A 56,982-nucleotide genomic window follows, 5' to 3' on the forward strand; every position below is an offset into this window, starting at 1 on the left:
GCCGGGAAGATCCTGCCCCCGGCGAAGTCGCTCGACGACATGCGGACGGTGGTGCTCAACTCCACGGTGGACGGCGTCATCATGGCCGTCTTCCTCGTCCTGGTCGCGCTCGTGATCGGCCACGCGGCCGTGATCTGCGTACGGGCGATGCGCTCGCCGCAGCCACTGCCGACCTCACAGACCCCGTTCGTGGAATCCACCCTCACCGTGCCCGCGCCGCGCTCCAGGACACTGGCCGGCGCGTCCACGAGCCGCATCGAACGGGAGTGAGCACCCTGAACCCGCTGACGCGGCTGCTGCGGGGCATCCGCTGGTACCTGAGGGAGATCTCCGGCACGGCGGACTACGAACGCCACTGCCGACGGTACGAGGAGCAGCATCCCGGCGAACCGGTACCGACTCGGCGGGCCTACGAACGCCACCGGTCCCGGCATCGCGAGGCCAACCCTCAGAGCCGCTGCTGCTGAGCCGCCGTTGCCGAGCCGCCGTTGCTTAGGGAACCCCGGCGCCCCCAGGGCAAGGTCATCCCGACCCCGCCCCGGGGGCGCCTTCATCCCGGCCTGCCGGCGATGTGGCTAGGCGGCAAACCACGAAGGCACCGGACTCCGTCGCCGGGCAGCAGGCCGAAAAGGCACTTGCCAAGATCCGCCACAACCCTTGACGCCACCCCCCACCCCCTATTGAATATGCGACCAATAGACGTGTTCACCGGGTATGCCGCCCACTGATCCGTCGGCTCCTCGTGCATTCTTTCGGAGGACTGCGTGTCATCCCCGCGAACCCAGACGTCGGTACGGATCACCCCGTCCTCGGCTCCGCCCGACCCCGCCGGTCGCGTGGAGACGCACGGTATCGACGTCATCCCGGACGACGAACGGCGCGGCCGCGCACGGGAGTTGTTCGCCGTGTGGGCGGCGCCGAACGTCAGTTATCTCAGCCTGGTCCTCGGCGGCGCCCTCGTTCTGTCCGGGCTCACCATGTGGCAGGCGTTCGCCGTGATCGTGGTGGGCAACCTGCTGTGGGCCCTGGTCGGCCTGGTCGCCGTGAGCGGACCGGCGGCGGGCGTGCCCAGTGAGGTGATCACCCGGGCGATGTTCGGCGTCCGGGGAAACCGGGTGGCCATCGCCGTGAACGGCTGGTTCGCCTCGCTCTGCTATCTCGCCCTCAACTGGGCCGCCGCCTCCGTCGCCGCCGTCAGCCTGGCGGACCGGCTCGGCTTCCCGGCGGGCACGGGCATGACGACCGTGATCATCGTGACCATCGCCGCGATCACGCTCGCCATCAGCGTCTACGGGCACGCCACCATCGTGAAGCTGTACCTGCCCTTCACGCTGGCGCTGACCGCGATCTTCGTGGCCCTCGCCGCGTTCGTCATGGGCCACACCGAGTGGGGCTACCGGCCCGCGCACCCGCTGCACGGCGGCGCGCTGTGGGCGGCTCTCTCCGGCGGCATCGCGCTCATCGCGTCGACCCCGCTCTCGTACAGCAACAGCGCGGACTTCTCGCGTTATCTGCCGCGCGCCACCTCACGGGGCGCGGTCGCGATGTGGACGGCGCTCGGTGGCTTCGTGCCGGGCGTGCTGTTCACCGCGCTCGGTGTGATGGCCGGGACCGCGCTCGACATGTCCGACCCGCAGGAGGCGCTGGCGACGATCGTCCCGCCGTGGTTCCAGCCGACGTTCCTGTTCGCGATCATCCTCGGCGCCATCGCCAACAACGCGATGACCGCCTACAGTTCGGGCCTCGCCCTCCAGGCGGCCGGCGTCCGGATCCGCCGCTCCCTCAGCATTGCCGTGAACGGCGCGATCGGCGTGGGCCTCACCCTGTACGCGCTGCTCGTCTCCAATTTCCTCGACACCGTCAGCAGCATCCTCGAACTGATGGCCGCACTGATGGGCCCCGCGATCGCGGTCTACGCCGCCGACATCCTGTGGCGCCGCAACCGCTACGACGGCCACCTGCTGACGGACGAGTCCCGGGGCGGCCTGTACTGGTACACCGGCGGCGTCAACTGGGCGGGAGTCACCGCCCTGCTCCTCGGCACCATCGTCGCCTCGCAGTGCCTGGACACCTCGATGTACACCGGCCCGATCGCCGGCGCGGCGGGCGGCCTCGACCTGTCCCTGCCCGCCGGAATCACCGTCTCCGCCACGGCCTACGTCGTACTGATGCGGGCACATCGCCGCCGGGCCCGAGCGTAAGACGGCACCGGCTGCTGCTTTCCCAACCCGCCGGCGCCTACGTCCCACAGGCCTGCACTGACGTACTGATCGGGTCACCAGGTACGCGGGAGGTAAACCGTCGGCGCGGGGCGCTTTCCTGCGTCCTGTGTTCCTGACGTGCCCCCGACACCCCTCCCCCACCCCGACTCACCCCCTAGAGTTGATCTCCCGACCTCGGATGGGGGATGACATGCGGCGTTACGACCGGCTCCGGCAGATCCTGCAACTCGACCCGGACACAGACTGGCTGACGATCTATCGGCTCAGCAGCACACTCGAGTTCCCGTGGGACTACACGCGGGCGCTGGAGCTCGCCCTCTACCGCACGTACGCCGTCCCGAGCATCGGCGCGCTGCTCGACCGGACGGCCGAGCTGACGGAGCGTTCGCAGAAGCGGTACGACGACACGGCACTCCTGCTGGACGCGGTGGTCGAGCACGGCTTCGACAGCGTCCAGGGCCGTACGGCGATCCGCCGCATCAACCAGATGCACCGCAGCTACGACATCAGCAACGACGACATGCGCTACGTCCTGTGCACGTTCGTCGTGGTGCCCAAGCGCTGGCTCGACGCGTACGGCTGGCGCAGGCTGTCACGCCACGAGACGACGGCCGCGGCGCACTACTACCGCACCCTGGGCCGGCACATGGGCATCCAGGACGTCCCGGGTTCGTACGAGGAGTTCGAGAGCTGCCTCGACACGTACGAGGCCGAGCACTTCGGTCTGGACGAGGGGGCGCGCCGGGTGTCGGACGCGACGCTCGCCCTCATGGCGTCCTGGTACCCGGGCTTCCTCGCCCCGGCCCTGAAGAAGTCAACGCTGGCACTGCTTGACGACCCACTGCTCCGCGCGTTCGGCTACGAGGCACCGGGTGCCGCCACGCGCAAGCTCGTCCAAGGCGCCGTACGGCTGCGCGGCCGAGCGGTCCGGCTGCTGCCGCCGCGCAGCACCCCGCACTACGCCCGGCAGAACCCCGAGATCAAGGGCTACCCGAACGGCTACCGGATCGCCGACCTCGGCACCTTCCCGACGCCGGGCCGAGGCGGCTGCCCCGTCCCGCACGCGGCATCGTCCACCGAGGGCACCGCGGACGATCACTGACCACGCCGCCGGGCGTGACCCACGGGCCGGCTCTAGGGCCGGTCTTCAAATTCCCGTCGTCCGCCCGGAGGGCGGGCCTGGCGGCGTCTGGTGCGTGCGATCGCAAGGCGGCGGAGAGCCCTCGATGGGGGTCCCCCCGCTCGAGCGACGCCGAGAGCTGGGGGAGTGCGTGCCAGGCGTCGCCAGGCAGGCGGCAACTGAAGACCGGCCCTAGGATCCGGCCTGTGGCCCTGATCCGAATCACCCGTGAATCGCCGCTCCCGGCGGCCGAGGCGTGGCGCCGCCTGACGGACTGGCAGCGCCACGGCGACGTCGTCCCGCTCACCCGCGTCAGGGTCACCACCCCTCCCCCGACCGGCGAGGGCACCGTCTTCGTGCCCCGCACGGGCGTGGGCCGGCTCGCCTTCGACGACCCGATGGAAGTCGTCACCTGGGCGCCCCCGTACGCCGACACCCCGGGCCACTGCCGCCTGGAAAAACGCGGCACGTTCATCACCGGCTGGGCCGAGATCGAGGTGACCCCGCACGGCCCCGGCTCCCGCATCACCTGGCACGAGGAGATCCACGTACGCCGACTACCACGCCGCTGCGATCCCTTGTTGGCGCGAGCGGGCCACCTGATGTTCTCGCGTGCGGTCAATGGGCTTCTGACATACGGGAGTTGAGTGGTCAGCCCCTGCCGATGACTCGCCGGGCGCCCGCCAGGACGGCCGTCGCCAGGGTCCACCCGGACGCGACGAGGAAGACCGCGACGACCTTGCCCATGCCGTGCGGGTCCCAGGATCCGCGATAGCCGAGGCTCGCGACCGGGATGATCAGGTCGACGCTGTAGAGCACCGGGTCCCAGGCCCGCTGGCCCGAGCCGCTGACCGCGCGCGGCTCGTGGTTCGCGAACCACAGGGACCCGGCGGCGGCCAGGCAGAGCAGCCAGATCAGAGCCCGGCGCGGGGCGTACCCGTAGCCGAACAGCACGTCCTGGAGCAGGCCCCAGACCCGCCCGGACAGCCGGTCGAGGCGGCGCATGTGGCGCTCCCTCGCGTGCCGCACGGTACGGGCCGACCGCTCGTCGCCGGCCCCCTCGTACGACGTCGCGAGCTGCTCGAAGGAGCCCGCGCCCGCGTTCGGGTCGCGGGTCAGCCAGTCGACGCGGGAGCGCACGTTGACAGGTTCGGTGGTTTCGAGGCGCTTGTACGTGAAGCCCTGGAGGTTGAGCCTGCCCTGCGCCGGCCAGGTGGCCTCGGCGTCGACGAGCACGTCGACGGCGGCGTCCTGGAGCACCACGGCACCGGCCGGCGCCTCGCGCAGGTCCAGGCGGAGGCGGGGCACCCGGAGCCGGCTCAGGAGCAGCGCGCCCTCGGGTCCGCCGATGACACTGTCGTGGAACGTCACGACACCGTCGATCGTGGCGCCCCGCAGCAGCACCTGCCCTGAGCTGCGGAAACCCCAGTCCGCGTAGAGCCCGCGCCCGCAGGCGAGACCGGTGCCGTCGAGGCCGCCGACGTCCGCGCCGTGCAGGTTGAGCGCGTACGTGATCTGCGCGTCCCGCAGGTAGAGGGCGCCGGTGGTGGTGAGGCCTCGGGCGTGGACCGAGCCCGACACGTTCAGGCGGGGCGCGAGCAGGGACCAGGGGGCGTCGTCGGCGACGGTGAGTTCCTCGGCGACGAGGTTGCCGGATATGCGCGCGTCGGCGAGTTCGCAGGCGGCGGACGTGGAGTCCTCTGCGAGGCGGCGCGGCACGCGGGGTCCGGCGCCGGTCGCGGTCGGACCGGCCAGCGGACGGGATACGGGCGTCCCGCTGCCGAGCCGTGCCTTGGACAGCCGCAGGTCACCCTCGACGGCGATCCGGTCGGCCCGCAGTGCGGGGAGCGTCGATCCCGTCAAGTCGAGTGAGGGGATGGTGAGTTCGGTGCAGCGGAGGGGTTCCTCGAAGACGCAGTCGACCAGTTCGAGCCCGGCGTCGACGCGACAGCGGCTCAGGTCGAGCGGGCCGCGTACGCGAAGGCCCTCGAATCTGAGCAGTGTGCCGGCCGCCGCCTGGTGTCCGGTGATCTCCTCGCGCAGCCGGGCCGCGTCGACCGTGTCACCCGGCTCCGGGCGCCACCGCGGGCGCCTGCTCCCCCTGAGACGTGCCATGTTCCCCTCACCCTTTTCATGGTCTCCCCAGGAGATATCACGCGAGGGCGAACACGCGCGCGGCCGTGTAGGGATACTGAGTTGATGGAACGCCCTTCCCCGTTCGCCGAGTTCGGTGCGCTCGCAGCCAAATTGCTCGATCAGTGGCAGCAGCAGAACCACCGCCCCCTGTCCGCCCCGAAATGGCTCGACACCGGCGGCAGCGGCGCGCTCCTCGCCTCTGTGTTCGTCCGGGACGGCGATCCACGGCGACCCAACCGCCGGATGATCATCAAGCTCTGCTCCCCGGACCGGGGCGCCTCGATGGAGCCGGGACGGCACACCGCCGCAATACGTTCCCTTCCGAACGGCTCCGGCGCGTATCCCCGCCATCATCTGGTGGAGCAGCTCTACGACCCGATGCCGGTGGGCGACGCATGGCTGATGTTCCAGGGCTTCGCCGGCAACGACGAAACCATGGTGACGCTCAGCACGATCCTGCGGCAGTTGCGGCTGCCCGGCGTCGCGGCGGAGATCACGCGGTCCCTGCTGGCCGACTGGAATCCGGACGAGCGGACGAACGGCGAGATGACGGCGGCGGAGTTCGTCGCCGAACTGCTGGACCGGCGCCTGGAGCGGGACGGACCGCTGTCCGTCTGGGTCCGCGAGGAGCTGGGCCTCGACCTCTCCACACCCTGGATCCGGACAGGGCGTCCGGGCGCCCTTCCCGTACCCAACCCCGTTCATCTGCAGGAGAGTTGTGCGCTCGCCGAGCACACGGTGGCCTACCCCATGCGCGGGCGCGCGCACGGCGACCTGCACCCCGGCAACATCATGGTGCCCAAGGAACCCGACGCGGACATCAGCCGCTACGTCCTCATCGACCTGTCGCGCTTCGACGACGGGGCGCTGCTCGCCCGGGACCCCGCGCATCTGCTGCTGTGCCTGGTCGCGGACTTCCTGCCGCACCTGTCGGACGACGCCCGCGCCGAGCTGCTCGAACTGCTCGTGGGCCGGGACACTCCAGGGCTGCTGATCCCGCAGGGTCTCGCCCAGGTGATCCACAAGGTACGCGCGGCGCCGGACGACTGGCTTCGCAGGCGCACCGTTTCGAGCGAGTGGCCCGGCCAGTGGCTGCTGTCGTTGCAGGCGTGCGCCCTCATGTTCACGGCCCGCGCCCGCTACGACGCGCGGGACCGGTGGTGGTTCTTCCGGCTCGCGGCGGAGGCGGCCGGCGAGTATCTCCGGTCGGTCGACGCGTACGAGCCGGGCGAGTCGGTGTTCGTGGCGGGACCGCGGGGGGCAGCGGGCCCTACGGCCGAGGGGAAGTTGCCGGCGCAGCGCACGCCCGTTCCCGTGCGCCCGGCCGACGTCGCGCCGTACGTGGCGGCGACGGTACGCGTACCCGACCCCACGCCCGTATCTGATGAGGCGTCCTCGTCCGCCACCGAGGAAGCCGCCTCGCCCGGCCCCGGTGACGTGGCCGGCCCCCCGCCCGTCGACTCCCCGGAAGTCGGTGACGCGGTGGCGCTGTCCTCACTGCTTGTCGAGCTCCGTGACACCTTCGGCGGGTTTCTGGAGGAGATCAGACGACAGAAGAGCAGTTCGGTCACCGCCGGGAGTCTCGGACCCGTCGAACACGCGGCGACCGAGGGCTACATCAACCTCACGTTTCTCCTCCCCGCCACTCCGAGCCCCCTCAGCGAGGGGTCCCGACGTCTACTCGACGCCATGCTCGAGCAGCTCGACCACGTCAGTAAAGCGGCGAAAGATCCGAAATTTGGGGAGGAACAGGCGTCATTCCTAAGGGACTTGGCCCACCGCGCCCTCGTCGTGGCAATGGGCCAGCTCCTGGCAACCGTCAATGAGGCGTTGCAGCGCGGGGAGTTCCGCTGAAAAGCCCCCTCAAGCCACCGACCCGATCCGCCCCGACGGCCCCGGCCCCGCATCCGGATGAATCGGCGTATGCGCCCCCGTCAGTGACACCCCACTCCCCCCGCGCCGGTTCGCCACGATCTCCGACGCGATGGAAAGCGCAGTCTCCTCCGGAGTGCGAGCGCCCAGGTCAAGGCCGATCGGGCTGCGCAGGCGCGCCAGTTCGAGCTCCGTGACGCCCACCGCGCGGAGCCGCTCGTTGCGGTCGAGGTGGGTTCGGCGGGAGCCCATCGCGCCTACGTAGGCGACGGGGAGGCGCAGCGCGAGCTGGAGGAGCGGGATGTCGAACTTGGCGTCGTGGGTGAGGACGCACAGGACGGTCCGCGCGTCGGTCTCCGTGCGCTCCAGGTACTTGTGGGGCCACTCCACGACGATGTCGTCCGCGTCCGGGAAGCGGGCCGGCGTCGCGAAGACGGGGCGGGCGTCGCACACCGTCACGTGGTAGCCGAGGAACTTGCCGATCCGGACGAGCGCGGACGCGAAGTCGATGGCGCCGAAGACGATCATGCGGGGCGGCGGGACGGACGACTCGACGAGGATCGTGAGGGGCTGCCCGCAGCGCGAGCCGTCCTCGCCGATCTCCACGGTGGCGGTGCGTCCGGCGTCGAGGAGCGCGCGGGCCTCGCCGGCGGCGGTGCGGTCCAGCTCGGGGTGGCCGCCGAGGGTCCCTTCAAAACCGCCGTCGTCCCGTACGAGGATCGCCCGGCCGAGAAGATCCGCCGGTCCCTGCGTGACCCGCGCGACCGCCGCCGCCCTGCCCTGGGCGGCGGCGGACAGCGCCGCCGCGAACTCCGCCCGTCCCGGGGAGTCCGCGCGGACCGGGGTGACGAGGATGTCGATGACTCCGCCGCAGGTGAGCCCCACGGCGAAGGCGTCCTCGTCGGAGTATCCGAAGCGTTCGAGGACGGTCTCGCCGTCGTCGAGCGCCTGCCGGCACAGGTCGTAGACCTCGCCCTCCACGCAGCCGCCGGAGACCGAACCGATCGCGGTGCCGTCGGTGTCGACGGCGAGCGCGGCACCCGGCTGGCGGGGTGCGCTGCCGCCGACGGCCACGACGGTGGCCACGGCGAACTCGCGTCCCTGCCCGACCCACCGGTCGAGCTCTTCAGCGATGTCCAGCATTTCGGTCTCCTAGAACGTGACGTGGAGGGCGGGCGGTCGGTGCGTCAGTGGACGCCGAGCCAGGCCTCGATCGGGTGGAGGGCGAAGTACACCAGGAAGATCACCGTCAGGCCCCACATGAAGGCCCCGATCTCCCGCGCCTTGCCCTGGGCGATCTTGATGGCGACCCAGGAGACGACGCCCGCGGCGACACCGGTGGTGATGGTGTACGTGAACGGCATCAGGACCACGGTCAGGAACACCGGGATCGCTGTGGCGCGGTCGGCCCAGTCGACGTGCCGGGCGTTCATCATCATCATCGCTCCGATGACGACGAGCGCGGCAGAGGCGACTTCCTGGGGGACGATCGCGGTGACGGGGGTGAAGAACAGGCAGGCCGCGAAGAACAGCCCGGTGACGGCGGACGCGAGTCCCGTACGGGCTCCCTCTCCGACGCCGGTGGCCGACTCGACGAACACGGTCTGGCCGGAGCCGCCCGCGACACCGCCGATGGCACCGCCGGCGCCGTCGATGAACAGGGCCTTGGACAGGCCCGGCATCCGGCCCTTGTCGTCGGCGAGTCCGGCCTCGGTGCCGACGCCGATGATGGTGGCCATCGCGTCGAAGAAACCGGCGAGCACGAGCGTGAAGACGATCATTCCGACAGTCATCGCGCCGACCTGGCCCCAGCCGCCGAACTCGACCTTGCCGAAGAGCGAGAAGTCGGGCATCGAGACCGCGCTGCCGTGCAGCGCGGGTGCGCCGTTGGCCCACTCCTTGGGGGCGATCACGCCGAGCGCGTTGAGGATCACGGCGACGATCGTGCCGGTGACGATGCCGATCAGGATCGCGCCGGGCGTGTTGCGCGCCTGGAGCATGAAGATCAGGAGGAGCGTGCCGGCGAAGAGCAGGACCGGCCAGCCCGAGAGCTGGCCCGTGGCGCCGAGCGCGAGCGGGGTGGCCTTGCCGACGTGTACGAAGCCGGACTTGTAGAGGCCGATCAGCGCGATGAACAGGCCGATGCCCATGGTGATGCCGTGCTTGAGGGCCAGCGGGATCGCGTTCATGATCATCTCGCGGAGGCCGGTGACGACCAGGAGCATGATCACGACGCCGTACATCACGCACATGCCCATGGCCTGCGGCCAGGTCATCTGGGGGGCGACCTGCGAGGAGATCACGCCGGACACCGAGAGCCCCGCGGCGAGCGCGAGCGGCACCTTGCCGACGAAGCCCATCAGGAGCGTGGTGAACGCGGCGGCGAAGGCCGTGGCGGTGATCAGGGCCTTCTGGCCGAGGGTGTCGCCCGCGGCGTCCTTGCCGGACAGGATCAGCGGGTTGAGGAGCAGGATGTACGCCATGGCCATGAAGGTCGTGACGCCGCCGCGCACTTCGCGCGGGATGCTGGATCCTCTTTCGGATATGTGGAAGTACCGGTCGAGCCAGGACCGTCCGGCGGGGATGCGCGAGCCGTGGCCCGCGTCCTCCGCGACGGTGTCCGGCTCCAGGGACTGCTGGGTCATGGTGCCTACTCCCAAGGTTCACAGGGGCACCCGCACGAAACTGGTTGGAGATCGCGGGATTTGGGATTGGTGGGTGGGCTGCACGACCCGGGGGACGGCCCGAGACGAACGGGATGACGCCGGAAAGCTGCGTCAAGCAGAGGTACGGGGTGCTGCAGGGTGAATCAGGGCGTGCCGGAGGCGCGCGGGGGCGCCGGAAGGCACGGGGTGGTGCCAGAGGGCACAGGTGATGCCGGAAAGGCACGGGGTGGTGCGAGGAGAGAGGCTCCGGACGGTGCGGGCGGCGGAAATGTGACGTTCCTGGGAGGCACGCACCGTCCGGAGAGCTGTTACGCCGGGCCGGTTCCCGTGAGGTGTTCGGGGCGTACCGGGGTCCGGTCGAGCGCCAGGCCCGTCGCGTTGCGGATCGCCGCGAGGACGGCCGGCGTGGACGACAGGGTCGGGGCCTCACCGATGCCACGCAGCCCGTACGGGGCGTGGTCGTCGGCGAGTTCGAGCACGTCGACGGGGATGGTCGGCGTGTCGAGGATCGTGGGGAGCAGGTAGTCCGTGAAGGACGGGTTCCTGACCTTGGCCGTCTTCGGGTCGACGACGATCTCCTCCATCACCGCGATGCCCATGCCCTGGATGGTGCCACCCTGGATCTGGCCGATGACGGAGAGCGGGTTCAGCGCCTTGCCGACGTCCTGGGCGCAGGCCATCTCGATGACCTTGACGAGGCCCAGCTCGGTGTCGACCTCGACGACGGCGCGGTGCGCGGCGAACGAGTACTGCACGTGCCCGTTGCCCTGGCCGGTGTGCAGGTCGAAGGGCTCGGTGGGCCGGTGGCGCCACTCCTCCTCGACCTCGACGGCCTCGTCCTCGAGTACGTCGACGAGGTCGGCGAGGACCTCGCCTCCGTCGGTGACGACCTTGCCGCCCTCAAGGAGGAGTTCGGCCGTGGCCCACGCCGGGTGGTAGGTGCCCATCTTGCGGCGCCCGATCTCCAGGACCTTCTCGCGCACGAGCTCGCAGGCGTTCTTGACGGCGCCGCCGGTGACGTACGTCTGGCGGGACGCGGAGGTCGAACCGGCCGAGCCCACCTGGGTGTCGGCGGGGTGGATCGTCACCTGTGCGACACCCAGCTCGGTGCGGGCGATCTGGGCGTGGACCGTGACGCCGCCCTGGCCGACCTCGGCCATCGCGGTGTGCACGGTGGCGACGGGTTCACCGCCGACAACTTCCATGCGCACACGGGCGGTTGAGTAGTCGTCGAAGCCTTCGGAGAAGCCGACGTTCTTGATGCCGACCGCGTAGCCCACGCCGCGTACGACGCCTTCGCCGTGCGTGGTGTTGGACAGGCCGCCGGGCAGCTGGCGTACGTCGGAGCCCTCGCTGGACTCCCACTGGCGCTCGGGCGGCAGCGGCATCTCCTTGACACGGCGCAGGAGTTCGGCGACGGGGGCCGGCGAGTCGACCGGCTGCCCGGTCGGCATGATCGTGCCCTGCTCCATCGCGTTGAGCTGGCGGAACGCGACCCGGTCCATGCCCACCTTGTCGGCGAGCTTGTCCATCTGGGCCTCGTACGCGAAGCACGCCTGGACCGCGCCGAAGCCGCGCATCGCGCCGCAGGGCGGGTTGTTGGAGTACAGCGCGATGGCCTCGATGTCGACGTCGTCGATGACGTACGGGCCGGCGCTGAGGGAGGACGCGTTGCCGACGACCGCGGGGGACGCCGACGCGTAGGCGCCGCCGTCGAGCACGATCCGGCACTTCATGTGCGTGAGCTTGCCGTCCTTCGTGGCCCCGTGCTCGTAGGTGAGCTTGGCGGGGTGGCGGTGGACGTGCCCGAAGAAGGACTCGAACCGGTTGTAGACGATCTTGACCGGCTTGCCGGTGTGCAGGGCGAGCAGGCAGGCGTGGATCTGCATCGACAGGTCCTCGCGGCCGCCGAACGCGCCGCCGACGCCGGCCAGCGTCATGCGCACCTTGTCCTCCGGGAGGCCGAGGACAGGGGCGATCTGCTTGAGGTCCGAGTGCAGCCACTGGGTGGCGACGTACAGGTCGACGCCGCCGTCCTCGGAGGGCACGGCGAGTCCGGACTCGGGGCCGAGGAAGGCCTGGTCCTGCATACCGAAGGTGTACTCGCCCCGGACGATGAAGTCGGCCTTCTTGGCGGCCTCTTCGACGTTGCCGCGCACGATCGGCTGGCGGTGCACGATGTTCGGGTGCGGGACGTGGCCGCTGTGGTGGTCGTCGCGGTTCTCGTGGACGAGGATCGCGCCGGGTGCGGTCGCGGACGCCTCGTCGGTGATGACGGGGAGTTCGCGGTAGTCGACCTTGATCTTGGCGGCGGCGCGGCGCGCCGTCTCCGGGTGGTCGGCGGCGACGAGGGCGACCGGTTCGCCGTGGTGGCGGACCTTGCCGTGTGCGAGGACCGGGGTGTCCTGGATCTCCAGGCCGTAGTTCTTCACGTCGGTCGGCAGGTCTTCGTAGGTGAGGACCGCGTAGACGCCGGGGGTCGCGAGCGCTTCGCCGATGTCGATGGAGACGATCTCGGCGTGGGCGACCGGGGAGCGCAGGATCTGGCCCCAGAGCATGTCCTCGTGCCACATGTCGGACGAGTACGCGAACTCGCCGGTGACCTTGAGGGTGCCGTCCGGGCGGAGCGTGGACTCGCCGATGCCGCCCTTGGTCCTGGATCCCTGGGTGACGTTGAAGGGGATGCCCGTGGTGCGCGTGTCAGCCATGTCCTCAGACCTCCTCGGACTGGCGCGCGGCGGCGAGCCGGACCGCGTCCATGATCTTCTCGTAGCCCGTGCAGCGGCACAGGTTGCCGGACAGGGCCTCGCGGATGTCCGCGTCGGACGGGTTCGGGGTGCGCTCCAGCATCTCGTCGGCGGCGACGAGCAGGCCCGGCGTGCAGAAGCCGCACTGGACGGCTCCGGCGTCAATGAACGCCTGCTGGATCGGGGCGAGCTTCACGCCCTCACCGGTCTGCGAGTCGGTGCCCTCGGCGGACCAGCTCTTGGCCTCCTGGAGCGACGTACCGCATGAACTGCCTTCGGAGCAACGGTTGTTGGCGTACTCGGCGAGACCCTCAACGGTGACGACGTCGCGGCCCTCGACCTGTCCGGCGGCCACCAGGCACGAACACACCGGTACGCCGTCGAGGCGGACGGTGCACGATCCGCACTCGCCCTGTTCGCACGCGTTCTTGGAGCCGGGCAGTCCCATGCGCTCCCGCAGGACGTAGAGAAGGCTCTCGCCCTCCCACACGTCGTCGGCTTCCTGCTGACGGCCGTTGACCGTGAAATTGACGCGCATTACGCGACTCCCTCCGTGCGCGCGGCGGAACCGCGGTACGACTCCCAGGTCCAGGTCAGCGTGCGGCGGGCCATGACGCCGACCGCGTGCCGGCGGTAGCTCGCCGTGCCCCGGACGTCGTCGATCGGGTTGCAGGCGGCCGAACACAGGTCCGCGAACTGCTTGGCGACCGACGGGGTGATGATCTTGCCGTTGTCCCAGAAGCCGCCCTCTTCGAGCGCCGCGTTCAGGAACTCCTCAGCGGCCTTCGCGCGGACCGGGGTCGGCGCGGCCGAGCCGATGCCGGTGCGGACCGTGCGGGTCTCGGGGTGCAGCGCGAGGCCGAAGGCGCATACGGCGATGACCATCGCGTTGCGGGTGCCGACCTTGGAGAACTGCTGGGGGCCGTCGGCCTTCTTGATGTGGACGGCCCTGATGAGCTCGTCGGGGGCGAGCGCGTTGCGCTTCACGCCGGTGTAGAACTCGTCGATCGGGATCCGGCGCGAGCCGCGTACCGACTCGGCCTCGACCTCGCAGCCGGCGGAGAGGAGCGCCGGGTGGGCGTCGCCGGCGGGCGACGCGGTGCCGAGGTTGCCGCCGACGCCGCCGCGATTGCGGATCTGCGGCGAGGCCACGGTGTGCGAGGCCAGGGCGAGACCCGGCAGCTCGGTGCGCAGGTTCTCCATGATCCGGGTGTACGGGACGGAGGCGCCGAGGCGGACGGTGTCCCGTCCGACCTCCCACTCACCGAGCTCGCCGATGCGGTTCAGGTCGAGCAGGTATTCGGGGCGCCGGTGGTCGAAGTTGATCTCGACCATCACATCGGTGCCACCCGCGATCGGCACAGCTGTGGGGTGCTCGGCCTTGGCGGCGAGCGCCTCCTCCCAGCTTGCGGGGCGAAGGAAGTCCATGAGCGGCTCTCTTCTTCGTGATCTCGTGGGTCGTCTTGGATGCGGATCGAGCCACGGGATGTGCGGACCGCGCCGGCTCGTTCATGTGCTGTCTACGTGGAGTGCGCCCAGTACACAGCGCGCCACGCCACCGGGGTCAGTCACGGAAACCATGAAGGAGTTGGCTGGCCAACGGGGACGTCTTGTAGATTCATATGAACGGCGGTCCCCATCCACCTCACCGGTTCCCCCGGGAAACGCGCGGCGCACCCGCGGCCGGTGGAATCCGGCAGGGGCTCCCTCCCAGATCAAGCACAGTTTTCGAAACAGATCGGCGGCGACGAGATGCGGCTGCGCGCCCTCCTCGACACAGACGCGCTGGGCCTCAGGCTGCTCGGCGGCGAGGACGAACTCGACCGGACCGTGCGCGGTGTGATGACCACGGACCTGCGGGACCCCAGCCGATATCTCTCCGGCGGTGAGCTGGTCCTCACCGGCCTGGCGTGGCGGCGCGGCCCGGCGGACGCCGAGCCGTTCGTCCGTATCCTCGCGGCGGCCGGTGTGACGGCGCTCGCGGCGGGCGAGGCCGAGTTCGGGCCCGTGCCCGACGACATCGTGGAGGCCTGCGCGCGCCACCGGCTCCCGCTGTTCGCGGTCAACGAGTCCGTCGCCTTCGCGACGATCACCGAGCACGTCGTGCGCCAGGTCTCGGGCGAGCGGGCCGGTGACCTGGCCGCCGTCGTCGACCGGCACCGGCGCCTCATGACGTCCGGCCCCGCGGGCGGCGGCCCCGACGTGGTCCTCGACCTCCTCACCACCGACCTCGACCTGCGGGCCTGGGTCCTCTCCCCCGCCGGCCGGCCCGTCGCCGGGTCCAGCGCGGCCGGGCCCGAGCTGCCCGCCGGCGTCTGCGCCCGGCTCGCGGCCGAGCACCTGGCGGCGACCCGCACGGGACGGCGCGGCCCGCACCGCGTCACCCTCGACGGCACCACGTACTCGCTGTTCCCGATCCGCAGCGTGGCCCGCGCCGGTGCGCCCGCGTCGCGGGACGTGCGGGAGACGGTGCTGTCCGACTGGCTGCTCGCCGTCGAGGCCGACGCGGGCGACTGGCCCGAGGAGCGGCTCGACCTGCTCCAGGGCGTGACGCAGCTGATCGCCGTCGAACGCGACCGCCGAGACGCCGCGCGCACGGTACGGCGGCGCCTCGCGCAGGAAGTCCTCGAACTGGTCCAGACGGGCGCCGCCCCGGCCGAGATCGCCGCCCGCCTGCGGGTCGCCGCGCCGGTCCTCCTTCCCGGTCTCGGCGCGGCCCCGCACTGGCAGGTCGTCGTGGCGAAGGTGGAGTGGGAGGGGGGCGCCGTCGAGGGCGGGCCCGTCGCCCAGTCCCTCCTCGAGGAGATCCTCGTAGACCCCTCACCGGACGCCCGGACGGACGCGAAGGGGGGTGCCCTGTCGGCCGGGCCCGAGCCGTCCGACCGCATCGCCGTCGCCCACACCGGCGACGAGGCCATCGCGCTCGTACCGCTGCCCGCCCTGTCGGCCGAGCACGAAGGCACGGAGGCCGGGCTGCACGCCGACGCGCTCCTGGACTCCGTACGCGACCCGCTGACGGCGGGCCTCGCCGACGACGGGCGGCTCACCCTCGGGGTCAGCGCCGCCGTGCACTCGGCGGAGGGGCTGCGCGGCGCACTCGAAGAGGCGCGGCACGCCCGCCGCGTCGCCGCCGCCCGCACGGGCCGGGTCTGCGCCGCCGGCCACCAGGAGCTGGCCTCGCACGTCCTGCTGCTGCCGTTCGTCCCGGACGACGTACGCCGCGCCTTCACCGCCCGCCTCCTCGACCCGCTGCGCGAGTACGACCGCAAGCATCGCGCCGAGCTCATCCCGACCCTGGAGGCGTTCCTCGACTGCGACGGCTCCTGGACGCGCTGCGCGAGCCGTCTGCACCTCCACGTCAACACGCTGCGCTATCGCGTCGGGCGGATCGAGCAGCTCACCAATCGCGATCTTTCCCGGCTCGAGGACAAGCTCGACTTCTTCCTGGCCCTGCGTATGAGCTGAACCCGGGCGACCTGGAGCGGGTTCGGGCCGCGTCCGCAACCCCACGGGTTTGTGAAATCTTTCACCCACCCCCTTGGCCGGGCGTACCGATTCGTGCTGAGATGCGCGCACGACAGCTCGGCTCAACGGTGTGCTCGGGGAGGGCAACGTGGCGCAGTCCGCCATGTCTGGATCCGGAACGACTGCAGGGGACGATCCACTCCGGACCGCGGTATGGCGGCTGCGCTCGCGCGCCTGCTGGGCCGACGCGGCGGCGCTGCTCGACCCGGCGGCTGAGACGGACGCGCGGGCCGCGCTCCAGCGGGCGGCTCTTCTCGTGGAGCGCTGCCTCTACACGGAGCGCGGGTGGGCGGCGGCGGAGGACGCGCTGCGGTCCGCCGAGGCCCTGGCCCACGACGACGACGAACGCGGCGCGGCGGCCTGCGAACGGGGTCAACTCGCTTACACCTCAACCCTGTTGGGCGTACGGGACCGGGCCGACGAGGCGCGCTCCGCGCTCGGCCGGGCCGCCGCGCTGCTCGCGCCCGGCTCCCCGGGGCGCGCCCTGCTCGACTTCCGGCGCGGCCTGATGGCGGAGAACCTGGCGGACTCACCAGAGGCGGCGCGCGCCGCGTACCGCAGGGCCCACGCGGGCGCCACGGCCCACCCGGACCCGCTCCTGCTCTCCTTCACGTGGCGCCATCTGGCCGGACTCGCCCTGCGCGAAGGCGAACTGACGGAGGCCCGCCACGGCTTCGCCGAGTCCCTGCGCATCCGCGAGGAACTCGGCTACCTGGTGGGCACGGCCCCGGCCCTCGCGTCCCTGGCGGAAGCGGAACCGGACCCGGACGAAGCGGCCCGCCTCCGCTCGGAGGCCATGCGTTTGTTCCGCCTGTTGGGCGGGGTGCCGACGTGGCTGGAGGGGCAGTTGGCTACGGCGGCGTAGGGCTGTGGGGGCTTGGGCGAGCCGGCGGGGGGCTTGCGCGGGCAGCGGGGGGCTTGCGCGGGCAGCGGGCGTGGGCTTGCGGCGGCGAGCCGCGAACCCTGGGGGCGGCACCCCGCAGCAGCCCAGGGTCAGGCGGCGGCACCAGCTTCGGGCGGAGTCGGCGGGCAAGGGCTCAGGGGCCACCGGGCGCGGGCTTTGGAGCCGGCGAATCCGACGTCAGCCGGGACGAACCCGCCGACGAGGTCAGCCAGCCTGAACGCAGCCCCTAATCCACCGCCCCCGTGAAGTGTTCCCGTACCAATTCCTGCACCACCGACAGGTCCTGCGCTTCCAGGGCCTCCAGGAGTGCCATGTGTTCCGCCGCGTCGGCGACCAGGTCGGCTCGGCGGGCGAGGGGGCCGCCGCCGGGGAGGGGCCACTGGGCTCGGCGGTGCAGGTCGTCCGCGACCTGGACCAGCTGTTCGTTGCCGTTCAGGGCGAGCATCGCCCGGTGGAAGGCGCGGTCCGTCTCCGCGTAGTGCGCGCGGTCACCGGCGGCGGCCGCGACGACGGTGGCCTCGGCGAGGGGCCGCAGTTCGGCCCAGCACGACCCGGGCACCGTACGGGCGAGCCGGAGCATGACCGGCACTTCGAGCAGGGCGCGCACCTCGGCCAGTTCGGCCAGCTCGCGGGAGCTGCGTTCGGTGACGCGGAAGCCGCGGTTGGGGACGACCTCGACGGCGCCTTCGCGGGCCAGCTGCTGCATCGCCTCGCGCACCGGCGTCGCCGACACGCCGAGGCGGTCACCGAGTACGGGCGCGGAATAGACCTCGCCGGGTACGAGGTCGCCGTGGACGAGCGCGGTGCGCAGCGCGTCGAGGACCTGCCCGCGCACGGAGGTCCGCTCGACGCGGGCGCGCGCCGGCGGCGTCTCGCCATGCGTGTGTTCGCCCCGGGTCCGCTCGGAACCGGGGCGCCACTCGGCGACTCCACGCTGCTCGGGCACGCCGGCGGACATCCCTAAGGGACCGCTGTCGGCGCGCGTTCTGACCTGCTCCACGCCGGTCCTCCCAGGTCGTCAATGTTCCGTGGCATTCGTCCAACGCAAGACCATAGGCGGCCGCGCCCGCAGTTCAAACCCCCAGAGGTTCGGGTAAGGTAAGGCTTACCTGCAAACGATCGCGATTCGGTGGTCCCCTGCATGTCCGTTCCCGCATCGGCCTCCCTGGCCACCGGCGCGCTGACGCCCGCGTACTCCCGCCTCACCGAGGTCTTCCCCGCGCTACGGATCACCGAGCTGGCGGACGGCGAGCGGGCCCCCGAGGGCGACGGCTGGGTCGCGGCGGACCGGCTCGCGGAGGGCGGGGCCGCGCTCGACGCGTTCCTCGCGTGGGACGAGGCACAGGTGCTCAAGGACCACGGGCGGCGGGCCCGCCCGGACGTCGTCGCGAGCTTCGGGCTCCACCGTTACGCGTGGCCCGCCTGCCTCCTGGTGACGGTGCCGTGGTTCCTGGACCGCCGCGTCCCCCGCTTCCCCCCGGCGAACGTCACGTTCCAGCGCACGCTCGGCCGGATGGCCGTACGCGTCACCGATTTCGCGTGCCTGCCCGGCGACCCGGCCGCCGCACTGCCCGGCGCGCACGTCGTACCGGACGAGGAGGCGCTGCGGGCCGAGGTCCGCGCGGCCGTCGCCGACCATCTCGGCCCGGTCCTGGCCGGATTCGGACCACGGATGCGACGCGGCCGGAGGGCCCTGTGGGGCATGGCGACCGACGAGATCGTCGAAGGCCTCTGGTACGTCGCCCACTTGCTCGGCGAGGAGCGCCGCGCGATGCGGGACCTCGAACTGCTGCTGCCCGGCACGACGAAGCCGTACGTGGGCAAGGCCGCGTTCCGTGAACTCACCGGCCCCGACGGGCAGTCGCTGCCGACGCGCGACCGGGCGAGCTGCTGCCTCTTCTACACGCTGCGCCCCGAGGACACCTGCGTGACCTGCCCCCGCACCTGCGACGCGGACCGCGTGGCGAGGCTCAGCGCCACCGTCTGAGCCCGCCGAGAGCCACGGAGAGCCAGCGCCACCCGGTGAACCACCCTTTCGGGTGACGCTATTCGAACTCAACACCCCTCGTTCAGGTGCGAGTTCGAGCGCATACCCCTTTCTCGCGCCCCCTCGCACTCCAATGGCGTTCTCTTGTCCCGAAAGTCCCTGCGGGCCGGTGACCGTGAGCCAATATGGCCGCCGAAAAGCCCTACCGCGATTGCAAGGGACCCCAGATGAGACTGACCGACATATCGCTGGACTGGCTGCTTCCGGGCGCCGTGCTGCTCCTGGGCCTGCTGGCGGCGGTTGCGGTCCTCGCGCGCGGCAGGCGCGCCGGGGAGAAGGCGGCCGCAGGTTCCGACGACTCGTGGGAGCGCAGCGAGGAGCGCCGCAGACGCAAGGAGGCCGTCTACGGCACCGCGTCCTACGTCCTCCTGTTCTGCTGCGCCGCCGTCGCCGCCGCGCTCTCCTTCCACGGACTCGTCGGCTTCGGCCAGCAGAACCTGAGCCTGTCGGGGGGCTGGGAGTACCTGGTCCCCTTCGGCCTCGACGGCGCGGCCATGTTCTGCTCGGTGCTCGCGGTGCGCGAGGCGAGCCACGGTGACGCGGCGCTCGGGTCCCGGATACTCGTATGGACCTTCGCCGGCGCCGCCGCCTGGTTCAACTGGGTGCACGCGCCGCGCGGCATCGCCCACGCGGGCGCCCCGCACTTCTTCGCCGGGATGTCGCTGTCGGCGGCGGTCCTCTTCGACCGGGCGCTGAAGCAGACGCGCCGCGCGGCCCTGCGTGAACAGGGCCTGGTACCGAGGCCGTTGCCGCAGATCCGGATCGTCCGCTGGCTGCGCGCACCCATCGAGACGTACAACGCCTGGTCGCTGATGCTGCTCGAAGGCGTACGCACCCTGGACGAGGCGGTCGACGAGGTGCGCGAGGACAAGCGCGAGAAGGAACAGAACCGGCAGCGCCGGCGCGAGCACGAGAAGCTGGAGCGGGCCCAGCTCAAGGCGATCAGCCGGGGCCACAAAATGCTCGGCGGGCGCAGCGGGCACCAGGTCGAGGTGCAGGCCGCCGTCTCCGCGGGCGCCGGGACGGCGCAGGTCGGCGCGGACCCCGCCATATCGGAGGACCAGCCGCCCTCGGCCCAGGAGCAGCTGCCGCTGCGCGTGCGCCCCTCCCTCCAGGCCGTCAGGAACGGCCCTGAGTCCGGCAAGCCCGTCACGGTCGACCTCACGGCGGAGGACGACACCCAGGCCCTGCCCCGGCTCGACTCCCTGGAGCAGAAGCTCAAGGACCTCGAGCAGCAATTCGGGTAGGGACGGGGAGGCCCGAGGGCCCGTCGTCCCAGGGGAGTCCGGCCCGGCGGGCGGGCCGTCGACGGTGGCCTCGCGGTGTCACGCGGGGCCACCGTCCGGTTCGCACCAGATCAAGCGGGGCCACCGTCCAGTTCGAACCAAGTCACGCGGGACCACCGTCCAGTTCGAACCAGACGATCTTCCCCGCGCCCAGCGCCCGTACGCCCCACGAGTCCGCGAGGGACTGCACGAGGACGAGGCCCCGGCCGTTCGTGCCCTCGTCGGCGACGGGTGCGCGCAGTTTCGGTCTGCGCCCCACGAAGTCCCTGACCTCCACGCGCAGCCGCTTGGGGTCGAGAGTGGCCGTCAGTACGGCGTCGTGGTCGGTGTGCACCAGGGCGTTCGTCACCAGTTCGCTGGTGAGCAGTTCCGCCGTGTCGGACTGGTCCGACGGGCCCCACTGGCCCAGGAGTTCACGCACCGCGCGCCGCGCCTCGGACACCGCCCGCAGATCGGACCGCCCCAGCGTGCGTCTCAGCAGCGCGCGGCCGCTGCTGCCGCTGCTTTCGCCGTCTATGTCGCCCGTCGCTTTGTCGTCGTCCCGCGCTTCCTTCGCCGGGGAGCTCCCGACCACCGTGGTGGGAACGCTTCTTCGTGCCTGCTGTTTCATGTCCCCCGCCCGCACGCCGATGACCCTGACCCTTCTCCTGCGACCCCGCTCGAACGCGTACACGGGAATGGATGCCCCACACACTTGTGCCGCACGCATGGCAGGCCCATCAGCTACGGACGTGGCATATTCCGGATGTTGGAGCGGGCCATCTGGACCATGCGGCCGACGCCTCCGTCGAGGACGATCTTGGAGGCGGAGAGGGCGAAGCCGGTGACCATGTCGGCGCTGATCCGGGGCGGGATCGACAGGGCGTTGGGGTCGGTGACGATGTCCACGAGGGCCGGCCCCTTGTGCCTGAACGCGTCCTTGAGCGCCCCGGCGAGCTGCTTGGGCTTCTCCACTCGTACGCCGTACGCGCCGCACGCCCGCGCGACGGCGGCGAAGTCGGGGTTCTTGTTGCCGGTCCCGTACGAGGGGAGTCCGGCGACGAGCATCTCCAACTCGACCATTCCCAGGGACGAGTTGTTGAAGAGGATGACCTTGACCGGCAGGTCGTGCTGGACGAGGGTCAGGAAGTCGCCCATCAGCATGGAGAATCCGCCGTCCCCGGACATCGACACGACCTGGCGCCCGCGGTCGGCGAACTGGGCGCCGACGGCCATCGGCAGCGCGTTGGCCATCGAGCCGTGCGAGAAGGAACCGATGACGCGGCGGCGGCCGTTGGGAGTGATGTAGCGCGCGGCCCAGACGTTGCACATGCCGGTGTCGACGGTGAACACGGCGTCGTCGGCGGCGAGTTCGTCCACGACCGAGGCCACGTACTCGGGGTGGATCGGTACGTGTTTCTCGACCTTGCGCGTGTACGCCTTCACGACGCCTTCGAGGGCGTCGGCGTGCTTCTTCAGCATCTTGTCGAGGAAGCGCCGGTTCGTCTTGAGCTGCACGCGCGGGGTCAGACAGCGCAGCGTCTCGCGTACGTCGCCCCACACGGCGAGGTCCAACTTCGAGCGCCTGCCCAGGTGTTCGGGACGGGTGTCCACCTGGACGATCTTCACGTCCTTCTGCGGCAGGAACGCGTTGTACGGGAAGTCGGTGCCGAGCAGGACGAGCAGATCGCACTCGTGCGTGGCCTCGTACGCGGCGCCGTACCCGAGGAGCCCGCTCATGCCGACGTCGTACGGGTTGTCGTACTGGATCCACTCCTTGCCGCGCAGGGCGTGGCCGACCGGGGACTTGATCTTCTCGGCGAACTCCATGACCTCGGCGTGTGCGCCGGCGGTGCCGCTGCCGCAGAAGAGGGTGACCTTGTCGGCCGCGTCGATCATCTCGACGAGGCGGTCGAGCTCGGTGTCACCGGGGCGGATGGTCGGGCGTGAGGTGACGAGTGCGGTCTCCACGGTCCGGTCGGGCGCGGGCCGGTCGGCGACGTCGCCGGGCAGGGTCACGACGCTGACGCCCGAGCGGCCGACGGCGTGCTGGATCGCGGTCTGCAGGACGCGCGGCATCTGTTTCGGGTCCGAGATCATCTCGCTGTAGTGCGAGCACTCCTGGAAGAGCCGCTCGGGGTGGGTCTCCTGGAAGTAGCCGAGGCCGATCTCGCTCGACGGGATGTGCGAGGCGAGGGCGAGGACCGGGGCCATGGAGCGGTGGGCGTCGTAGAGGCCGTTGATGAGGTGCAGGTTCCCGGGGCCGCAGGAGCCGGCGCAGGCCGTCATCTTCCCGGTGATCTGCGCCTCGGCCCCGGCGGCGAACGCGGCGGTCTCCTCGTGCCGTACGTGGACCCAGTCGATGGCGGAGTTGCGGCGGATCGCGTCGACGACCGGGTTCAGGCTGTCGCCGACGACCCCGTACATGCGCCTGACGCCCGCGCGGACGAGGATGTCGACGAACTGCTCGGCGACGTTCTGCTTGGCCATGACTCACGCGTCCCTTCACCGGCCGGGTTCCTGAGCGACTGCGGGCACTCCTTTCCCCATGAATTCACGGCCGGCCGGGTTACGCCTCCCAGACGGCGGCGGCGGTGCGGTCGTCCGCGTACCCCTTGACCCGCACCTGGGTGTCCGCGAGGAACGCGGTGAGGCCGGGCGGGCCGCCGTCGGTCCAGCGGCGCGTGAGGTGTCCGGCCAGCTCGGGCTCGCCGCGCAACGGCTCGGCGAGGCCCGCCGTGCACAGCAGGAGCGTGTCACCCGGGCGGGCGACGGAGGCGCGGAAGCGGAACGCGTCCCGGGGTGCGCGGGGTGCGGGCTCGTAGGGGCTCGGGGGTGTCGTGATGCCGAGGTCCATGGTGAGCCGGTCGCCCTCAGGGGTCTCCGGGGACTGGGAGCCGTAACCGACGACAGGGGCGCCGGTCGCCTCCGAGGTCTGTGGCTCTATGTCCTGCCACTCACCGTCGCGCAGCCGGAACAGGCCGCCGCCGCCGACCCCGAAGAACACGCGGGTGCGGCAGTCCGGGTCGGCGGGCAGCAGCAGGCAGCGCAGGCTCGCCGTGTACTCCTCGGGTTCGAGGCCCTGTTCGGCGGCGCTGGCGCGGAGTTTGCCGAGGCTGCGGTCGGTCAGGCGGTGGAGGCCCGACTTGAGGTCGCCGCGGTGGGCGGCGCGGATGTCCTCGGAGAGCCGGGCGTGGCTGCGGCCGACGGCCTGGCCGATCCAGTCGCAGGCCTCGGCGGCGGCGCGGTGCGCCCCGGGTACGGCGCGGGCGCCGGTGGCCATGGCCACGAGGATGAGGGCGCTCGCCCCGGTGCCGAACCGGGCGGTGAGGAGGCTGTCGCGGCGGGGCTCGCCCCGGTAGCGGGCGGAATCACCGCGTACGGACACGGCGCGCAGGGTCGAGGTCCCGTACTTGGCCCCGTCCAGGACCGTGTCGGCGACGAGGTCGTCGAGGGTGTCGGGGTCGGCGGGCGGGAGCGTGCCGGGTTCGGGGTCGTAGGTGGGCGGGCCGTCGCCGACGTAGGCGATGACGGGGGGTTCGGGGCGGGCCGCCGGGGTGTCTTCGACGGCGGGGGCCGGTTCGGGCTCGGCGCTGCGCGGGTCCGGCACGGTGGCTTTCGGGGGTGGCCCCGAGGGGAAGTTCCGGGGGCGCCCCGGAGCGTGGATCGGGGGCTCCCAAGGAGCGCGCGGGGCGCCGGAGCCCGGAGGGTCGTCCACCACGGCTGGCGGAGTAGGTGACTCCGCCCCCCGCTGCTCAGGGATCACCGGCAGATCCGGAACCCCCGGCGGCTCGGGAACCCCCGGCGGCTCGGGTTCAGGCTCCTGCTTCGGGACGGGCCCCCCGCTCCCCTCCGCGCCCGCGCCCCGCTCCCCCACCGTCCCCGAAGCCGACGCGAACCGGTCGTCGAGTGTGTCCGGGGCCGGTGTCGGCCCCGTGTCGTCCGTGGAATCGTCGTACAACTGCCCCCACCAGTCGTCGTCTTGACCACGGCGGCCGGAGTGCCTGTCCCCCTGCTGGCTCATGCCCTTATTGTCCACAGCCGGGGGCGTACGAAAACGGGGCATCGGGAAATCCGGACATGAAAGTGGTCCGCCGGACGGCCCCACCCCCCACGGGAAGGCCGTCCGGCGGACCGGATCAGGTGACTCTTCGAACTAGCGCACGTCGTACGCGCGGCTCACGGTCTGGGAGACCGAGTTGCCCTTCGAGTCGGTCATGTCGATCTTGAGCGTGACCTGCTTGCCGGTGGCGCCGGCGTGGTTCACCGTCGCCGTCCAGGTGCCGTCGCTCTGCGCCGTCTTCGCCTCGGTCCAGGTCTGGCCGTTGTCGTACGACGTCGACACGGCGACCTTGGTGAGCTCGCCCGGCGTGTAGCCGGTGTGGCCGGTGACCGTCAGGCCGAGCTTCTGGCCGTCCTCGGCGGGCAGCGTCTTGAGGCCGTCCTCCGGGAGCGTGACGTGCGGGAAGAGGAGCGGGATGCCCTGCGAGTAGACGTTCTCCTCGAGGTGCGAGCGGAAGGACCAGACGGTCTTGGTGTCCGACGAACGCTGCCAGACCCCGCCGGTGTCCCACTTCATGGTGTTCAGCGTCATCTCGTACGCGGCGTCCTCGGCCGGCACCGTGAAGACGCCGGACGGCCAGGAGCTCTCACCGACGAGCTTGCCGTCACGCATGAGCTTCATGCTGCCCAGGTCGCCGAACCCGCCCTGGATGCCCAGGTGTTCACCGTCACCCCAGAAGCCGGGGGCGACACCGATCAGGTTGCCCTGGCGCTCCGCGGCGAGCACCGGCTTGCCGGCGTCGTCGAGCGGCGTGGTCGGGGCGATGACCCCGTCGTACCACTGCTCCTTGCGCTGCTCACCCTTGGTGTAGGTGCGCGTCGGGTCGAGGAAGAACTCGCCCCACGGGAAGCTGCTGGACACCATGTGCCCGAAGCCGGTGTCGCCGGCCGTGTACAGCTCGGTGCGGGTGAACGGGGCCGGGACGGTGGCCAGCTCGCCGAAGCTCGCGGACAGGCCGTTCGGGCGGACGACCGTGGGGAAGTCGACGTAGTCCGCCGCCTTGCCCATGCCCTTGTAGGTCGCCTTGTTCGTGCCGAGGTCGCTGTCGCTGACGCGGTAGGTGCGCGCGGAGGTGACCGGGCCGCTCTCGGGGAAGGCCAGCGTGTAGACGTACGGGCTCTTCGCCGTCGCCTTCCAGTGCAGGGTGGTCTCACCGGCGGCGATGCGCGCGGCGAGGTCGGTGCCCTCGGCGGTCTCCAGGGCGAGGACCGGCACCCCCGCGCCGGTGAAGCTGACGGCCGGGAACCAGCGGCCCGCGGCCTCGCGGTAGAGGATCAGACCCTTGACGCCCGCCTTGGCGGCGTTGCGCGCGAGGGTGTACTCCGAGCCGTCCTTGGGGAACTTGACGAGCGCCAGCTGCCCCTTGGCCGCGGCCAGTTCGTCGACCGTGCCGGTCTTGCCGTCGACGATCTTGGCGGAGCCGGTGCCGTCGAGGTTGATGGAGCTGGTGGAGCCGGTGGTCGGGTGCAGCGCGGGGCCGCCCTCGACGCCGAACTCGGAGATCTGGGGCGCCGCGGCGCGCCAGAAGCTGTCGAACTCGAACGTGCCGTTCTTGGGCTTGCCCTGGACATCGGCGTAGTAGCCGTTGACTCCGCGTCCACCCTGCATGGTGCCCGCGTGGATCCACGAGTTGTCGTCCCAGATGCGGGCGAAGCCGAGGTTCACACCGCGGACCTCGGTGGGCCGGTCGGTGTTGATGTCGAGCCGGTGCGCGTCGCGGGCGTCGAGGACGATGGTGGTGTCCTTGGCGATGTCGACCTGCGGGCGGCCCAGGTAGGTCGCCGAGTCGGTGCCGTTGCCGGCCGCCGTGGGGGTCTCCACGAAGCTGGACAGCAGGTAGGCGCCGGGCCGGATCTTGAAGGTCTGCTCCGCCGCGCCGTCGTTGTAGACGCGGTAGCCGTGCTCGTCGTCGGTGCCGATCACGTCGAGCGAGGTGCCCCCGCCGGCGGGCTTGCCGTGGCGGTCGAGGACCTTGACCTTCAGGGTGACGGTCTCGGGCTGCACGTAGAGCGAGAACGGCGTGCTGATGTGCACCCCGTCGGCGCCGGTGGCGATCACGCGGCCGGTGACGTCGCCGTACTGGGCGGCCTTGAGCTCCGCGCTCGGGTCGATGGCCAGCGGGACCTTGACGGTGCCGCCCGCCGGGACGGTGATCGTGCGCTCACCGATCTTGGCGACGGGGGTCGTCACGGTGGAGCCGTCGTTGCCGGTGACGCGGTCGACGGCGAGCTTCAACTGCACCGGCTTGTCGGTGGTGTTGGTGTACGGCACCGAGACGGTGGTGCGGTCGGCGGTGCTCTGCGGCCAGTTGAAGGTGCCGCCCTGGACGGCGTCGGCGCCGAGGACCGTCTGGTCGATCGCGGCCTTCACGTCGAGCCGGCCGCCGCCGGTCTCCCGGACGTCGCCGGGGATGTCGGCCTTGGCGGAGGAGACGAGCGCGGACTTGATCTGCTGCGCGTTCCAGTCGGGGTGGCGCTGCTTGACGATGGCGGCGGCGCCCGCGACGTGCGGGGTGGCCATCGACGTACCGCTCATGGTCTGGTACGCGTACGGGCCGCGGCCGCCCGCGTTGGCGGCGGAGATGCCGACGCCGGGGGCGGCGATCTCCGGCTTGAGGGTGTGGGTGCGCTGCACGGGGCTGCGGCTGGAGAAGTTCGCCGTGGAGTCGTCGCGGTCGACGGCGCCGACGGTGAGGACCTCGGGGACACAACCGGGCGAGGACACACTGTTGTTGCTCGGGCCCGAGTTGCCCGCGGCGATCACGAAGAGCGTGTTCTTCGCGGTCTTCGCGAGCTCCTGCGTGGCCTGCGCCATCGGGTCGGAGCAGTCGAGCTCGGACGGGTTGCCGAGGCTCATGGAGATGACGTCGGCCTTCTGGTCGACGGCCCACTGCATACCGGCGATGATCCACGACGTGGCACCGTTGCCGCTGTCGTTGAGGACCTTGCCGCTGAGCAGCGAGGTGCCGGGGGCGACGCCCTTCTTCTTGCCGTCGCTCGCGGCGCCCGAGCCGCCCACGGTGGACGTGGTGTGGGTGCCGTGACCGTGGCGGTCCTCGGTGTCCGCGGAGTCGGTGAAGTTCTTCGCCTCGGCGATCCGGCCCTTGAGGTCGGGGTGCTCGGCGTCGACACCGGTGTCCAGGACGGCGACCTTGGTGCCCTTGCCGTCGAACCCGGCGGCCCAGGCCTCGTCGGCGCGCACCTGCTTGGTCGACTTGTCGAGCAGGGCCTTGACCTTGGCGTCGAGCCACAGCTTCTTGAGGTCGCCGCCTGCGCGGGACTTCGTGCTCGTGATGTCGGCCCAGAAGGCGGCGGCCTTCTTCTTGTCGGCCTCGAGGGCGACGCCGTCGACCGGCTCAAGGACCGTGCCCATCTCGGCGCCCTTCGGCGTGGCGGGCACGCTGTCCTGGACGTCCACGGACTTGTCGTACGTGGCGATGAGCGGCAGCGACTTGGTGTGCGCGTCGTCGTAGCCCTGGCTGATCAGGCCGGTGACGTTGAAGAGTTCGTCGTCGACACGGCCGTCCGCGATCGCGCTGATGGCGCCCTGCGGGTAGACGTAGAGGTTCTTGCCCGACGTCCGGGTCTGCAGGAGCGGCGCGGTGCCGTCCTCGCCGGGCAGGGCGGACGCCGTGCTGTGGCCCGAACCGTCCTTGGTGACCAGGATCCGGTCGCCGGTGACGAGGGTGACGACGGAGCCCGCGCCGTTCTTCGCTGCTGTCTCACTGCCCACCAGCGGTCTCGCGGTGTCCGACCATGTTCCGGCCATGGTCGGCACAGCCGCGGTGACGGCCAGGACGACGGCTGTCGCCGCCGCCGAGGCCGTACGCGATATCGCGCGCATCGCTCTCCCTCTCCCCAGGTGAAAGCGCAGGTGAATACGGCACAAAGGCCGTAGACCCGGCTGAAGTTGGTGCTGCGGTGGCGCCACATTGGCAGACACAGCGGTCGTACGGGGAAGATGGGGCGCGGCGGGTTTGCGCCGTGGCCGTTTCCCGCCACGGCGCGGCCGGAACCGACGCTCGGGGAGGAGCATCGCCGATGCTGGGTGCGATAGGTCTGGACGAGGTGCACGAATCGGCGTACCGGGCGCTGGTGTCGCTGGGGGCGGCGGACGTGCCGGATCTCGCGAGTCGGCTGGCCCTCGCCGAGTACGAGACGGAGCACGCGCTGCGCCGCCTCGAGCGGCACGGGCTCGCGGCGCAGTCGTCGGCGCGGCCGGGGCGCTGGGTGGCCGCGCCGCCGGGGGTCGCGCTCGGCGCGCTTCTGACGCAGCATCGGCACGAGCTGGAGAAGGCGGAACTGGCGGCGGCGCTGCTCGCGGAGGAGTACCGGGCGCAGGCCACGGAGCCCGCCGTGCACGACCTGGTCGAGGTGGTCACGGGCGCGGCGGCGGTCGCGCAGCGCTTCCTCCAGCTTCAGCTGGGCGCGACGAACGAGGTCCTCGCACTCGTCACCGGCAACCCGATCGCCGTGTCCGGGATGGACAACGAAGCGGAGGTGCAGGCCACGAGCCGGGGGGTCGCGTACCGGGTCGTGGTCGAGCGCGAGGTCCTGTCGATGCCCACGGGGCTGACGCAGCTGTCGGCCGCGATCGGGCGGGACGAGCAGGTACGGGTCGTGGACCGGGTCCCGACGAAACTGGTGATCGCCGACGGGGCGCTCGCGATGGTGCCGCTGACCTCGCGCGAGGCGGAGCCCGCGGCGCTCGTCGTGCACGCGAGCGGGCTGCTTGAGTCGCTGTCCGGCCTGTTCGAGGCGGTGTGGCGGGAGGCGCTGCCGCTGCGGCTCGGCGAGAGCGGCCGCGAGGTCATCGCGGAGGAACCGGAGGGCCCGGACGGCACGGACCTGGAGATCCTCTCCCTGCTCCTGGCCGGCCTCACGGACGCGAGCGTCGCCAAACAGCTCGACCTGGGCCTGCGGACGGTACAGCGCCGGGTGAAACGCCTGATGGAACTGGCCGGCGTGACGACACGCCTCCAGCTGGGGTGGCACGCGTATGAGCGGGGGTGGGTGTCTCGGGGAGCACCGAGGCCGACGGCGTCGGACGAACGGGGGGATGCGGCGTCCGGAGAAGGGGCTGAGGGCGTGGCCGAGGAGCGGGTCGGCGGGGCGGCGGGGCCTGCGGCGGTGCCGGTGCCGGTGCCTGCGGCGCGGACGGGTGAGGTGCCTGGGGAGCCGTGACGGGGGTGTTGAGGCGGGGGTGTTGAGGCGGGCGGGGGTTGTTGAGGCCGGGCTAGGGGTTGAGGCCCGGCTGGGGGTTGAGGCCAGGCGGGGGTTGAGGCCGGGCGGGGTTGAGGCCGGGCGGGGTTGAGGCCGGGCGGGGTTGAGGCCGGGCGGGGTTGAGGCCGGGCGGTGAATTTGCGGCGGGTGGGCGCCGGGTTCGGGCTGGTGGTCGGCGTGCCGCGGCAGGGACTCCTGGCCGGTGACCGCCGGGCTGCGGCCGTGAGCCCGTGGCCCGCGATCTCGTGGGCATGGGCTCCCCGGCCGGGCATTCCGTGGCTGATGACCGGCGGGCCCCGGCCCGTGGGCGGCGATTCCGTGACCGGTGCTCCGGTGGGGCATTTCCCTACCTGTGGGCCGGAAAGCTCCGGCCCCTGCCCGGCGATTCCGCGGCCGGGCGTCGGCCGGCGGTCACCCATAGCCCGTACCCCATCCCCGTAGCGGAGCGGCGCGGGTGCGAACTGCGGGTTTCCGTATTGTCCTGCACTCTTGGCAGATGGGCGTGTGGGAACTCCTGGTGACGGGAGTGGTGATGCTGCTCGGCCTGTGCGGTGTGCTCGTGCCCGGCGTTCCCGGGTCGTTGCTCGTGTGGGCCGCGGTCCTCGTGTGGTCGCTCCAGGCCAAGACCGGCCTCGCCTGGGGCGTGCTCGTCGGTGCCACGGCCGTCCTGCTCGCCGCCCAGGTACTGCGCTGGATGCTGCCGCCGCGCCGCCTGCGCGAGAGCGGCGCCACGCGCCGTACCGCGGTCTGGGCGGGCGCCGGAGCCCTCGTCGGATTCTGCGTGATCCCCGTGATCGGGTCGATCCCCGGGTTCATCGTGGGGATCTACCTGTGCGAGCGCCTGCGCCTCGGCCGGCACGGCGACGCCGTCGCTTCCACGCGTACGGCCATGCGGGCGGGCGGCTCCAGCGTCCTCGCCGAACTCTTCGCCTGCCTGCTGATCTTCGCCGCGTGGCTCGGGGCCGTGATCTGGGGACCATAGTCCCCACGACATCGGATCTCTCACGCCATATTGACGGACTCTCGTCGCATCTCTAGCTTTCCGCAGGGGATAGCTCCGATGAATCGCCGATGCCGACGAACCGTGGAGGCCGCGCCATGCCCGCACCGTCCAGCCCGTCCGGCCCGTCCAGACGGACCGTGCTCGCCACCGGGACCACCCTCGCCGGGACCGCGCTCGCGGGCGGGATCCCGGCGCAGGCCGTCGCCGCCCCGCAGGACTCCCCGACCCCGTCGGGCCCCCCGGTCACCCCCTCCGAGGACGCCTGGCGCGCCGTCCTCGACGACGCCGACCTCGTCTGGCAGAAGATGCCGAAGACCTGGTACGAGGGCCCCTACCTGGGCAACGGACTCCTCGGCTCCGGCATCTACCGGGAGCCCGGCAAGAACGCGATCCGCTTCAACGTCCAGCACTCCGAGGTCCAGGACCACCGCCCCAAGTTCGGCTCCCTGTTCGGCCTGGCGCGGCTGCCCGTCGGCTACTTCACGCTCGAACCCGTCGGCACCATCACCGGCCTCGACTGGCGCCTGCGGCTGCGCGACGCCGAACTGACCGGCACCCTCACCACAGACCGCGGCACCCTCACCGTCCGCGCCCAGGTCACCAACGCGCTCTCCGTCCTCACCGTCGAGGTGACCCCGTCCGAGGGCGAGCGCGATTTCGCCTGGGTCTTCCACCCCGCGAAGTCGATCAGCCCGCGCTCCGCGTTCCAGCCGATCCCGGCCGGTTACGAGGCCAACCCACCCGCCGAGCCCGGCGAGGACGACGGCGTCTCGGTCGCCGTACAGCCGCTCCTGGCGGGCGGCCAGTATGTGACGGCGTGGCGCGAACGTACCCGCGACGACGTGCGGACGCTGTACGTGCACGTGGCGCACTCGTTCCCGCAGTCCACCGCGCGCGAGCGGGCCGTGTCGGCGGTGCGGGACGCGGCCGGGCATCCGTACGACGCCCTCGCGGTGACGCACCGCGCCTGGTGGCACGCGTACTACCGGAAGAGTTTCCTGTCCGTGCCCGACGCCCGTATCCAGCGCTTCTACTGGATCCAGCTCTACAAGGTGGCATCGGCCACGCGGCGGGACGCGCCCGTGATGGCGACCAGCGGCCCCTGGCTGGAGCCGACGCCGTGGCCGGGGACCTGGTGGAACCTCAACGTGCAGCTCGAATACTGGCTGATCCACGGCTCCAACCACCTCGAACTCGACGCCGTCACAAGGGCGTTGGGCGAGTTCCGGGACAACCTGAGCGCCGAGATGGCCGCCCCCTACCGCGCCGACTCGCTCGGCATCCCGCGTACCACGGACACCCACCTCGTGAACGGCGGCGCGACGAGCAACGCGCAGGGTTACGGCGTCGGCGTCCCCGGTCTCGACCCGCCGACCCCCGAGGTCGGCAACCTCACCTGGGCGCTGCACAACGTGTGGCTGAGTTACCGGCACACGATGGACGAGTCGATCCTGCGCGACGTCCTGTACCCGCTGCTGCGCAAGGCGGTCAACTACTACCTGCACTTCCTGGAGCCCGGCGCCGACGGCAAGTTGCACCTCCCGGCCACCTACTCCCCCGAGTACGGCGGCAACACCCGCGACTGCAACTACGACCTGATGCTCCTGACGTGGGGCTGCCGGACCCTGCTCGAATCGAGTGAACTCCTCGGTATAGAAGATGAGTTGGCCCCGCGCTGGCGCGAGGTGCTGGCCCGGCGCGTCGCGTACCCGACCGACGCCAACGGTTTCAAGATCGGCGCGGACATCTCCTTCGCGAAGTCCCACCGCCACTACTCGCACATGCTGGCCGTCTACCCGCTGTACGAGCTGACCGGCCGCACCCCCGACGAACTCGCCTTGATCGAGCGGTCGTTGGCCCACTGGGTCGGCTTCGAAGGGGCGCTCCAGGGCTATACGTTCACGGGCGCGGCCTCGATGTCGGCACTGCTCGGCAAGGGCGACGACGCGCTGAACTACCTGGGCAAGCTGATGTCCCGTTACATCCAGGCCAACACCATGTACAAGGAGTCGGGCCCGGTCATCGAGACGCCCCTGTCGGCGGCGCAGTCGCTGCACGACATGGTGTGCCAGTCGTGGGGCGGCGTCGTGCGCGTCTTCCCCGCCGTCCCGGCCGCGTGGGCGGACCTCGCCGTGCACAACTTCCGTACGCAGGGCGCCTTTCTGCTGAGCGCGGTGCGCGAGGGCGGCGTGACGCGGTGGGTGCGGCTCCTGAGCGAGGCGGGCGCGCCGTGCGTGGTGCGGCACGGCATCGCGGGCGCGGTCGACGTACGCGACGGGCGCGGCAAGCCGCTCGCCTACGAGGACGCGGGCGACGGCGCCATCCGCATCACCCTGGCCAAGGGCGAGGCGGCGGTCGTCACGGCGCGGGGCGACCGGCCCGAGCTGAGCATCGAACCGGTGAAGCCGAACGCGGCGGCGGCGAGTTGGGGGTTGCCGGCCTGAGTCATGTCGCCCGGCCCGTCTCCAGGGCGAGGAGCTGCTGCTTGCGTTCCAGGCCGCCCGCGTAACCGGTGAGGGAGCCGTCGGCGCCGATCACGCGGTGGCAGGGGCGGACGATGAGGAGCGGGTTGGCGCCGATCGCGCCGCCGATGGCACGGACGGCGGCGCGGGAGGCGCCGATGCTCGCGGCGACGGCACCGTACGTGGTCGTCGCGCCGTACGGCACGGCGTCGAGGGCCGCCCACACCTTCTCGCGGAACTCGCTGCCGTCCGTACTGAACTTCAGGTGGAATTCCTTGAGTTCACCCTTGAAGTAGGCGGCGAGCTGCGCCTCGGCGTCCGCGAAACGCTCGGGCGCGCGCAGCCAGCCCGGCTGCACCGTACGGCCGCCCTTCTGCCCGGGCACGGACAGAGAGGTGAGCGCGCCCGACTCGTCACCGGTGAGGAGGAGTTCACCGACGGGGCTATCGAGAACGGTGTAGTAGGTGGTGTTGGCGGTCATGGCTGCGGCTCCAACTGTCGCTGTGTACGGGGGTGTTGCTGCGAACTGGGGTGTTGCTTTGTCCAGAGGTGTTGCTGGGCGTAGCTCCGCCAGGGCCGCCAAGCGTCGGGGACGGGTTCCTGGCCGGGGTCGGGGTCGGGGCCAGGCTCGGTCGGCAGGGCCATGTCCGGGTCGCCGAGGCACCGCATACGGATGAGGGCGGCGGTGCGGTCGTCGACGCCGGGCAGGGTACGGAGGACGGCCTCGGCGTCGTCGCGGTCGGCGCCGGGGCCGAGGCGCAGGGTGCCGTCGGCGAGGGCGGTGGCGAGCACGCCGACGGGTCCGGGTTCGCCGGCGAGGTCGTCGGGCGTGGGAAAGACGTGGGTGAGGGTGCCGCTCGGCGCGTCGACGGCTTTCGCGTACCGCTCGACGAGCAGTGCCGCGCCGGCGGGCCCGGCCACGAGCCGTACGGCCAGTTCGTCGGGGTCGGCTGCGCCGGGTGAGCGCAGGCCGGGCCGGGCGGCGACGAGCGGGGCGAGACGCGGGTCGGCGCCGAGGCGCTCGTCGATCGCGTACGGGTCGCTGTCCAGGTCGAACAGCCGGCGCAGGCGCCCGACGGCCGTCGTCAGGTCCCGCAGGTCGGTGAGGTGGATACGGGCGTCGAGCCAGCCGCCGTGGTGCGCGGCGCGGCTCGCGGGCATGGACGTGGACCGGGTCCGTTCGTCGACGGAGACGACGCCGGTGCCGTAGGGGAGGCGCAGGGTGCGGCGGTAGGTGCGGGTGCCGGGGGTGCCGGTGATCTCCTCGACGCCGGCGAGGGCCTCGCGGGCGAGGGTGTCGAAGAGGGGGCGGGCCTGGTACGGGCCACGGTGGGCGAGGCGCAGGGGGATGCCCGCGGTGGTGGCGGCGGCCCGGTTGGCGGGGGCGTCGCCGCGCAGCTCCGTGGGAGTACGGGCGTAGACGGCGCGCATGGTGTCGTTGAACTGCCTGACGCTCGCGAAGCCCGCTGCGAAGGCGATCTCCGTGATGGGCAGGTCGGTGGTCTGGAGCAGGACGCGCGCGGCGTGGGCGCGCTGGGCACGGGCCAGGGCGACGGGTCCGGCGCCCAGCTCGGTGGTGAGCTGGCGCTGCACGTGGCGGGCGCTGTACCCGAGGCGTACGGCGAGCCCGGCGACGCCCTCACGGTCGACGACTCCGTCGCCGATCATGCGCATGGCGCGGCCTACGACGTCGGCGCGTACGTTCCACTCGGCCGAACCCGGCACGGAGTCCGGCCGGCACCGCCGGCAGGCCCGGAACCCGGAACCCTGCGCGGCGGCGGCGGTGGCGTAGTAGCAGACGTTCTTGCGCTTGGGGGTGACGGCGGGGCAGCTGGGGCGGCAGTAGATGCCGGTGGTCTCGACGGCGAAGAAGAACTCACCGTCGAAGCGGGCGTCACGACTACGGACGGCTTCGTAGCGGGTGTCTTCTTCGGGGGCGGTCATGTGTACCAGTGTGAGTGCGTGCGGGGTGGCGGGGCTGGCGGGAATCGGACGTGGCGTTTTCTGCGGGCCGGTGGGGGCTGGTCGCGCCCCGCGGCGGAGCCGCTAATCGATACAGCCCCGCGCCCCTGAAATGCAGGCGCTGCGCGCCGCATTTCCCCCATGAAGGCGCGGCGGAGCCGCAAGCCTTCAGGGGCGCGGGGAACTGCGCGACCAGCCACAACGGCGCCGCACCCGGCAACTACACGGGCCACCCACCCCGCTTGGCCTCCAAGGCCGCGCGGCCCTGAGCGCCCCGCGCCTTCCAGACACGCCGCATCTCATCCCTCAGACGCGCATCCGTGCGAGCGGCAAGCCGGCGATTTTCACGGAGCAACTTCCGGTAACTGTCGAACCGCCGATGCGAAAGCCTCCCGTCAGCCAGCGCAGCGCCGACCGCACAGCCCGGCTCCGCCTCATGCGCGCAGTCAGAGAATCGGCACCCCTCGGCCAGCTCCTCGATCTCGGCGAAGACCTGCCCGACGCCGGCCTCCGCGTCGAAGAGCCCGACGCCGCGCAGGCCAGGCGTGTCGATCAGTACGCCGCCGCCCGGCAGCACCAGGAGGTTGCGCGTGGTCGTGGTGTGGCGCCCCTTGCCGTCGACGTCACGGACCGCGTTCACGGTCATGACGTCAGCCCCGAGCAGGGAGTTCGCGAGCGTCGACTTGCCCGCACCCGACTGCCCCAGCAGGACAGACGTCCCGCCGCCGACGATCGCGGCGAGCACGTCCACACCCTCGCCCTGCTCAGCGCTGACGGCGAGAACCTGCACACCCGGCGCCGCCGCCTCCGCGTCGGCGAGAAGGTACGCGGTGGTCACGGCATCCGGTACGAGGTCGGCCTTGGTGAGCACGAGGACGGGCTGCGCCCCCGACTCCCAAGCCAGGGCGAGGAACCGCTCGATGCGCCCGAGGTCGAGTTCCGCGGCGAGCGACACGGCGATGACGGCGTGGTCGACGTTGGCCGCGAGGATCTGCCCCTCCGACCGCTTGGACGACGTGGACCGCACGAAGGACGTACGACGTGGAAGCAGCGTTCGTACGTATCGCGGGTCCCCGCCGACCGGGTCGACGGCGACCCAGTCCCCCGTACACACGACCTTCATCGGATCGCGGGGGACGACGAACTCGGTGTCGGCGCGGACGACGCCGTCGGCGGTGACGACGTCGCACAGCCCGCGGTCGACACGGATGACACGGCCGGGCAGGAGCCCCTGCTCGGCGTAGGGAACGAACGCGGCTTGCCAGTCGGTGTCCCAGCCGTAGGAGGCGAGGGGGTGCGAGGAAGCCGGGCTCGAGAGGAATGAAGACAAGAGGTGACCCTTCACAGGGTGGCCCCGGTCGCGTGCGCACGACGGCGCGTGAGCGAGAGAAGGATTCAGCCGGAGACCACAGGGGTGGGATGGACGAACTTCTGGATCCGGGCAGCGCCCAGCGCAACGACAGTCGTCACGGTCCTCACCTCCTATGCGCGCTAAAACTCCTCGACGGCGTGCGCCAACCCTACGAGCCGGGCCCACCACGACGCCAACTCTTTTTCTGCGGCGCCCACTTGGGTCATTAATTCCACGTTACGGAATATTGATTCCGCATCGCGACAGGCTATGCTCCGCTTCCTGATCAACCCAACCAGTCGCATCAGGGGGCGGAAATGAGCGAAACCCGCGTCGCACTCATCACCGGTTCGTCGTCCGGAATCGGCGCAGCCGTTGCCCGGCGGCTCGCCGCCGAAGGAATGCGCATCGTCGTCAACTCGGCCAGGAGCGAGGCCGCCGGCAAGGAACTCGCGGCTTCACTGCCCGACGCGGTGTACGTCCAGGGCGACGTGGCCGACGCCGCTGACGCCCGGCGTATCGTCCAGGCCGCGATCGACGCGTACGGTCGTCTCGACGTGCTGGTGAACAACGCGGGCACGACCCGCTTCATCCCGCTGAGCGACCTCGACGCCGCCGACGCCGACGTGTGGCGGGACATCTTCGACGTCAACGTGATCGGCGCCTGGCAGCTCACCACCGCCGCCGTTCCGCATCTGCGCGAGTCGGGCGCCGCCTCGGTCGTCAACATCTCGTCCGTCTCGGCCACCCGCGCCATGGGCAGCTCCGTGCCCTACGCCGTTAGCAAGGCGGCGCTCAATCACATGACGCGCCTGCTCGCCTCCCAGCTCGGGCCGGAGATCCGGGTCAACGCGGTCGCGCCGGGGCTCGTCGAGACGCCCTGGTACAACGGCGTCGACGAGGTCTGGCAGGGCTCCCGGGACTGGATCACCGCCAACACCCCGATGCGGCGGGTCGGCACCCCCGAGGACGTCGCCGAGGCCGTCCACTACCTCGTCGGGGCGGCGACGTACACGACGGGCGACGTGCTCACCGTGGACGGTGGCCGGCACATCGTCTGAACCCCGCCGTGCCCCGACGGGAGGGCGAGCCGGCCGCGGCTCGCCCTCCAGTCCGTACCCTCGAACTCCTAGGCTCCGAAGCCGAGTTCGTTCTTGACGACGTGACCGCCCTGCATGATCAGGCGCAGGTTCTGGTCCGGGGCCGTCAGGACCGAGATGTCGTCGAGCGGGTTCCCCTCGACCACGAGCAGGTCGGCGTGCGCTCCCTCGGTGATCTCGCCGATCTCGCCGGGCAGCCCGACGATCTCGGCGCCTACGACAGTCGCCGAGCGGAGGATGTCCGCGGGCTTCTGGACCTTGGCGCGGAGCGTGAACTCCTCCAGTTGGTAGGAGTGATGCTCGCCGTGCAGATCGGTTCCGTATCCGATGCGGACGCCCGCGCGGTCTGCCCGCTCCAGTGCCCGGAGGCCCGTGTCGAGCATGTCCCGGAGCTTGTCCCTGCTCTGGTCCGACAGGTGGGCCGCGCCGCTCTCGGTCAGCGCGTGGAACCCCGCGAGCGTGGGGACGTAGTACGCGTCGTGCTCGTGGAAGAGCGCGATGCTCTCGTCGTCGATCAGGTTGCCGTGCTCGATGGTGCGCACGCCCCACCGCAGCGCGCGGTTGACGGCTTCCGCGGTGTAGGCGTGGCCGGCGACGTACCCCTTGCCGAAGCCCGCCTCTTCCACGGCGGTGCGGATCTCCTCCTCGGAGAAGCCCAGCGCGTCGATGGCCATCGAGGAGACGACCCCGCCGCTCAGCGTGAGCTTGATGTGATGCGCTCCCTGGGCCATCTGCTCGCGGATCGCGCGCCGCAGTTCGGTCGTGCCGTCGCAGACGCGGGTGAGGACGTGCCCGCCGGTCGGCGCGAGGATCGGCCCGCCGAACATCAGCCGCGGCGCCTCGATCAGCCCCTCCCGCACGGCGCGGGCGAGACCGGCTTCGGCTCCGCCCAGGTCCCGCACGGTGGTGAAGCCGCGCCGGAGCATGTCGCGCAGCACCCCGGTCGCCCTGACCGTCGCGTACGAGGACGGCCAGGAGGTCATCTCCGCGAAGTCGGCGCTGGCCTGCGTGGCGTGCACGTGGGAGTCGATCAGGCCGGGCATCAGGGTGCGGCCGCCCAGATCGATGGTCCGCTGCGAGGCAGGGACGGTGCCTGCGTCGCCCACCTCCGCGATGCGGCCGTCGCGGACCACGACCGTCCGCCCGGCGAGCAGCCGGCCTTCGCGTACGTCGAGGATGTTGCCGTTGGTGAATACCGCGTCCACAGATTTCTCCTACTTGCTGCTTACTACTTGCCGCTTGCTGCTTGCTGCTTGCTGCTTGCTACTTGGTCGAGTCGTGGGTGAGGGCCGGGCTGGCGGAGGTGCGCGGCGGCGCTGAGTCCGGCTGGGCGGCGGCCTCTGACCCGAGGTCTTCAAGGGTTCGCCCGCTGGTCGAGAGCCCGAGCGTCAGCACCGCCACCGCGCCGACGACCAGGACTCCGGCGAGCGTCGAGAACACGCCCAGGAACCCGACGGACGCGAACATGACGCCGATCAGGATGGGTGCGGCGATCCCGCCGACGCGCCCGGCCGCGGACGCGGCTCCCATGCCAGTGGCGCGGATGGACGTCGGGTACACCTCGGGCGTGTAGGCGTAGAGGCCCGCGTACGTGCCGTTCATGAAGAACGACAGGAGGATCCCGTAGACGAGCAGTTCGGTGTTGCTGCCGGCCTGCGCGAGGAGGAAGGCGGAAGCCGCTCCGGCGAGCAGGTAGAAGGCGATGGTCCGCTTGCGGTCGAGGCGTTCGTTGAGGAACGCGGCGGAGTAGTAGCCAGGGATCTGGGCGATCGTGATGACCAGCGCGTACGTGAAGCTGCTCGACACGGTCAGACCGCGTTCGACCAGGAGCGACGGGATCCACACGAAGAAGCCGAAGAACGAGAACGTGATGGCGGCCCAGAGCAGCCACAGGACCGCGGTCTGGCGGGCGAGTCCGCCGCGCCAGATCTCGACGAGGCCGGCGCCGAGCCTCGGCTTCGCGGCGGGAGTCACCGGTTCCGCCGTTTCAGCAACGGGTTCGGGGGCCGGCTCGACGGCCGGTACCTGCTTGCCCGCCGCCCGGACCGCCGCCTCCAGCGCGTCGACCACCTCCGCCGCCTCGTCGCGTCGCCCCTGCGTGAGAAGCCAGCGGGGCGACTCCGGCAGCTTCCGCCGCCACCAGAGCAGCATCAGTACGGGCGCTGCCGTGATCACCTGGGCGATCCGCCAGCCGTCGCCGAGCGCCGGGACGAACAGCCGCCCCAGGAGCGCCGACGCCACATAGCCGAACGCGAAGAACCCCGCGATGGAGCCGACGAACACACCCCGGTAGCGCGCCGGGACGAACTCCGAGATGTACGGCGGGATGATCGCGCCCTCGACGCCGATTCCGATACCCGCGACGATGCGTGCGGCGAAGAAGAGTTCCCAGCTGGGGGCCATCGCCGCGACGAGCGTCGCGGCGCAGTAGAGCGCCAGGCCGTACATCATGACGCGGCGCCGGCCGATCGCGTCTCCGCCGACGCCCGCGCCGAGTGCGCCGATCAGGATGCCGATGAGCAGCGAGCTGCCCACGAGCCCCGTCTGCCACGGCTCGAGATGCCACAGCGGAGTGACGGCGGGGAGCAGGTAGGAGACGAGGGAGCCGTCCATCGCGTCGAACGCGAGGCCCAGGCCTCCCATGAGCAGGAGCATCAGGTGGGGTCGCGACAGCGGTAGTCGTTCAAGACGTCGCAGCAGTATTCGGTCGTCCGGCGAGGGCTGGGCCATCAGAGCCTCCTTGTCCCGGGGCACCCCTGACAGGCCTGACAGGTGTGGTGTGGCCCAAACCGTAGATGCATGAAAACTCGCACACAACACTCCATGCAGAATTTCTTGCATGAGGCAGGATGGCGCCATGACTGAGGATCGCGCCACGACTGAGGAACTGGCTATGCCCGAGGATCGAGGTATGCCCGAGGAACTAGCTATGCCTGAGCATCGAGCCATGCCTGAGAACGCCCGGACCGAGAACGCCCGGACCGAAAGCACCCAGACCGTCGCCAACTGGCTCGACGCCCGCGCGGGGCAGGCCCGGCTCGGGCCGAAGGCCCAGCGCGTCCGCCATGTGCTCACCACCCAGCCGAGCTTCGCCTCGTACGCGACCTCGGCCGAGGTCGCCGAGCGCGCCGAGGTCAACGGCGCCACGGTGGTCCGTTTCGCTCAGTCGCTCGGGTTCTCGGGCTGGCCCCCGTTCCAGGCGGAGTTCCGGTCGATGCACGCCGTGCGCCGCTTCGACGTCGAGTCCAGCGCCCCGACCTCGGGCCACGCCGGGATCATCGCTTCGGCGTTCGCCCGGGACGCGGAGAACCTCAACTCCTGCCTGCAATCCTTCGATTTCGCGCAGGCCGCCGCGATCGTCGACGCGATGAGCGCGGCCCGGCGGATCGTCGTCATCGCGAGCGGCACCCACGCCCTGCCGGCGCAGGCCCTCGCCTTCATCGCGGCGAGCCGTGGCTACGACATCGAGGTCGAGGACCGCAGCGGTGCCCATCTCGCCAACACGCTCGCCCGCCTGACGTCCGACGACTGCGTCGTCGCGTTCAGCTTCTGGCAGCACTACCGGCAGACCGTGGCCGGCCTGCGGTTCGGCCGCCGGGTGGGCGCGACGACCTGCGCCGTCACCGACACCCGGCACTCCCCCGCGGCCGAACTGGCCGATCACACACTGATCGTCCCGGCCGAGGGGGTTTCCCAGCTCCCGTCGATGACGGCCGCGATGAGCCTGGCGTACGGGCTCGCCGCCGCGCTCAGCGCCGTCGACCCGGCGATGAGCCGGTCGGCGATCTCCCACGTCGACGGGCTATGGCAGGACCTGGACATCTTCGCTCCGGACACGGCGGAGGGGTGAGCGGCTGCCCGCTTACCGGTGAGTCGCTTTCCTTGCGGTAGCGCGACGGAAGCCCGATCCTGATCTGAATAACGAACGGCCGACGATACGTACGTACGGTATATCGAACGCCGACTGAAGAGAAGGAGAGAGGTGTGAGCGACTCCGAGAACTCGATCCGGGGCATGTTGGCCACCAATCTGAGACGGGCCAGGACCGAGCGAGGGCTGTCGATCTCCGAGCTGTCCCGGCGCTCGAAGATCGGCAAGGCGACGCTGTCGCAGCTGGAGTCGGGCACCGGGAACCCCACCATCGAGACGGTGTTCAGCCTGTCGCGCGTCCTGGAGGTCGCCGTCTCAGACCTCCTTGACGCCCGACCTCCGGGCGGTCTCACCGTGGTCCGCGCGCAGGAGGTGGAGACGCTCAGCGGCGAGGGCGTCGACCTGCGTCCGCTCCAGCGCATCGAGGTCGGCGACGCCGTCTTCGAGGTCTTCGACCAGCGCGTACGCGACGATCGCCGGCAGGAGTCGCTCGGTCATGTCGGGACCGAGCACACCATCGTGCAGTCCGGCCGGCTCGGCGTACAGGTCGACGGGCAGGAGGTGGAGCTGGGGCCGGGCGACTATGTCGGCTTCGACGCGTCGGCCCCGCACAGCTACACGGCGCTCGGCGGTGACGTGCACTCGGTGCTGCTGCTGCAGTACCGGGCGGATCAGCGGCTGCACCTATCGGACCCCTCCCTGGACGCGCCCGCCCCCGTCGCCGCGGCCCACTCCGCGGAGGCGTGACCACGCGGGCCGGGCGTCCACCCGGCCGGGGCGACCACCGTCGAGGCGGCCCGCGAAACTCGGTCCGGCATGACCGTTGACACGTTCTGAACTCCCGCCGTACGTTCCAAGTGTTCGCTTTACCGAACACGGAGGGTTCGATGAACGGAACACGAGTGGCGGTGCTGGGCGCCGGGATCGTCGGCGCCGCCTGCGCTCGCGAGCTGGCTCTCGCCGGACTCGACGTCACCGTCGTCGACCGCGGCGGCGCGGCGTCGGCGACCACGTCGCACGGCGAGGGCAACGTGCTGGTCTCCGACAAGGGACCGGGGCCCGAGCTCGAACTGGCCCAGTTCTCAAGGAAGTTGTGGCCGCTGGTGCTCGCCGCCGTCGCCGAACGCTCCGCACGGGCGGCGCACGCCGTCGAGTGGGAGCCCAAGGGCGGCATCGTCGTCGCGACCACCGACGCCGGTGCCGAGGGGCTGACCCGGTTCGCCGCCGACCAGCGTGCGGCGGGCGTACGCGCCGACGTTCTCGACGCCGACGCGCTCGCCGAGGCCGAGCCGTACGTCACCCGCGAGCAGACGGCGGCCCTGCACTACCCCGAGGACGCGCAGGTGCAGCCCGCCGGAGCCGCCGCCGCACTGCTCGGCGACGCGCTGGCCGCGGGCGCGACGCTGCGCACCGGGTGCGAGGTGTTCGGCGCGGTCACCCGTGGCGGCCGGATCACCGGGGTCCGCACCTCGGCCGGCCTGCTGGAGGCCGACTGGTTCGTGAACGCCGCGGGGCCCTGGTCCGGCGAACTGTCGGCCCGCCTCGGCGCGCCGGTGGACGTACGGCCCCGGCGCGGTGACGTCCTCGTGACGACCCCGCTGCCGCCGATGGTGTTCCACAAGGTCTACGACGCCGACTACGTGGGCGCGGTGGGCAGCAGCGCCGAGGATCTGCAGACCTCCGCGGTCGTGGAGTCGACGCGGGGCGGCAGCGTGCTGATCGGTTCTTCGCGCCGTCGCGTCGGCTTCGACGACCGGCTGCGCCCCGAGGTCCTGTCGGCCGTCGCCGCGAAGGCGCTGCGCCTGTTCCCGACGCTGGCCGGGGTGCCGGTGATGCGCGCGTACGGCGGCTTCCGGCCGTACGTCCCCGATCACCTCCCCGTCATCGGCGCCGACCCGCGCCTCGACGGGCTGTGGCACGCGGGCGGTCATGAAGGCGCCGGGATCGGACTGTCCGTGGGCACCGGGCGGCTGCTGCGGAATCTGATGCTCGGCGAGCCGACGGACATGGACGCGTCGCCGTTCCGCGTGGACCGTCCGGCCGTCCTCGGCGAGAACGCACACCCCGAGAAGGAGGAGACGGCATGAGCCCCCGACGTGTCAGTGCTGGGTCCGACGCCGTCGGACGGCAGGAGCTGCCTCTGCGGATCACCGTCGACGGCGAGCCCGTCGACGGGATCGCGGGCCAGACCATCGCGGGCGTCATGCTCGCCGCCGACCGGCTCGCCTGGCGCCAAGGGCGCTCCGGCGCGCCGCGCGGGGTGTTCTGCGGGATCGGCGTCTGCTTCGACTGCCTCGTGACGGTGGGCGAGGACCGCGACGTACGCGCCTGCCGCCGCCGAGCCCGAGACGGCGACGTCGTGACGACGCAGAGCAGACGGGACGCGGGTAGTCCCGAAGTAGAGCCGCACGCAGGCGAGTTGCCCGGAACGGAGGACTGATGACACGCCGTCACGTCGTAGCCGTCGGCGCCGGGCTCCCCGTCGCCGAGACCGCCCTCAGCGCCGGCACCCGGGTCACGCTGCCCGAGCCGACCGAAGTCGCCCCGTATGGCGGCGAGTTGCCCGACACACCTGGAGCGGAGGAGCGATGACACCCCGCCACATCGTGATCGTCGGCGCCGGTCCCGCCGGGCTCGCCCTCGCCGAGACCGCCCTCAGCGCCGGCACCCGGGTCACGCTGCCCGAGACGCCCGAAGTCGCCCCGCATGGCGGCGAGTTGCCCGTCACACCCGGAACGGAGGAGCGATGACACCCCGTCACATCGTGATCGTCGGCGCCGGTCCCGCCGGGCTCGCCGCCGCCGAGACCGCCCTCAGCGCCGGTGGCCGGGTCACGCTGATCGACTCGTCCGACCAGCCCGGCGGGCAGTACCACCGGATGCTGCCGGAAGCGTACGAAGCCAGCCGCCCGGAGGTGCTGCACCACGGGTGGCCGGCCTTCGAGCGGCGGCGGCGCCGGGTGCTCGCCCACCCGCGCTGCGCCTGGTGGTCCGACACCTCCGTGTGGGCCCTCGAACGTCCGGACCCCGAGCAGCCCGGCCCTCCCCGCGTCCACGTCCTGCGGGGTGCCGTGGACGGTGGCGGGCGGCGCCGCCTCACCCTCGATCCCGACGCCCTCGTGCTCGCCGTCGGCGCCCACGACCGCGTACTGCCGTTCCCCGGCTGGGAGTTGCCCGGGGTCTTCACCGCCGGAGCCGCGCAGGCGCTCGCGAAGGGTGAGCGGGTCGTCGTCGGGGACCGTGTGGTGGTCGCGGGCACCGGGCCGTTCCTCCTGCCCGTGGCCGCCTCGCTCCTCGAAGCCGGTTCCCAGGTCCTGGAGGTCCTGGAGGCCAACACGCCGGGCACCGTCGCCCGCGGCTGGTCGCGGCGGCCCTGGCAGCTCGCGGCCCAGGCCGGCAAGAGCGGTGAACTCGCCGAGTACACCTCCCTGTTGATCCGGAAGCGGGTGCCCTACCGCACCGGCCGTACCGTCGTCGAGGCACGTGGCGACGGCCGGGTCGAGGAGGTCGTCACGGCCCGGCTGCGCGCGGACTGGTCAGTGGTGCCGGGCAGCGAGCGCACGCTCGCGGTCGACGCGGCGTGCGTCACGCACGGCTTCAGCCCGCAACTGGAGCTGCCGGTGGCCGCCGGTTGCGCCCTGCGCGGCGCCGCGGACGGCGAGTTCGTGGAGGTCGACGCCGACCAGGCCACCAGCGTCCCCGGCGTCTACGCGGCCGGTGAGATCACCGGCATCGCGGGTGCCCCGGCCGCACGGGCCGAGGGCGCGCTCGCCGGATGGCTGGCCGCCGGCGGCGACCCGGAGGCGTCCGCGCTGCGACCGCTGCGGCGCAGCCGGGACCAGGGCCGCGCGTTCGCCGCGCGCCTCGCCCGCGCGCACCCGATCGGCCCCGGCTGGTCCGAGTGGCTGCGCCCGGAGACCGTCATCTGCCGCTGCGAGGAGGCCGATTACGCCTCCGTCCGCCGAGCGGCCACGACCCCCGAAAGCGCCTCGGTGCGGGTCGCCAAGCTGGAGACCCGCGCGGGGCTCGGCCCCTGCCAGGCCCGGATCTGCGGCCCCACGCTCGCCGAGCTGAACGCCCGGCTCTCCGGCACACCGACGGAGCGGCCGGTCGAGGGCCTGCCCACGCCCGTACCGCACCGACGCCCGATCGCCCAGCCCATCCGACTCGGCGAACTGGCGGCCTCCCCCGAGGCCACCACCTCCGAGGCCGCGCCCCCAGAAACGGCCGCCACCGACGCCGCCACCTCCTAGGCCGCCTCCCCAGAAGCCCCCACCCCTGACCGTTCGACTTCGACTTCGACTTCGACCTCGACTTCACCCGACCTGCCAATTCCCTTTCCCAGGAGCAGAGTTCATGAGCGACAACCAGAAGCAGTCCCTGTCCCTCGGCGGCGTGGTCGTCGCCACCGCCCTCCCCTATTACGAGGACGCGTCCGCCCCGGCCGGGCTCGCCGTGGACTACGACAAGTACGCCGACCACTGCCGCTGGCTCGTGGAGAACGGCTGCCGTGGCGTCGGCCCGAACGGCTCGCTCGGCGAGTACTCCTCCCTGACCGACGACGAGCGCCGCAAGGTCGCGCAGACCGCGAAGGAAGCGGTCGGTGACGCGGGCGTCGTGGTCGTCGGCGTGCACGGCGTCGGCTCGCACCAGGCCCGGCACTGGACCGAGATCGCCGCCGAGGACGGCGCCGACGGCGTGCTGTGCCTGCCGCCCACCATGTACCGCGCCAACCGCGGCGAGGTCCTCGCCCACTTCGAGGCCGTGGCCTCCGTCGGCCTGCCAGTCATGGTCTACAACAACCCGATCGACACCAAGGTCGACCTGACGCCGGACCTGGTCGGGGAGATCGCGCAGATCGAGAACGTCGTCGCGATCAAGGAGTTCTCCGGCGACGTCCGCCGCGTACTGGAGATCAAGGAGCAGGCCCCCGGCCTGGAGATCGTCAGCGGCGCCGACGACGTCGTCCTGGAGAGCCTGCTCATGGGCGCGACCGGCTGGTTCGCCGGCTTCCCGAACGTCTTCCCCGCCGAGTCGGCCCGCCTGTACGAGCTGGCCACCGCCGGCAAGCTGGAGGAGGCCCGCGCCCTGTACGAGCCGCTCGTCGCCGCGTTCCGCTGGGACTCGCGCACCGAATTCGTGCAGGCCATCAAGCTCGGCATGGAGCAGGTCGGCCGGTTCGGCGGACCCTGCCGCCCGCCGCGCGGCCCGCTCACCCCGCAGATGCGCGAGCAGGTCGAGGCCGACATGGCCCGCGCCATCGCCGCGCTCGAAGCGCAGTCCGCCCGATGAGGTCCGTCCGTACGATCAGTGCCGTCGACTCGCACACCGAGGGGATGCCCACCCGCGTCGTCACCGGCGGGGTGGGACCCATCCCGGGCGACACGATGGCCGAGCGCCGCCGCTACGCGATGGAGCACCTGGACGGCCTTCGCCGGTTCCTGGTCGACGAGCCGCGCGGGCACTCCGCGATGAGCGGGGCGATCCTCCAGCCGCCCACCCGCCCCGACGCCGACTGGGGCGTCCTCTACATCGAGGTCAGCGGCTTCCTCCCGATGTGCGGCCACGGCACCATCGGCGTGGCGACCGTCCTCGTGGAGACGGGAATGGTCGAGGTCACCGAGCCGGAGACCCGGGTCCGCCTGGACACGCCCGCCGGGCTCGTCGAGGCGCGGGTCACGGTCACCGACGGCCGCGCCGAGAAGGTCACCCTGCGCAACGTCGAGTCCTTCGCGCTCGAACTCGACGCGACGGTCAAGGTCCCCGGGCTCGGCGTCGGCGAGGTCCGCTACGACATGGCGTACGGCGGGAACTTCTACGCGATCGCCCAACTCGACCAGCTGGGGCTGCCGTTCGACCGGGCGCGCAAGGACGAGATCCTCGCCGCCGGGCTCTCGATCATGAAGGCGATCAACGAGCAGAACCGTCCCGCGCACCCGGCCGACCCGCTCATCGGCGGCTGCAAGCACGTGCAGTTCATCGCCCCCGGCTCGGACGCGCGGCACTCCCGTAACGCGATGGCGATCCACCCCGGCTGGTTCGACCGCTCGCCCTGCGGCACCGGCACCTCCGCGCGCATGGCACAGCTGCACGCCCGCGGCGAACTGCCCCTGAACACCGAGTTCGTCAACGAGTCGTTCATCGGCACGCGGTTCACCGGCCGGCTCCTGGAAGCCGCCGAGGTCGGCGGACTCCCCGCAGTGATCCCCGAGTTCTCCGGCCGGGCGTGGATCACCGCCACCGCGAACTACCTGCTCGACCCGAGCGACCCGTTCCCGCACGGTTTCGTGCTCTGAAGACGCCCCCCTCGACGGGCGTGCCCCACCCCATGGGCGCGCCCGTTCGTCCCCGCGCCCGCTACGTATTCACGGAGGGACCCCCATGTCCCGTTCGACTCCAGTAATACGCCCGGAAAGAGCGGCCCCGCCCGGCGGCCTGTTCTCCCGGCAAGGAATCTTCCGCCTCAAGCCCGTCTCCACCTCCGAGGAGGAGAGCACGGACGGGCTCCGCCGGACCATGGGACTGTGGCAGCTCGTCGCCCTGAGCCTCGGCGGTCTCGTCGGCGCCGGAGTGTTCTCGCTCGCCGGCGTCGTGGCCCACGAGGACGCCGGTCCCGGCGTACTGATCTCGTTCCTCGTCGCCATCATCGCGAGCGCCGCCGCCGCGCTGTGCTACGCCGAGTTCGCCGGCATCATCCCGAAGGCCGGCTCCGCCTACACGTACTCGTACGCCGCGCTCGGCGAGATCGTCGGGTGGCTAATCGGCTGGGACCTGCTCCTGGAGTACACGGCCATCGTCGCCGTGGTGGCCATCGCGGTGTCCGGCTACTTCTCGTACATCCTGGAGCACATCGGGATCGACCTGCCGTCCTGGATGCTCGGCGCGCCGGGCACCGGGTCCGGCCACAAGGTCGACCTGTTCGCCGCCGTGCTCTGCCTTCTCCTCGCGTTCGTGCTCTCGCGCGGCACCAAGGAGTCGGCACGCTTCGAGACGATCCTCGTGGTGATCAAGCTCGGCATCGTCGCCCTGGTCGTCGTCGCCGGCGCCTTCCACATCTCCGCGGGCAACTACTCGCCGTTCCTGCCGTTCGGGATCGGCGGCGCGTTCACCGGCGCCGCGACCGCGTTCTTCGCGGTCTACGGCTACGACGCGATGAGCGCCGCCGCCGAGGAGAGCGCCGAGGCCAAGAAGGTGCTGCCGAAGGCGATCGTGATCTCCCTGGCCATCGCGGCCGTCATCTATCTGCTGGTCTGTGTCGTGCTGCTCGGTATGCAGAACTACCGTGACATCGACACGAAGAGCCCGTTCTCCAGCGCGCTCGGCTCGGTCGGCCTGGGCGGGCTCGGCATCATCGTCGCGGTCGGCGCGATCATCGGCATCACCACCTCCGCGTTCGCCAACATGCTGGCCGTCTCCCGCGTCTGGTTCTCCATGAGCCGCGACGGGCTGCTGCCGCGCTACTTCGCGAAGAACCACGCCAAGCGGCACGTGCCGACGCGGGTGATCTGGCCGGTGGGCATCGGCTCGGCGGTCATCGCCGGGTTCCTGCCGATCCGGGAGGCCGCCGACCTCACCAACATCGGCATCCTGGCGGCCTTCACCGTCGTCGCCATCGCCATCGTGGTGCTGCGCAGGACGCGGCCCGACCTGCCGCGCTCCTTCCGTACCCCGCTGGTGCCGCTGGTCCCGGCCGTCGGCGTGGCCTTCTCGCTCTGGCTGATCGCCAACCTGGACTGGGTGACCTGGGTCCGCTTCGCCGTCTGGATGGCCCTCGGGCTGATCGTGTACTTCTCCTTCAGCGTCCGCCACTCGGAGGAGAACAAGTCCCACGCACCGTCAGAAGAGTCATGACGACCTCGGCACTCCCGCCTGGCAACTCGCCCCGTATTCAAGGGAATCGACGAGAAGAGGAAGCACCATGAACACCGTCGCACGCGACCCCGACCAGGCTGTGACAGCGGCCGCCGCCGTGGCCCGGCAGTGGGCCGAGGCCGCGCCGGCGGCCCGCGCCGACGCCCTGGACGCCGTCGCCGACGCCCTGGAGGCGGAGCAGGCGGAGCTGGTCGCACTCGCCGAGGCCGAGACGCACCTCGGCACGCCCCGCCTCACGGGCGAACTGAAGCGCACCGCGTTCCAACTCCGGTTCTTTGGCGCTGAGTTGCGAGCGGGCACGTTCCTCGACGTCCGTATCGACCGCGCCGACCCGCAGTGGCCCACCGGGCCGCGGCCCGAGCTGCGCCGCTACCGCACGGCGCTCGGCCCGGTCCTGGTTTTCGGCGCCAGCAACTTCCCGTTCGCCTTCAGTGTCGTCGGCGGCGACACCGCGTCGGCCCTGGCAGCGGGCTGCCCAGTGATCGTCAAGGCCCATCCGGGCCACCTGGAACTGTCCCGCCGCACCGCCGACATCGTCCAGAAGGCGCTGGCCCAAGTGGGCGCCCCGGAGGGCGTGTTCAGTCTGATCGAGGGTGAGCAGGCCGGGGTGGACGCGCTGCGCCACCCGCTTCTGCGCGCCGCCGCGTTCACCGGCTCCGAGCGCGGCGGCCTGGCGCTCGCCCGCATCGCCGCCGAACGCCCCGAACCCATCCCGTTCTACGGCGAGTTGGGCAGCGTCAACCCTGTCGTGGTGACCCCGGCAGCGGCCCGCGCCCGTGGTGCGGAGATCGCGGCGGGCTACGTCGGTTCGCTCACGCTGGGCGCGGGGCAGTTCTGCACCAACCCGGGCCTGCTGTTCACGCCCGCTGACGGCCCGGTGGACGAGATCGTACGGCGGCTGCGGGCGACGCCCACCGCACCGATGCTCGGCGACTGGATCAGCGCCGCCTACGTGGACGGAGCGCGCCGGCTCGCATCACTCCCGTCAACGCGCAAGCTGATCTGGCCTGATGACGACTCATCAGCGGGACCGAGGCTGCTCGCCATGGACCTGGACACGTTCGCCGGTGACATCGGGGCGGCGGCCACGGAGTGCTTCGGGCCGCTCGGCCTGGTCGTGACGTACGAGCGGCTTGCGGACGTGGCCGCCGTGATCGCGTCCCTGCCGGGGCAGCTCACCACCTCCCTGCACGGCGAGCCCGGCGAGGGCGGCGACCTCACCGGCCTCACGTCGGCACTGGCCGAGCGCAGCGGCCGGGTCCTGTGGAACGAGTGGCCCACCGGCGTCTCGGTCACCCACGCGATGCAGCACGGCGGCCCGTTCCCCGCCACGACCGCGCCCACCACGACCTCCGTAGGCACGGCCGCGATCGAGCGGTTCCTGCGCCCGGTGGCGTACCAGTCGTGGCCCCAGGAACTCCTGCCGCCGCCGCTGCGGGACGACAACCCCTGGGGGGTGCCGCAACGGGTCGACGACTGAAGGGGGGACGACGCGTCCGGGGTTCTACCGTCCAGTAAGGTCGCGCCCCGGAACACAGACCCTTCCTGGGTCGCCGAGACTCCGGAGGCCGGTCATGAGCAAGCGCGTCGAAGTGGGCGACACCGTCGAGGACTTCACCCTGCCCGACGAGAGCGGGACCCCGACCTCGCTGTCCTCGCTGCTGAGCGAGGGGCCCGTCGTCCTGTTCTTCTACCCGGCCGCCATGACGCCCGGCTGCACGGCCGAGGCCTGCCACTTCCGGGATCTCGCCGCCGAGTTCGCGGCGGTCGGGGCGCGGCCGGTCGGGGTCAGCGGTGACCCGGTGGAGCGGCAGGCGGAGTTCGCCGGGAAGCACACGCTCGGGTTCCCGCTGCTCTCGGACCCGGAGGGCGAGGTGCGCGGGCGGTTCGGGGTCGCGCGGGGCTTCTCCCTTGCCCCGACCAAGCGGGCCACGTTCGTGGTGGGGCAGGACAGGGTCGTACGGGAAGTGGTCCGGAGCGAGTTCCGGATGAGCGCCCATGCCGACCGTGCGCTCGCGGTGCTGCGCAAGCACACGGCCTGACGACACGCCCTCCCGGCGCCGGAGGTCAAGGGTCTCCCGGCGCCGGAGACCTAGGGCAGGGGCAGCGTCACTCCGCCTCGGCCGCCTCCGACTCCGGCGCCAGGCTGTCCATGAACGAGCTGACCGAGAACACCGCGCGGCCCGCCCCCGCCGGGCCGTAGCCGGGCGGCGAGGAGAGACCGAAGTCCTCCATCGTGGAGCGGTACGCCTCCAGGAGCCTGATGTGGTACTCCAGCGGCGCGCCCTGCGGGTTGGCCTTGCCGAGCGGGGTCGTGGGCTCGGGGCACCACGTGGTGAAGCGGGGCGTGATGCCCTGCGACATGAAGAAGCGCAGGCCCTCGGTCGTGGAGGCGATGGCCTCGTCGACCGTGCTGAAGCCCGACGGCTGGGCCATCTCGACACCGGCGACGAAGTTCGGGATCACGTTGCGCGCGCCGAAGATCTCGGCCGAGTCGAGGATGCGCTTGTGCCACTCGTCCCGGCCGACGTAACGCTCCTTGCCGGGGCAGTACAGCTCGAACAGGCGGCGGTCCCACACCTCGTAGTTGGGGTGGTAGATCTGCACGCCGTAGTCCTTGAAGCGCTGCACGTCGTCCTTGGGCAGCGCCTGCGCGACGACCTTGCCGATCCAGCGACCGGGGAAGTGCTCCTCGATGGCCTTGGCGTACATGCCGTAGAAGTCGGCCTCGTCACGGCCCTGGAGCTTCGAGGTGATCGCGCCGCCGGTGAGCGTGTACGCGGTCGACGCCTTCGCGGTGTCGTACTTGTCGATGATCTCCAGTGCTTCCAGGACCTCGTCGACGTCCTTCACGCCGGTGTACGGGCGGCCGGCCGCCTTGTGCTGGCGCCAGTTGTGGTTGATGTCGCAGTACTGGCACTCCTCCTTGGCGCCGAAGTACTGGCAGACGCGGAAGACGGTCAGGTAGATCAGGTAGCCCCACTGGATGGTGGGGGCCACCTCCATGACGGACTTCCCGTTCGACAGCTTGTGGCGGTAGTACTCCGGCATCGGCGGGACGCCGACGTCCGAGATCCGCTTCCCGTCGAGGTAGAGCCCGAGCATCCCGTCCTCGTCGGCGGCGACGCGATACGGCGACGACGGGTTCACGCGGACCGAGACGACGGTCCGGCGCAGGTCGTAGGGGCCGCCGGTGAGGATGATCTCCTCCGGCGGCCGGCGCAGGGCGGCCTCGCCGAGCTCGGGGAGCGTGCCGTGGTCGAAGGAGAAGATGAAGTACGACTTCGGCTTGACCTCGCCGGACTCGTTGTCGCTGAGCGCGGACACGTCGAACGCGACGCCGCCGCGCAGCAGGTCCTCCTTGAACACCGCTTCCCGCGGCACGTGCGGGAAGCGCTCCATCAGGTCCTCGACCAGCGCCGTACGGCTCTGCATCCCGTTCTCCTCGCTCCTGCAAGTCATCTCTGCGCACCGGTCCTCTTCGAGCCGGTGCTCGGGAACTCACGGTATGCCCCCGCGTCGCGGCCTCGCGGCCCGGGGCGGCGGACGGCCGGAAGTGGCGTACGCGGCCTTGACCTACAAACGCCGACCTCGGGTGGGCTAGCGTCGGTGCATGACACAGCCCTCGCTTCCCGAAGCCCTCGCCGCCGGACCGGTCGTCCTGGACGGCGGGCTCTCCAACCAGCTGGAGTCCGCCGGGTTCGACCTGAGCGACGAGCTGTGGTCGGCGCGGCTGCTCGCCGAGCGGCCCGAGGCGATCGTGGCGGCGCATCTCGCGTACTACGAGGCGGGTGCCTCGGTCGCGATCACGTCGAGCTACCAGGCGACGTTCGAGGGGTTCGCCCGGCACGGCATCGGCCATGAGCGTACGGCCGAACTGCTCGCCCAGAGCGTGGAGTTGGCGCGGGAGGCGGCCCGGCTGGCGCAGGCGAAGGGCGTGCCGGGCCCCTTGTGGGTGGCCGCGTCGGTGGGCCCGTACGGGGCGATGCTGGCCGACGGAGCGGAGTACCGGGGGCGGTACGGGCTGACGGAGAACGAGCTGGTGGCCTTCCACCGCCCGCGCCTGGAAGCCCTCGCGGCGGCGGGCCCGGACGTCCTCGCCCTGGAGACGATTCCGGACACGGACGAGGCACGAGCGCTGGTGCGGGCTGTGCGGGGTCTCGGCGTCCCGGCATGGCTGTCGTACAGCGTCGCCGGGGACCGGACGCGTGCCGGGCAGCCGCTGGAGGAGGCGTTCGCGCTCGCCGCCGACGCGGACGAGATCGTCGCGGTGGGCGTCAACTGCTGCGCCCCCGAAGACGTGGAACCCGCCCTGACCCTGGCCACACGCCTCACCGGAAAACCGGCGGTGGCCTACCCGAACAGCGGCGAGTCCTGGGACGCCACCGCCCGCGACTGGCACGGCGAGCCGACCTTCTCCGCCACCCGCGTGGCGGGCTGGCAACACGCCGGAGCCCGCCTGATCGGCGGCTGCTGCCGGGTGGGCCCGAACGAGATCGCTGCGCTGGCGAAGGCGGTACGGGGCTGAGGGGCGGGTCCGCTAATGGGTCGCCGAGTGGCCGGGCGACGGCATAGGCGTGGCCGGGCGGCGGCGTCCGATTCGTTCAAGACCGGCGGCGGTGCGGGTGCCTACGGTGAGCCCATGACCGAGATCACCGCACGTTTCGACGCGGTCGGCGTCGTCGTTTCCGACATGGCCGCCGCCGTCACCTTCTACCGCCGCCTCGGGCTCGCGTTCCCCGAGGGCTCCGAGGAGCAGCCGCACGCGGAGGCCGTGCTGCCCGGCGGCCTGCGCGTGCTGCTGGACACCGAGGACACCGTGAAGTCGTTCCACCCGTCCTGGCGCGCGCCCGCCCGCGGCGCCTCCCGGCACGCCCTCGCCTTCGACTGCGGCGACGCGGCCGGGGTCGACGCCGTGTACGGGGAGCTGACCGCCGCCGGGTACGAGGGCGAGCTCAAACCGTGGGACGCGTTCTGGGGCCAGCGGTACGCCGTGATCCAGGACCCGGACGGGAACGGGGTCGACCTGTTCGCACCGCTGGCCGCCGACTAGTCGCGGTTCGCTGCCCGCTTCCGCACTCCGTCGAGCAGCCGGGCACGCTGCTCCCGGGACGTGGCGAGATCGACGCCGACCTGGGCGAGGGCCGTCGCACCGTCGAGGACCGCGAGGTCGGCGCCCGGGGTGGTGCCGTAGGCCGTGAACTCCGGGGTGTGATGTTTCGTGCCCCCGGTGTCGTAGCCGACGGTGGGGTGGATCGTGGGCACCAGGTGCGAGACGTTGCCCATGTCCGTCGACGCCATGCTCTCGCCGTGGCGCGACAGCACGGTGCGCCCGAGCCCGCGGGCCGCCTCCGCGTACGCGTCCGACATGTACGGGTCCTGCCGCAGGTCGGCGAAGTCCCGTCCGTGCGACCGCACTTCGAGCGTTGTGCCCGTCGCGAGAGCCCCCGCCTCGAAGCAGGCGCGTACGCGCCGCCATGCCTCTTCGAGCTGTTCGAGCGTGCGGGCCCGGATTTCGCAGCGGGCGGCGGTGCGGGCCGGGATGACGTTCACGGCCTGGCCGCCGTCGGTGACGATGCCGTGCACGAGGACGCCGGGAGGCAACTGCTGGCGCAGCATTCCTATCGCGGTGTGGGCGAGGGTCATCGCGTCGAGTGCGTTGACTCCCTCCCAGGGGGCGAGCGCGGCGTGCGCGGGCTGTCCGTCGTAGCGGATGTCCCAGGCGCCGATGGCCAGCGAGGACGCGCCGACGCTGTCGTGGGCGTCGGCATGGACCATCATCGCGGCGGCCACGTCGTCGAAGACACCGGCGTCGATGAGGAGCACCTTGCCGCCGATGTCCTCCTCGGCGGGCGTGCCGACCAGCTTGACCGTGACGCCGAGTTCGTCGGCGACGGCGGCGAGTCCGAGCGCGGCCCCGACGGCGGCGGCACCGTTGACGTTGTGGCCGCAGGCGTGGCCGATGCCCGGCAGGGCGTCGTACTCGGCGCAGAAGGCGATGACCAGTTCGCCGGTGCCGTAGGTGGCGACGAGGGCGGTGGGCAGGCCGCCCGCCTCGGTGGTGACGGTGAATCCGGCGCGCTTCATGAGGGCGGCGATCCGTGCCGCGGCGCGGTGTTCCTCCAGGGCGGTCTCGGGTTCGCGGTGCAGACCGTGGCTGAGCTCGACGAGCTGTTGGCTCCCGGCACGTACAGCAGCCGCGGCCTTGTTCCGGAGGGTCGTGGTGTCGGTCATGCGAGGTCTCCGCTCGTTGCAGACTGTCGTACGGGGGTCGCGCCCTCGGCGCGCGGGGCGCGGTAGCGCATCGCCAGGCCGGTGCCGGCGACCGCCATCGCGGCGCACGCGCCCCAGGCCCACAGGTAGCCGGACTCGGCGATGTGTGCGGTGCCGCGCTGGACGTGGGCGGCGAAGAACATGCCGATCACGGCGGCTCCGATGGCCGCGCCGAAGGAGAGGGCCAGTTCGTTGAGGCCGACGGCGAGGGCGGTCTCGTGCGCGTCGACCACCTCCGCCGACACGGACCGGGTGATCGACTCGAAGACGCCGGTGGCGAGGCCGACGAGGAGGGCGCAGGTGACGTACTGCGGGAGCGTGTCGTGGAAGAGGATCATGCCGAGGAAGCCGAGCGCGGTCAGCGCTCCGCCGAGGGCGAGCACGGTGCGGTCACCGGAGCGCGCGGTCAGCCGCGGGGTCAGGGCGGAGCCCGCGAAACCGGCGGCCAGCATGGCCAGCGAGACGGCGGCGATGGCCTGGGGGCCCAGGTTCATGCCGTAGCCGGTCTCGGCCGGTGAGGAGGCGAGGAAGAGGGCGTTGGCGCCGAAGAAGCCGATGGTGCCGAACGCGGCGCAGAAGGTGTGGCCGCTGACGATGGCGAGCCGCGGATTTCCGAGCATACGCACGCTGACCAGGGGCTCGGCCGCCCCGCGTTCGACCAGGATCCAGGCCGCGAGGACGACGGCGGCCAGGACGGCGAGGCCGAGCGTCAGGGGCGAGGTCCAGCCCCAGGTTCCGCCCTGGGCCAGCACGAGGACGAACGCCACGAGGCCGGAGGTGAGCAGGGCCGCGGCGCCGTAGTGGAACCGGCCGCCGCGCGGGGTGTCGCTGTCGGGCAGCAGCAGTCCCGCGACCACCGCGAGGGCCGCGACGGGCACGGCCGTCCACAGACCGGCCATCGCGTGCCGTTCGCTGAGCGCGCCGGCCACCAGACCACCCACGCCGACCGCGATGAGCAGGACGCCGACGAGGAGGGAGATCCCCTTACGGTTCTGCTCCGGCGCGCGGGACCGCAGGATGCCCACGAGCAGCGGGAAGAACCCGACGACGGCGCCCTGGAGGGCGACACCGGCGGCGAGGGTAGCCGGGGACGGCCACACCGCGATCAGGAGCGAGCCACCCGCCACCATCGCGAGCGAGATCCGCAGGAGCCTGCGGTGTCCGTGCAGGTCACCGAGGCGCGAGAGGAGCGGCGTGAGCACCGTGCAGGCGACCTGGAACAGCAGGTAGATGTTGTTCAGGCCGACCGGGCCGAGGTGCAGGCGCTTGCCGACCTCGGGGAGGAGCGGGGTCAGATAGCC

47 protein-coding genes (2 of these 47 cut by a window edge) are annotated in these 56,982 nt (G+C 71.6%); 28 read left to right on the forward strand and 19 right to left on the reverse strand.

Annotated elements, in window-relative coordinates:
- The 5 genes from ABZ893_RS04625 to ABZ893_RS04645 all read left to right on the forward strand — a co-directional run.
- Positions 1 to 270: the 3' end of a carbon starvation CstA family protein gene (locus ABZ893_RS04625; protein WP_361397689.1), read on the forward strand. The gene continues 1,785 nt to the left of window position 1, outside the view; only the last 270 of its 2,055 coding nucleotides appear in the window; its start codon lies beyond the left edge, outside the window; it ends in the stop codon at positions 268 to 270.
- Positions 267 to 467, forward strand: coding sequence for a YbdD/YjiX family protein (locus ABZ893_RS04630; RefSeq protein WP_361396686.1), 201 nt, complete (start codon positions 267 to 269; stop codon positions 465 to 467). The genes ABZ893_RS04625 and ABZ893_RS04630 overlap by 4 nt, the downstream gene beginning before the upstream one ends.
- 330 nt (positions 468 to 797) lie before the next feature.
- On the forward strand, positions 798 to 2,201 hold the full coding sequence (locus ABZ893_RS04635; protein WP_361397692.1) for a cytosine permease: 1,404 nt from the start codon (positions 798 to 800) through the stop codon (positions 2,199 to 2,201).
- Positions 2,202 to 2,412: 211 nt separating this feature from the next.
- Positions 2,413 to 3,324 carry an oxygenase MpaB family protein gene (locus tag ABZ893_RS04640; protein ID WP_361396689.1) on the forward strand — a complete coding sequence of 304 codons (912 nt, stop codon included), beginning with the start codon at positions 2,413 to 2,415 and terminating at the stop codon, positions 3,322 to 3,324.
- 224 nt (positions 3,325 to 3,548) lie between these two features.
- Positions 3,549 to 3,989: an SRPBCC family protein gene (locus tag ABZ893_RS04645; RefSeq protein ID WP_361396691.1), complete on the forward strand. Its 441-nt coding sequence runs from the start codon at positions 3,549 to 3,551 to the stop codon at positions 3,987 to 3,989.
- A 4-nt stretch (positions 3,990 to 3,993) separates the two neighbouring features.
- Here ABZ893_RS04645 and ABZ893_RS04650 read toward each other — a convergent pair whose 3' ends face one another.
- Positions 3,994 to 5,457, reverse strand: a complete 1,464-nt coding sequence (locus ABZ893_RS04650) for a hypothetical protein (protein WP_361396693.1) — start codon at positions 5,455 to 5,457, stop codon at positions 3,994 to 3,996.
- Between the two features lie 84 nt (positions 5,458 to 5,541).
- Here ABZ893_RS04650 and ABZ893_RS04655 point away from each other — a divergent pair, with 84 nt between their 5' ends.
- The gene (locus ABZ893_RS04655) at positions 5,542 to 7,332 is read left to right on the forward strand and encodes a hypothetical protein (RefSeq protein ID WP_361396696.1); all 1,791 of its coding nucleotides are present in this window, start codon (positions 5,542 to 5,544) and stop codon (positions 7,330 to 7,332) included.
- Between the two features lie 9 nt (positions 7,333 to 7,341).
- On the opposite strand, the gene ABZ893_RS04660 is transcribed toward ABZ893_RS04655, so the two are convergent.
- The 5 genes from ABZ893_RS04660 to ABZ893_RS04680 all read right to left on the reverse strand — a co-directional run bounded on the left by ABZ893_RS04660 (position 7,342) and on the right by ABZ893_RS04680 (position 14,191).
- Positions 7,342 to 8,493: an XdhC/CoxI family protein gene (locus ABZ893_RS04660; RefSeq protein ID WP_361396699.1), complete on the reverse strand. Its 1,152-nt coding sequence runs from the start codon at positions 8,491 to 8,493 to the stop codon at positions 7,342 to 7,344.
- Positions 8,494 to 8,537: 44 nt separating this feature from the next.
- Positions 8,538 to 9,995 (reverse strand): NCS2 family permease, encoded by a 1,458-nt coding sequence (locus tag ABZ893_RS04665; RefSeq protein ID WP_361396701.1) that lies wholly within the window; start codon positions 9,993 to 9,995, stop codon positions 8,538 to 8,540.
- 329 nt (positions 9,996 to 10,324) lie between these two features.
- Complete coding sequence (locus ABZ893_RS04670; RefSeq protein ID WP_361396704.1) at positions 10,325 to 12,724, reverse strand: molybdopterin cofactor-binding domain-containing protein; 2,400 nt, start codon at positions 12,722 to 12,724, stop codon at positions 10,325 to 10,327.
- A 4-nt stretch (positions 12,725 to 12,728) separates the two neighbouring features.
- Positions 12,729 to 13,301 carry a (2Fe-2S)-binding protein gene (locus ABZ893_RS04675; protein WP_361396706.1) on the reverse strand — a complete coding sequence of 191 codons (573 nt, stop codon included), beginning with the start codon at positions 13,299 to 13,301 and terminating at the stop codon, positions 12,729 to 12,731.
- Positions 13,301 to 14,191, reverse strand: coding sequence for a xanthine dehydrogenase family protein subunit M (locus ABZ893_RS04680; RefSeq protein ID WP_361396709.1), 891 nt, complete (start codon positions 14,189 to 14,191; stop codon positions 13,301 to 13,303). The genes ABZ893_RS04675 and ABZ893_RS04680 overlap by 1 nt, the downstream gene beginning before the upstream one ends.
- A gap of 324 nt (positions 14,192 to 14,515) precedes the next feature.
- Here ABZ893_RS04680 and ABZ893_RS04685 point away from each other — a divergent pair, with 324 nt between their 5' ends.
- Positions 14,516 to 16,228 carry a PucR family transcriptional regulator ligand-binding domain-containing protein gene (locus tag ABZ893_RS04685; protein WP_361396712.1) on the forward strand — a complete coding sequence of 571 codons (1,713 nt, stop codon included), beginning with the start codon at positions 14,516 to 14,518 and terminating at the stop codon, positions 16,226 to 16,228.
- Between the two features lie 148 nt (positions 16,229 to 16,376).
- On the forward strand, positions 16,377 to 17,153 hold the full coding sequence (locus ABZ893_RS04690) for a hypothetical protein (protein ID WP_361396715.1): 777 nt from the start codon (positions 16,377 to 16,379) through the stop codon (positions 17,151 to 17,153).
- 265 nt (positions 17,154 to 17,418) lie between these two features.
- On the opposite strand, the gene ABZ893_RS04695 is transcribed toward ABZ893_RS04690, so the two are convergent.
- The gene (locus ABZ893_RS04695) at positions 17,419 to 18,138 is read right to left on the reverse strand and encodes a GntR family transcriptional regulator (RefSeq protein WP_361396718.1); all 720 of its coding nucleotides are present in this window, start codon (positions 18,136 to 18,138) and stop codon (positions 17,419 to 17,421) included.
- 195 nt (positions 18,139 to 18,333) lie between these two features.
- Between ABZ893_RS04695 and ABZ893_RS04700 the strand changes: the two genes are divergently transcribed.
- Both ABZ893_RS04700 and ABZ893_RS04705 read left to right on the forward strand, forming a co-directional pair.
- Positions 18,334 to 19,179, forward strand: a complete 846-nt coding sequence (locus tag ABZ893_RS04700) for a (2Fe-2S)-binding protein (RefSeq protein WP_361396721.1) — start codon at positions 18,334 to 18,336, stop codon at positions 19,177 to 19,179.
- Between the two features lie 227 nt (positions 19,180 to 19,406).
- Complete coding sequence (locus tag ABZ893_RS04705; protein WP_361396723.1) at positions 19,407 to 20,486, forward strand: DUF2637 domain-containing protein; 1,080 nt, start codon at positions 19,407 to 19,409, stop codon at positions 20,484 to 20,486.
- Positions 20,487 to 20,628: 142 nt separating this feature from the next.
- Here ABZ893_RS04705 and ABZ893_RS04710 read toward each other — a convergent pair whose 3' ends face one another.
- The 4 genes from ABZ893_RS04710 to ABZ893_RS04725 form a co-directional block, all read right to left on the reverse strand.
- Entirely contained in the window at positions 20,629 to 21,135 is a 507-nt protein-coding gene (locus ABZ893_RS04710) for an ATP-binding protein (protein WP_361396725.1), read from the reverse strand.
- Positions 21,136 to 21,248: 113 nt separating this feature from the next.
- Positions 21,249 to 22,994 carry a pyruvate dehydrogenase gene (locus tag ABZ893_RS04715; protein ID WP_361396728.1) on the reverse strand — a complete coding sequence of 582 codons (1,746 nt, stop codon included), beginning with the start codon at positions 22,992 to 22,994 and terminating at the stop codon, positions 21,249 to 21,251.
- Between the two features lie 79 nt (positions 22,995 to 23,073).
- Entirely contained in the window at positions 23,074 to 24,528 is a 1,455-nt protein-coding gene (locus ABZ893_RS04720; RefSeq protein ID WP_361396731.1) for a protein phosphatase 2C domain-containing protein, read from the reverse strand.
- A gap of 132 nt (positions 24,529 to 24,660) precedes the next feature.
- Positions 24,661 to 28,410, reverse strand: a complete 3,750-nt coding sequence (locus ABZ893_RS04725) for a S8 family serine peptidase (protein ID WP_361396734.1) — start codon at positions 28,408 to 28,410, stop codon at positions 24,661 to 24,663.
- 197 nt (positions 28,411 to 28,607) lie between these two features.
- Between ABZ893_RS04725 and ABZ893_RS04730 the strand changes: the two genes are divergently transcribed.
- From ABZ893_RS04730 to ABZ893_RS04740, 3 genes are all read left to right on the forward strand, one after another.
- Complete coding sequence (locus ABZ893_RS04730) at positions 28,608 to 29,750, forward strand: helix-turn-helix transcriptional regulator (protein ID WP_361396737.1); 1,143 nt, start codon at positions 28,608 to 28,610, stop codon at positions 29,748 to 29,750.
- A gap of 535 nt (positions 29,751 to 30,285) precedes the next feature.
- Positions 30,286 to 30,771, forward strand: a complete 486-nt coding sequence (locus ABZ893_RS04735) for a DUF456 domain-containing protein (RefSeq protein ID WP_361396740.1) — start codon at positions 30,286 to 30,288, stop codon at positions 30,769 to 30,771.
- A 116-nt stretch (positions 30,772 to 30,887) separates the two neighbouring features.
- Positions 30,888 to 33,236 (forward strand): Tat pathway signal sequence domain protein, encoded by a 2,349-nt coding sequence (locus tag ABZ893_RS04740; protein ID WP_361396743.1) that lies wholly within the window; start codon positions 30,888 to 30,890, stop codon positions 33,234 to 33,236.
- Position 33,237: 1 nt separating this feature from the next.
- Here ABZ893_RS04740 and ABZ893_RS04745 read toward each other — a convergent pair whose 3' ends face one another.
- From ABZ893_RS04745 to rsgA, 3 genes are all read right to left on the reverse strand, one after another.
- Positions 33,238 to 33,735, reverse strand: a complete 498-nt coding sequence (locus tag ABZ893_RS04745; RefSeq protein ID WP_361396746.1) for a methylated-DNA--[protein]-cysteine S-methyltransferase — start codon at positions 33,733 to 33,735, stop codon at positions 33,238 to 33,240.
- Positions 33,732 to 35,198, reverse strand: a complete 1,467-nt coding sequence (locus ABZ893_RS04750; RefSeq protein WP_361396748.1) for an AlkA N-terminal domain-containing protein — start codon at positions 35,196 to 35,198, stop codon at positions 33,732 to 33,734. The genes ABZ893_RS04745 and ABZ893_RS04750 overlap by 4 nt, the downstream gene beginning before the upstream one ends.
- A gap of 238 nt (positions 35,199 to 35,436) precedes the next feature.
- The gene (rsgA, locus tag ABZ893_RS04755; RefSeq protein ID WP_361396751.1) at positions 35,437 to 36,546 is read right to left on the reverse strand and encodes a ribosome small subunit-dependent GTPase A; all 1,110 of its coding nucleotides are present in this window, start codon (positions 36,544 to 36,546) and stop codon (positions 35,437 to 35,439) included.
- Between the two features lie 338 nt (positions 36,547 to 36,884).
- On the opposite strand from rsgA, the gene ABZ893_RS04760 reads away from it, so the two are divergent.
- The gene (locus ABZ893_RS04760) at positions 36,885 to 37,628 is read left to right on the forward strand and encodes an SDR family oxidoreductase (RefSeq protein WP_361396754.1); all 744 of its coding nucleotides are present in this window, start codon (positions 36,885 to 36,887) and stop codon (positions 37,626 to 37,628) included.
- Between the two features lie 68 nt (positions 37,629 to 37,696).
- Here ABZ893_RS04760 and ABZ893_RS04765 read toward each other — a convergent pair whose 3' ends face one another.
- Together ABZ893_RS04765 and ABZ893_RS04770 are read right to left on the reverse strand one after the other, a co-directional pair.
- On the reverse strand, positions 37,697 to 38,872 hold the full coding sequence (locus ABZ893_RS04765) for an amidohydrolase family protein (protein WP_361396757.1): 1,176 nt from the start codon (positions 38,870 to 38,872) through the stop codon (positions 37,697 to 37,699).
- Between the two features lie 58 nt (positions 38,873 to 38,930).
- Positions 38,931 to 40,397 (reverse strand): MFS transporter, encoded by a 1,467-nt coding sequence (locus ABZ893_RS04770; RefSeq protein ID WP_361396760.1) that lies wholly within the window; start codon positions 40,395 to 40,397, stop codon positions 38,931 to 38,933.
- 217 nt (positions 40,398 to 40,614) lie between these two features.
- Here ABZ893_RS04770 and ABZ893_RS04775 point away from each other — a divergent pair, with 217 nt between their 5' ends.
- From ABZ893_RS04775 to ABZ893_RS04830, 12 genes are all read left to right on the forward strand, one after another.
- Complete coding sequence (locus ABZ893_RS04775; protein WP_361396763.1) at positions 40,615 to 41,517, forward strand: MurR/RpiR family transcriptional regulator; 903 nt, start codon at positions 40,615 to 40,617, stop codon at positions 41,515 to 41,517.
- Between the two features lie 134 nt (positions 41,518 to 41,651).
- Positions 41,652 to 42,284: an XRE family transcriptional regulator gene (locus tag ABZ893_RS04780; protein WP_361396766.1), complete on the forward strand. Its 633-nt coding sequence runs from the start codon at positions 41,652 to 41,654 to the stop codon at positions 42,282 to 42,284.
- Positions 42,285 to 42,424: 140 nt separating this feature from the next.
- Positions 42,425 to 43,624 (forward strand): FAD-dependent oxidoreductase, encoded by a 1,200-nt coding sequence (locus tag ABZ893_RS04785; protein ID WP_361396770.1) that lies wholly within the window; start codon positions 42,425 to 42,427, stop codon positions 43,622 to 43,624.
- Entirely contained in the window at positions 43,621 to 43,977 is a 357-nt protein-coding gene (locus tag ABZ893_RS04790; RefSeq protein WP_361396773.1) for a (2Fe-2S)-binding protein, read from the forward strand. Before ABZ893_RS04785 ends, ABZ893_RS04790 begins: the two co-directional genes overlap by 4 nt.
- Positions 43,977 to 44,129 carry a hypothetical protein gene (locus tag ABZ893_RS04795; protein WP_361396776.1) on the forward strand — a complete coding sequence of 51 codons (153 nt, stop codon included), beginning with the start codon at positions 43,977 to 43,979 and terminating at the stop codon, positions 44,127 to 44,129. The genes ABZ893_RS04790 and ABZ893_RS04795 overlap by 1 nt, the downstream gene beginning before the upstream one ends.
- Positions 44,126 to 44,287 carry an FAD-dependent oxidoreductase gene (locus tag ABZ893_RS04800; protein ID WP_361396779.1) on the forward strand — a complete coding sequence of 54 codons (162 nt, stop codon included), beginning with the start codon at positions 44,126 to 44,128 and terminating at the stop codon, positions 44,285 to 44,287. Before ABZ893_RS04795 ends, ABZ893_RS04800 begins: the two co-directional genes overlap by 4 nt.
- On the forward strand, positions 44,284 to 45,789 hold the full coding sequence (locus ABZ893_RS04805; protein ID WP_361396782.1) for an FAD-dependent oxidoreductase: 1,506 nt from the start codon (positions 44,284 to 44,286) through the stop codon (positions 45,787 to 45,789). Before ABZ893_RS04800 ends, ABZ893_RS04805 begins: the two co-directional genes overlap by 4 nt.
- A 103-nt stretch (positions 45,790 to 45,892) precedes the next feature.
- A complete protein-coding gene (locus ABZ893_RS04810; RefSeq protein ID WP_361396785.1) occupies positions 45,893 to 46,828 on the forward strand; it encodes a dihydrodipicolinate synthase family protein in 936 nt (311 codons plus the stop codon).
- Positions 46,825 to 47,832, forward strand: a complete 1,008-nt coding sequence (locus ABZ893_RS04815; RefSeq protein ID WP_361396788.1) for a proline racemase family protein — start codon at positions 46,825 to 46,827, stop codon at positions 47,830 to 47,832. The genes ABZ893_RS04810 and ABZ893_RS04815 overlap by 4 nt, the downstream gene beginning before the upstream one ends.
- Positions 47,833 to 47,917: 85 nt before the next feature.
- Positions 47,918 to 49,387 (forward strand): amino acid permease, encoded by a 1,470-nt coding sequence (locus tag ABZ893_RS04820; protein WP_361396791.1) that lies wholly within the window; start codon positions 47,918 to 47,920, stop codon positions 49,385 to 49,387.
- 67 nt (positions 49,388 to 49,454) lie between these two features.
- Complete coding sequence (locus ABZ893_RS04825) at positions 49,455 to 50,888, forward strand: aldehyde dehydrogenase (NADP(+)) (protein ID WP_361396794.1); 1,434 nt, start codon at positions 49,455 to 49,457, stop codon at positions 50,886 to 50,888.
- Between the two features lie 94 nt (positions 50,889 to 50,982).
- Entirely contained in the window at positions 50,983 to 51,450 is a 468-nt protein-coding gene (locus ABZ893_RS04830) for a peroxiredoxin (RefSeq protein WP_361396796.1), read from the forward strand.
- Between the two features lie 67 nt (positions 51,451 to 51,517).
- On the opposite strand, the gene ABZ893_RS04835 is transcribed toward ABZ893_RS04830, so the two are convergent.
- Positions 51,518 to 52,843 (reverse strand): radical SAM protein, encoded by a 1,326-nt coding sequence (locus ABZ893_RS04835; protein WP_361396799.1) that lies wholly within the window; start codon positions 52,841 to 52,843, stop codon positions 51,518 to 51,520.
- Between the two features lie 178 nt (positions 52,844 to 53,021).
- On the opposite strand from ABZ893_RS04835, the gene mmuM reads away from it, so the two are divergent.
- A complete protein-coding gene (mmuM, locus tag ABZ893_RS04840; protein ID WP_361396802.1) occupies positions 53,022 to 53,936 on the forward strand; it encodes a homocysteine S-methyltransferase in 915 nt (304 codons plus the stop codon).
- Positions 53,937 to 54,050: 114 nt separating this feature from the next.
- On the forward strand, positions 54,051 to 54,461 hold the full coding sequence (locus ABZ893_RS04845) for a VOC family protein (RefSeq protein WP_361396805.1): 411 nt from the start codon (positions 54,051 to 54,053) through the stop codon (positions 54,459 to 54,461).
- On the opposite strand, the gene ABZ893_RS04850 is transcribed toward ABZ893_RS04845, so the two are convergent.
- Together ABZ893_RS04850 and ABZ893_RS04855 are read right to left on the reverse strand one after the other, a co-directional pair.
- Entirely contained in the window at positions 54,458 to 55,642 is a 1,185-nt protein-coding gene (locus ABZ893_RS04850) for a M20 family metallopeptidase (RefSeq protein ID WP_361396808.1), read from the reverse strand. The genes ABZ893_RS04845 and ABZ893_RS04850 overlap by 4 nt on opposite strands.
- Positions 55,639 to 56,982, reverse strand: the 3' portion of a protein-coding gene (locus ABZ893_RS04855; RefSeq protein WP_361396811.1) for an MFS transporter. 66 nt of this gene lie beyond the right edge of the window; the window shows 1,344 of its 1,410 coding nt (coding positions 67-1,410); its start codon lies off the right edge, out of view; its stop codon occupies positions 55,639 to 55,641. The genes ABZ893_RS04850 and ABZ893_RS04855 overlap by 4 nt, the downstream gene beginning before the upstream one ends.

It is taken from the genome of Streptomyces sp. NPDC046821 (assembly GCF_040645335.1).
GTDB lineage: Bacteria > Actinomycetota > Actinomycetes > Streptomycetales > Streptomycetaceae > Streptomyces.

What these genes read in the sequence shown, in the direction of transcription:
- ABZ893_RS04715 (WP_361396728.1), bottom strand. Translation starts at nt 22,994, where the DNA reads ATGGCCAAGCAGAACGTCGCCGAGCAGTTCGTCGACATCCTCGTCCGC.
- ABZ893_RS04785 (WP_361396770.1), top strand. Translation starts at nt 42,425, where the DNA reads ATGAACGGAACACGAGTGGCGGTGCTGGGCGCCGGGATCGTCGGCGCC.
- ABZ893_RS04655 (WP_361396696.1), top strand. Translation starts at nt 5,542, where the DNA reads ATGGAACGCCCTTCCCCGTTCGCCGAGTTCGGTGCGCTCGCAGCCAAA.
- ABZ893_RS04745 (WP_361396746.1), bottom strand. Translation starts at nt 33,735, where the DNA reads ATGACCGCCAACACCACCTACTACACCGTTCTCGATAGCCCCGTCGGT.
- ABZ893_RS04730 (WP_361396737.1), top strand. Translation starts at nt 28,608, where the DNA reads ATGCTGGGTGCGATAGGTCTGGACGAGGTGCACGAATCGGCGTACCGG.
- ABZ893_RS04775 (WP_361396763.1), top strand. Translation starts at nt 40,615, where the DNA reads ATGCCTGAGAACGCCCGGACCGAGAACGCCCGGACCGAAAGCACCCAG.
- ABZ893_RS04825 (WP_361396794.1), top strand. Translation starts at nt 49,455, where the DNA reads ATGAACACCGTCGCACGCGACCCCGACCAGGCTGTGACAGCGGCCGCC.
- ABZ893_RS04705 (WP_361396723.1), top strand. Translation starts at nt 19,407, where the DNA reads ATGAGACTGACCGACATATCGCTGGACTGGCTGCTTCCGGGCGCCGTG.
- ABZ893_RS04750 (WP_361396748.1), bottom strand. Translation starts at nt 35,198, where the DNA reads ATGACCGCCCCCGAAGAAGACACCCGCTACGAAGCCGTCCGTAGTCGT.
- ABZ893_RS04700 (WP_361396721.1), top strand. Translation starts at nt 18,334, where the DNA reads ATGTCCGTTCCCGCATCGGCCTCCCTGGCCACCGGCGCGCTGACGCCC.
- ABZ893_RS04835 (WP_361396799.1), bottom strand. Translation starts at nt 52,843, where the DNA reads ATGCAGAGCCGTACGGCGCTGGTCGAGGACCTGATGGAGCGCTTCCCG.
- ABZ893_RS04800 (WP_361396779.1), top strand. Translation starts at nt 44,126, where the DNA reads ATGACACCCCGCCACATCGTGATCGTCGGCGCCGGTCCCGCCGGGCTC.
- ABZ893_RS04680 (WP_361396709.1), bottom strand. Translation starts at nt 14,191, where the DNA reads ATGGACTTCCTTCGCCCCGCAAGCTGGGAGGAGGCGCTCGCCGCCAAG.
- ABZ893_RS04790 (WP_361396773.1), top strand. Translation starts at nt 43,621, where the DNA reads ATGAGCCCCCGACGTGTCAGTGCTGGGTCCGACGCCGTCGGACGGCAG.
- ABZ893_RS04770 (WP_361396760.1), bottom strand. Translation starts at nt 40,397, where the DNA reads ATGGCCCAGCCCTCGCCGGACGACCGAATACTGCTGCGACGTCTTGAA.
- ABZ893_RS04720 (WP_361396731.1), bottom strand. Translation starts at nt 24,528, where the DNA reads ATGAGCCAGCAGGGGGACAGGCACTCCGGCCGCCGTGGTCAAGACGAC.
- ABZ893_RS04740 (WP_361396743.1), top strand. Translation starts at nt 30,888, where the DNA reads ATGCCCGCACCGTCCAGCCCGTCCGGCCCGTCCAGACGGACCGTGCTC.
- ABZ893_RS04665 (WP_361396701.1), bottom strand. Translation starts at nt 9,995, where the DNA reads ATGACCCAGCAGTCCCTGGAGCCGGACACCGTCGCGGAGGACGCGGGC.
- ABZ893_RS04760 (WP_361396754.1), top strand. Translation starts at nt 36,885, where the DNA reads ATGAGCGAAACCCGCGTCGCACTCATCACCGGTTCGTCGTCCGGAATC.
- ABZ893_RS04670 (WP_361396704.1), bottom strand. Translation starts at nt 12,724, where the DNA reads ATGGCTGACACGCGCACCACGGGCATCCCCTTCAACGTCACCCAGGGA.
- ABZ893_RS04675 (WP_361396706.1), bottom strand. Translation starts at nt 13,301, where the DNA reads ATGCGCGTCAATTTCACGGTCAACGGCCGTCAGCAGGAAGCCGACGAC.
- ABZ893_RS04735 (WP_361396740.1), top strand. Translation starts at nt 30,286, where the DNA reads ATGGGCGTGTGGGAACTCCTGGTGACGGGAGTGGTGATGCTGCTCGGC.
- ABZ893_RS04815 (WP_361396788.1), top strand. Translation starts at nt 46,825, where the DNA reads ATGAGGTCCGTCCGTACGATCAGTGCCGTCGACTCGCACACCGAGGGG.
- ABZ893_RS04830 (WP_361396796.1), top strand. Translation starts at nt 50,983, where the DNA reads ATGAGCAAGCGCGTCGAAGTGGGCGACACCGTCGAGGACTTCACCCTG.
- ABZ893_RS04805 (WP_361396782.1), top strand. Translation starts at nt 44,284, where the DNA reads ATGACACCCCGTCACATCGTGATCGTCGGCGCCGGTCCCGCCGGGCTC.
- ABZ893_RS04640 (WP_361396689.1), top strand. Translation starts at nt 2,413, where the DNA reads ATGCGGCGTTACGACCGGCTCCGGCAGATCCTGCAACTCGACCCGGAC.
- ABZ893_RS04650 (WP_361396693.1), bottom strand. Translation starts at nt 5,457, where the DNA reads ATGGCACGTCTCAGGGGGAGCAGGCGCCCGCGGTGGCGCCCGGAGCCG.
- ABZ893_RS04660 (WP_361396699.1), bottom strand. Translation starts at nt 8,493, where the DNA reads ATGCTGGACATCGCTGAAGAGCTCGACCGGTGGGTCGGGCAGGGACGC.
- ABZ893_RS04685 (WP_361396712.1), top strand. Translation starts at nt 14,516, where the DNA reads ATGCGGCTGCGCGCCCTCCTCGACACAGACGCGCTGGGCCTCAGGCTG.
- ABZ893_RS04710 (WP_361396725.1), bottom strand. Translation starts at nt 21,135, where the DNA reads ATGAAACAGCAGGCACGAAGAAGCGTTCCCACCACGGTGGTCGGGAGC.
- ABZ893_RS04820 (WP_361396791.1), top strand. Translation starts at nt 47,918, where the DNA reads ATGTCCCGTTCGACTCCAGTAATACGCCCGGAAAGAGCGGCCCCGCCC.
- ABZ893_RS04795 (WP_361396776.1), top strand. Translation starts at nt 43,977, where the DNA reads ATGACACGCCGTCACGTCGTAGCCGTCGGCGCCGGGCTCCCCGTCGCC.
- ABZ893_RS04850 (WP_361396808.1), bottom strand. Translation starts at nt 55,642, where the DNA reads ATGACCGACACCACGACCCTCCGGAACAAGGCCGCGGCTGCTGTACGT.
- ABZ893_RS04725 (WP_361396734.1), bottom strand. Translation starts at nt 28,410, where the DNA reads ATGCGCGCGATATCGCGTACGGCCTCGGCGGCGGCGACAGCCGTCGTC.
- ABZ893_RS04845 (WP_361396805.1), top strand. Translation starts at nt 54,051, where the DNA reads ATGACCGAGATCACCGCACGTTTCGACGCGGTCGGCGTCGTCGTTTCC.
- mmuM (WP_361396802.1), top strand. Translation starts at nt 53,022, where the DNA reads ATGACACAGCCCTCGCTTCCCGAAGCCCTCGCCGCCGGACCGGTCGTC.
- ABZ893_RS04810 (WP_361396785.1), top strand. Translation starts at nt 45,893, where the DNA reads ATGAGCGACAACCAGAAGCAGTCCCTGTCCCTCGGCGGCGTGGTCGTC.